General features: G+C 47.2%; 41 protein-coding genes, 1 tRNA gene and 1 pseudogene. 42 read left to right on the top strand and 1 reads right to left on the bottom strand.

The features are described from left to right. From infB to pduL, 40 genes and pseudogenes are all read left to right on the top strand, one after another. A partial coding sequence (gene infB, locus BBG47_RS16555; protein WP_065292600.1) for a translation initiation factor IF-2 occupies nt 1-2,080 on the top strand: 2,080 nt, incomplete at its 5' end. A 54-nt stretch (nt 2,081-2,134) separates the two neighbouring features. Then, nucleotides 2,135-2,488 carry a 30S ribosome-binding factor RbfA gene (rbfA, locus tag BBG47_RS16550; RefSeq protein ID WP_005550538.1) on the top strand — a complete coding sequence of 118 codons (354 nt, stop codon included), beginning with the start codon at nt 2,135-2,137 and terminating at the stop codon, nt 2,486-2,488. 70 nt (nt 2,489-2,558) lie between these two features. After that, entirely contained in the window at nt 2,559-3,557 is a 999-nt protein-coding gene (locus BBG47_RS16545; protein ID WP_065292599.1) for a DHH family phosphoesterase, read from the top strand. Continuing rightward, nucleotides 3,554-4,474, top strand: coding sequence for a tRNA pseudouridine(55) synthase TruB (truB, locus tag BBG47_RS16540; protein ID WP_065292598.1), 921 nt, complete (start codon nt 3,554-3,556; stop codon nt 4,472-4,474). Before BBG47_RS16545 ends, truB begins: the two co-directional genes overlap by 4 nt. 173 nt (nt 4,475-4,647) lie before the next feature. After that, complete coding sequence (locus tag BBG47_RS16535) at nt 4,648-5,625, top strand: bifunctional riboflavin kinase/FAD synthetase (RefSeq protein WP_065292597.1); 978 nt, start codon at nt 4,648-4,650, stop codon at nt 5,623-5,625. A gap of 195 nt (nt 5,626-5,820) precedes the next feature. Continuing rightward, complete coding sequence (gene rpsO / locus BBG47_RS16530; RefSeq protein WP_065292596.1) at nt 5,821-6,090, top strand: 30S ribosomal protein S15; 270 nt, start codon at nt 5,821-5,823, stop codon at nt 6,088-6,090. 201 nt (nt 6,091-6,291) lie between these two features. Continuing rightward, nucleotides 6,292-8,496, top strand: coding sequence for a polyribonucleotide nucleotidyltransferase (gene pnp / locus BBG47_RS16525; RefSeq protein WP_083189366.1), 2,205 nt, complete (start codon nt 6,292-6,294; stop codon nt 8,494-8,496). A gap of 187 nt (nt 8,497-8,683) precedes the next feature. Further along, nucleotides 8,684-9,694, top strand: coding sequence for a polysaccharide deacetylase family protein (locus tag BBG47_RS16520; protein ID WP_065292595.1), 1,011 nt, complete (start codon nt 8,684-8,686; stop codon nt 9,692-9,694). A 64-nt stretch (nt 9,695-9,758) separates the two neighbouring features. Then, the gene (locus BBG47_RS16515) at nt 9,759-11,033 is read left to right on the top strand and encodes a M16 family metallopeptidase (RefSeq protein ID WP_065292594.1); all 1,275 of its coding nucleotides are present in this window, start codon (nt 9,759-9,761) and stop codon (nt 11,031-11,033) included. Then, entirely contained in the window at nt 11,002-11,460 is a 459-nt protein-coding gene (gene dut / locus BBG47_RS16510; RefSeq protein ID WP_065292593.1) for a dUTP diphosphatase, read from the top strand. Before BBG47_RS16515 ends, dut begins: the two co-directional genes overlap by 32 nt. Before the next feature lie 163 nt (nt 11,461-11,623). After that, complete coding sequence (dpsA, locus tag BBG47_RS16505; RefSeq protein WP_021256501.1) at nt 11,624-12,523, top strand: dipicolinate synthase subunit DpsA; 900 nt, start codon at nt 11,624-11,626, stop codon at nt 12,521-12,523. Next, nucleotides 12,520-13,113 carry a dipicolinate synthase subunit B gene (locus BBG47_RS16500; protein WP_021256500.1) on the top strand — a complete coding sequence of 198 codons (594 nt, stop codon included), beginning with the start codon at nt 12,520-12,522 and terminating at the stop codon, nt 13,111-13,113. The genes dpsA and BBG47_RS16500 overlap by 4 nt, the downstream gene beginning before the upstream one ends. Nucleotides 13,114-13,186: 73 nt before the next feature. After that, nucleotides 13,187-14,227 carry an aspartate-semialdehyde dehydrogenase gene (locus tag BBG47_RS16495; protein ID WP_021256499.1) on the top strand — a complete coding sequence of 347 codons (1,041 nt, stop codon included), beginning with the start codon at nt 13,187-13,189 and terminating at the stop codon, nt 14,225-14,227. Nucleotides 14,228-14,355: 128 nt separating this feature from the next. Beyond that, the gene (gene dapG / locus BBG47_RS16490) at nt 14,356-15,573 is read left to right on the top strand and encodes an aspartate kinase (protein WP_065292592.1); all 1,218 of its coding nucleotides are present in this window, start codon (nt 14,356-14,358) and stop codon (nt 15,571-15,573) included. Between the two features lie 59 nt (nt 15,574-15,632). Then, nucleotides 15,633-16,508 carry a 4-hydroxy-tetrahydrodipicolinate synthase gene (dapA, locus tag BBG47_RS16485; RefSeq protein ID WP_065292591.1) on the top strand — a complete coding sequence of 292 codons (876 nt, stop codon included), beginning with the start codon at nt 15,633-15,635 and terminating at the stop codon, nt 16,506-16,508. A 231-nt stretch (nt 16,509-16,739) separates the two neighbouring features. Beyond that, nucleotides 16,740-18,416: a ribonuclease J gene (locus BBG47_RS16480; protein ID WP_021256496.1), complete on the top strand. Its 1,677-nt coding sequence runs from the start codon at nt 16,740-16,742 to the stop codon at nt 18,414-18,416. Between the two features lie 175 nt (nt 18,417-18,591). Beyond that, nucleotides 18,592-19,302: pseudogene (locus BBG47_RS16475) on the top strand (ClpP family protease); the annotation flags it as partial. A gap of 296 nt (nt 19,303-19,598) precedes the next feature. Further along, entirely contained in the window at nt 19,599-19,808 is a 210-nt protein-coding gene (locus BBG47_RS16470) for a YlzJ-like family protein (RefSeq protein WP_021256494.1), read from the top strand. Between the two features lie 172 nt (nt 19,809-19,980). Next, entirely contained in the window at nt 19,981-22,737 is a 2,757-nt protein-coding gene (locus BBG47_RS16465; protein WP_175400551.1) for an FtsK/SpoIIIE family DNA translocase, read from the top strand. 142 nt (nt 22,738-22,879) lie between these two features. Further along, nucleotides 22,880-23,635 (top strand): spore cortex-lytic enzyme, encoded by a 756-nt coding sequence (gene sleB, locus BBG47_RS16460; protein WP_065292588.1) that lies wholly within the window; start codon nt 22,880-22,882, stop codon nt 23,633-23,635. Between the two features lie 244 nt (nt 23,636-23,879). Further along, nucleotides 23,880-25,160: an EF-P 5-aminopentanol modification-associated protein YfmF gene (gene yfmF / locus BBG47_RS16455; RefSeq protein ID WP_175400553.1), complete on the top strand. Its 1,281-nt coding sequence runs from the start codon at nt 23,880-23,882 to the stop codon at nt 25,158-25,160. Between the two features lie 3 nt (nt 25,161-25,163). Continuing rightward, the gene (gene yfmH, locus BBG47_RS16450; protein WP_065292586.1) at nt 25,164-26,444 is read left to right on the top strand and encodes an EF-P 5-aminopentanol modification-associated protein YfmH; all 1,281 of its coding nucleotides are present in this window, start codon (nt 25,164-25,166) and stop codon (nt 26,442-26,444) included. 79 nt (nt 26,445-26,523) lie between these two features. After that, complete coding sequence (ymfI, locus tag BBG47_RS16445; protein WP_065292585.1) at nt 26,524-27,270, top strand: elongation factor P 5-aminopentanone reductase; 747 nt, start codon at nt 26,524-26,526, stop codon at nt 27,268-27,270. A gap of 93 nt (nt 27,271-27,363) precedes the next feature. Continuing rightward, nucleotides 27,364-27,618, top strand: a complete 255-nt coding sequence (locus tag BBG47_RS16440; RefSeq protein WP_065292584.1) for a DUF3243 domain-containing protein — start codon at nt 27,364-27,366, stop codon at nt 27,616-27,618. Nucleotides 27,619-27,859: 241 nt separating this feature from the next. Then, nucleotides 27,860-28,624 carry a DUF3388 domain-containing protein gene (locus BBG47_RS16435; protein ID WP_021256487.1) on the top strand — a complete coding sequence of 255 codons (765 nt, stop codon included), beginning with the start codon at nt 27,860-27,862 and terminating at the stop codon, nt 28,622-28,624. A 50-nt stretch (nt 28,625-28,674) separates the two neighbouring features. Continuing rightward, nucleotides 28,675-29,640, top strand: a complete 966-nt coding sequence (locus BBG47_RS16430; protein WP_065292583.1) for a helix-turn-helix domain-containing protein — start codon at nt 28,675-28,677, stop codon at nt 29,638-29,640. Between the two features lie 133 nt (nt 29,641-29,773). Continuing rightward, nucleotides 29,774-29,938: a hypothetical protein gene (locus BBG47_RS29965; RefSeq protein WP_021256485.1), complete on the top strand. Its 165-nt coding sequence runs from the start codon at nt 29,774-29,776 to the stop codon at nt 29,936-29,938. A 127-nt stretch (nt 29,939-30,065) separates the two neighbouring features. Next, the gene (locus BBG47_RS16425) at nt 30,066-30,557 is read left to right on the top strand and encodes a YajQ family cyclic di-GMP-binding protein (protein WP_036592415.1); all 492 of its coding nucleotides are present in this window, start codon (nt 30,066-30,068) and stop codon (nt 30,555-30,557) included. 157 nt (nt 30,558-30,714) lie between these two features. Next, a complete protein-coding gene (gene rimO / locus BBG47_RS16420; RefSeq protein WP_065292582.1) occupies nt 30,715-32,043 on the top strand; it encodes a 30S ribosomal protein S12 methylthiotransferase RimO in 1,329 nt (442 codons plus the stop codon). Next, the gene (pgsA, locus tag BBG47_RS16415; protein ID WP_021256482.1) at nt 32,040-32,621 is read left to right on the top strand and encodes a CDP-diacylglycerol--glycerol-3-phosphate 3-phosphatidyltransferase; all 582 of its coding nucleotides are present in this window, start codon (nt 32,040-32,042) and stop codon (nt 32,619-32,621) included. Before rimO ends, pgsA begins: the two co-directional genes overlap by 4 nt. Nucleotides 32,622-32,748: 127 nt before the next feature. Next, a complete protein-coding gene (locus BBG47_RS16410; RefSeq protein WP_065292581.1) occupies nt 32,749-34,017 on the top strand; it encodes a competence/damage-inducible protein A in 1,269 nt (422 codons plus the stop codon). Between the two features lie 252 nt (nt 34,018-34,269). Beyond that, the gene (recA, locus tag BBG47_RS16405) at nt 34,270-35,328 is read left to right on the top strand and encodes a recombinase RecA (protein WP_036592478.1); all 1,059 of its coding nucleotides are present in this window, start codon (nt 34,270-34,272) and stop codon (nt 35,326-35,328) included. A 70-nt stretch (nt 35,329-35,398) separates the two neighbouring features. Beyond that, the gene (locus BBG47_RS16400; protein ID WP_065292580.1) at nt 35,399-36,079 is read left to right on the top strand and encodes a regulatory protein RecX; all 681 of its coding nucleotides are present in this window, start codon (nt 35,399-35,401) and stop codon (nt 36,077-36,079) included. A gap of 303 nt (nt 36,080-36,382) precedes the next feature. Then, nucleotides 36,383-37,930, top strand: a complete 1,548-nt coding sequence (rny, locus tag BBG47_RS16395; protein ID WP_021256478.1) for a ribonuclease Y — start codon at nt 36,383-36,385, stop codon at nt 37,928-37,930. A gap of 136 nt (nt 37,931-38,066) precedes the next feature. Beyond that, nucleotides 38,067-38,861, top strand: a complete 795-nt coding sequence (locus tag BBG47_RS16390; protein ID WP_021262403.1) for a TIGR00282 family metallophosphoesterase — start codon at nt 38,067-38,069, stop codon at nt 38,859-38,861. Nucleotides 38,862-39,114: 253 nt separating this feature from the next. Further along, complete coding sequence (locus BBG47_RS16385) at nt 39,115-39,375, top strand: stage V sporulation protein S (protein WP_005550495.1); 261 nt, start codon at nt 39,115-39,117, stop codon at nt 39,373-39,375. A 190-nt stretch (nt 39,376-39,565) separates the two neighbouring features. Next, complete coding sequence (locus tag BBG47_RS16380; RefSeq protein WP_065292579.1) at nt 39,566-40,525, top strand: dipeptidase; 960 nt, start codon at nt 39,566-39,568, stop codon at nt 40,523-40,525. A 204-nt stretch (nt 40,526-40,729) separates the two neighbouring features. Then, complete coding sequence (locus BBG47_RS16375; protein WP_065292578.1) at nt 40,730-42,463, top strand: 2-oxoacid:acceptor oxidoreductase subunit alpha; 1,734 nt, start codon at nt 40,730-40,732, stop codon at nt 42,461-42,463. Between the two features lies 1 nt (nt 42,464). Continuing rightward, nucleotides 42,465-43,331, top strand: coding sequence for a 2-oxoacid:ferredoxin oxidoreductase subunit beta (locus BBG47_RS16370; protein ID WP_065292577.1), 867 nt, complete (start codon nt 42,465-42,467; stop codon nt 43,329-43,331). A gap of 104 nt (nt 43,332-43,435) precedes the next feature. Further along, nucleotides 43,436-44,005 carry a phosphate propanoyltransferase gene (gene pduL / locus BBG47_RS16365; protein ID WP_065292576.1) on the top strand — a complete coding sequence of 190 codons (570 nt, stop codon included), beginning with the start codon at nt 43,436-43,438 and terminating at the stop codon, nt 44,003-44,005. Between the two features lie 442 nt (nt 44,006-44,447). Here the strand turns inward: pduL and BBG47_RS16355 are convergent, their stop codons facing one another. Then, nucleotides 44,448-44,807, bottom strand: coding sequence for a hypothetical protein (locus BBG47_RS16355; RefSeq protein WP_065292574.1), 360 nt, complete (start codon nt 44,805-44,807; stop codon nt 44,448-44,450). A 198-nt stretch (nt 44,808-45,005) separates the two neighbouring features. Here BBG47_RS16355 and BBG47_RS16350 point away from each other — a divergent pair, with 198 nt between their 5' ends. Together BBG47_RS16350 and BBG47_RS29955 are read left to right on the top strand one after the other, a co-directional pair. Beyond that, a complete protein-coding gene (locus BBG47_RS16350; RefSeq protein WP_254659839.1) occupies nt 45,006-46,010 on the top strand; it encodes a PriCT-2 domain-containing protein in 1,005 nt (334 codons plus the stop codon). Next, nucleotides 46,001-46,084, top strand: a tRNA-OTHER gene (locus tag BBG47_RS29955). Before BBG47_RS16350 ends, BBG47_RS29955 begins: the two co-directional genes overlap by 10 nt. Nucleotides 46,085-46,308 lie beyond the last annotated feature (224 nt).

Below are 46,308 nucleotides of genomic sequence, written 5' to 3'. Positions count from 1 at the left end.
ACAACGTCCAGGTCAAGGCGGCGGCTCGCGTCCAGGTCAAGGCAGCCAACAAAGCAGCGGTCAAGCGCGCTTTGCACAAGGCGGCCAGCAGCGTCAAGGTGATCAAGCTCGTACCGGTCAAGGCACTCAGCAGCGTCCGAACAGAAACTTCGGTGAACGCAGTGAGGATTTCTCCGGTGGAAGAAATCAATCAAGAAACAACAATAATAATAATAAGAGACGCTTCGATGACAACCGTAATGGCGGAGGCATGCGCGGCCGCGGCGGCAAGAACAGAGGCAGAAATAATCAACAGCAGGTACAGCGTGAGAAAATTGACAATACGCCGAAAAAGATTATTGTACGCGGTGCAATGACAGTAGGTGAATTGGCAAAATTGCTTCATAAAGACGCTTCCGAGGTTATTAAGAAGTTCTTGCTCATGGGCGTTATGGCAACAATCAACCAAGAAGTAGACTTGGATACAATCCAGTTGATTGCAGACGAATTCAAGGTTGAAGTTGATTTGAAGCTGCCTGTATCCGAAGATCCGTTCGAGGAAACAGAAGAAAAAGAAGAAGATGCAGCAGACTTGGTTGAACGTCCAGCAGTTGTTACGATTATGGGTCACGTTGACCATGGTAAAACGACATTGCTTGATTCGATCCGCAAGACGAACGTTACGGGTGGAGAAGCAGGCGGTATTACGCAGCATATTGGTGCATACCAAGTTGAGTTCAACTCGAAGAAGATTACGTTCCTGGATACACCGGGCCACGAAGCGTTTACGTTGATGCGTGCCCGCGGTGCACAAGTAACCGACATTACGATTATCGTTGTTGCTGCTGACGATGGTGTTATGCCGCAAACGGTTGAGGCAATCAGCCACGCAAAGGCAGCGAACTGCCCAATCATCGTAGCTGTTAACAAGGTCGATAAGCCAGAAGCCAATGTCGATCGTGTAAAGCAAGAATTGACTGAATATGAATTGGTTCCAGAAGAGTGGGGCGGAGACACTATCTTCGTTAACGTTTCTGCGAAGCAGCGTACGGGCTTAGAAGAATTGCTCGAAATGATCCTGCTCGTATCCGAAGTGAACGAGTTCAAGGCGAACCCGAATAAGGATGCTCGCGGTACGGTGCTTGAGGCAGAGCTGGACAAAGGCCGTGGACCAGTTGCTCGCGTCCTCGTTCAACAAGGTACGCTGAAAGTAGGAGATGCATTCGTAGCAGGCACATGCTTCGGCCGTGTGCGTGCAATGGTGAATGACCGTGGTCGTCGCTTGAAAGAAGCAGGCCCATCTACACCGATCGAAATTACAGGTCTTACAGATGTTCCACAAGCTGGCGATATGTTTGTCGCGTTCGATGATGAGCGTAAGGCTCGCTCCATTGCTGAGAAGCGTTCGACAACTTATAGAGAGAGCCAATTGGGTGCGAATACTCGTGTAACGTTGGATGACTTGTTCAAGCACATTAAAGACGGCGAGATGAAAGAATTGAACGTAATCATCAAGGGTGACGTTCAAGGTTCTGTTGAAGCACTTCGCGGCTCGCTCGAGAAGATTGAAGTTGAAGGAGTTCGCGTTAAGATTATTCACTCCGGTGCTGGTGCAATTACAGAGTCGGACATCATCTTGGCAACAGCGTCCAACGCTATCGTTATCGGCTTTAACGTTCGTCCAGACGCACAAGCGAAGATTACTGCTGATCAAGAGAAGGTTGATGTTCGCTTGCATCGTGTCATCTACTCAATTGTTGAAGAAATCGAGCAGGCGATGAAGGGTATGCTTGATCCAGAATATAAAGAAGTTGTGATCGGTCATGCTGAAGTACGCAATACGTTCAAAATCAGCAAAGTCGGTACAATCGCAGGATGTATGGTTACAGAAGGTAAGATTTCCCGCTCTGCAGAAGTACGCCTTGTTCGTGACGGCATAGTTGTTCACGAAGGTAAAATCGACTCGCTCAAGCGCTTCAAGGATGATGCGAAGGAAGTTGCGCAAGGCTACGAGTGCGGTATTATGCTTGAGAAGTACAATGACATGAAGGAAGGCGACATCATCGAAGCCTTTGTCATGGAAACCATCGAACGCAAATAGAATGGTTTCAACTCAGATGATGTTGTAAGCTATATATGAAATGAGGTGTTTCCCATGGCGAACTTTCGCTCCGGACGTGTTGGCGAGCAGATGAAGAAGGAACTTAGCCAGTTGATCCAAACCGAGATTAAGGATCCTCGAATCGGCTTCATTACGGTGACAGGCGTTGATGTAACGAACGATTTGTCACAAGCCAAAGTGTACTTGAGTGTCATGGGCAATGAAGAACAAAAGGAACAATCCATGAAAGCATTGGAGAAGGCGAGCGGATTCCTTCGTTCCGAGATTGGCAAGCGAATTCGTCTTCGTCATACTCCAGAGCTGCTGTTCAAGATCGATTCTTCAATCGAATACGGTAGCCATATTGAAAAGCTGCTTGGTGAAATTCGCGATCGCGACAATAACTAAGTCAGCAGCATAAGAACGCACAAGTGAATCGGGCCAAGGCTCGATTCACTTGTCTGTATGGAGGTTATTAATGACTGGACTAACGACGCAATCTTATGCACAGCAGATCGAGAGAGCTAGAAACTTTATTCAAGAGGGCAATCATTTTCTTGTGGTTGCACATGTTCAGCCTGACGGAGATGCGATAAGCTCAACGTTGGCGGTAGGCTGGCTGCTTCGTCAATGGAACAAATCCTATGTCATGGTGAATGAGAATGGAGTTCCTAATAAGTTAAATTATTTGCCGGGCTCTGATCAAATCAACGTACATGCAGAACTTGAAAACATTGCTGCCAAGCCATTTGATACCGTAATTTGTGTGGATTGTGCGGACTATGCGCGCATCGGAAAAATAGCAGAATGGATCGATAAGGATGCTCGTATTTTAAATATTGATCATCATCCAACGAATGACCACTATGGGGAAGTTGCAGTCATCCGCGAGGATGCTGCGGCGACCGTTGAGATATTATTCGATATGATTGCTTCCTACGGGCTTACACTCGATTTAGAGGTAGCGACAGTACTGTATACTGGCTTGCTAACTGACACGGGGGGATTCCGGTACAGCAACACGACACCACATGTGATGACGATCGCATCTGAGCTGCTTAAGCAGGGTGTTAACGGCAATGACATTGCGGATCGATTGCTTGAGAAGATGTCGATGGCACAGATGCAGCTTATACAACGCGGCCTGTCGAGATTGGCATTTAGCGAGGATCATCGAATTGCCTGGTTGTACGTGACTCCTCAGGATATGCAAGAGACCGGGGCGCTTAATGAAGATCTGGAAGGCTTGGTCAATTATCCACGCAATATCGATGGTGTAGAAGTTGGTCTTTTATTTAAGCAAGTAGATGACACAGGAGTAAAAGTGAGTATGCGTTCCGCAGGGCTTGCTAATGTGGCTGAGATTGCTCAATCCTTTAGTGGAGGCGGTCATGTCCGTGCAGCAGGCTGCAAGCTTGCTGGTACTTTAGAAGAAGTCATTACCATTGTAATAGAACGGGTGAAGCAAGCTTTATGAGTAACTATCATGGTGTATTACCCGTATGGAAGCCTGAGGACTGGACGTCCCATGACGTAGTTGCCAAAGTACGCCGCCTTATTTGGGAGAAGCGTATCGGGCATACGGGAACATTGGATCCGAAGGTTGTTGGAGTGCTGCCGCTATGTATAGGCAAGGCGACACGGATCGTTGAGTATTTGCAGGAGATGCCTAAGCAGTATGAGGCAACCCTCCGATTCGGTGTATCAACAGATACCGAGGATCTAAGTGGAGAGGTACTGGAGCGCTCGGACGCTTCGCATTTGACGGAAGAGATGATTCGTGAGACGATTCTATCCTTTATCGGGGATATCGAACAAGTGCCTCCGATGTACTCCGCTGTTAAGGTAGACGGAAAGCGACTGTATGATCTAGCGCGTGAGGGGAAGACGGTGGAGCGTAAAGCGCGCCAAGTTACGATCCATAACATTGATCTTCTAGATGTACAGTTAGGCACCTCTGAACCGGAAGTACGATTCCTAGTTGAGTGTTCCAAAGGAACTTATATCCGAACACTATGTGTTGATATCGGTCGTAAGCTTGGCGTTCCATCTACAATGGCGAAGCTGATGCGAACGGTATCTGCCGGGTTTGTTCCTTCACAATGTGTAACCTTCGATCAGATTGAGCAGGCTGTCGCGGATGGAACATTTGAAACGATGCTTCTATCTGTGGAGGATGCAATCTCAGATATGCCTAGAATTCAAGTATCTGAGAAGTTTGCCCATTATGCATTGACCGGTCGATCTATTCCTTTGCACGCTTTGCAGCCGAAACCTTTGACGAATGGTACGATTCGATTGTATGATGAACATGGAACGTTCTATGGGATATTCCAAGTTCCACAGGGGCAATCGGTGTTGCGTCCTGTGAAGGTATTTCTTCCGAACGAGTAATGTATATAATGCTGTGCGCGATTCGAGCAGGCAATTGACTCGGCTTGCGCTAGCTTTTGTCTACTCTTGTGAAAGGGAGAACATACTAGTAGGTAGGAACTTTGGTTTACTGTCCGTGTAACTGGATTGGGAGTTTAACCACAAATCGATAATACGCAGGGGCTCTGATTACAATGGAAACGATAGCATTACATGCAGCGCTCGATGATTCGAGCTGGCGACTGCAGGAGCAGCCGCAAGTATTAATATTAGGACATTTTGACGGTATTCATGAGGGACATGTACGGGTCATTCGGCATGCGTTGGACTACGGGAAGCAGCATCAAATGCCCGTAGGTCTGATGACTTTCCATCCACATCCCAAGGGAGTATTCGGCAAGCCGGAGTATGAACGATTCATTACGCCATTGTCGGAGAAAAAACGGATTTTGAGTCAGCTTGGGCTTGACCGTTTGTATGTTGTACATTTTGATTTGTCATTCGCTAAAGTTACCGCGCAGCAGTTCGCAGAAGCGATCTGCCGTATGAAGGTGAAACACGTCGTTGTCGGCTTCGACTATCGCTTCGGTCATGGTGGAGAAGGTACCGCACAATTGCTGCAGGAATGGGGCAAGGGCTGCTTTACTGTTGATATCATACCGGCACATAATGACGTTGAGACTGCAGTGAAGGTGAGCAGCACACGGATTCGCGAAAGTCTGCTGCAAGGTGATGTTGTCAATGCGAATCGACTGCTAGGCCGAACGTATATCATTCGCGGCGAGGTTGTTCATGGTGACGCCCGTGGTCGTACGATGGGCTTCCCAACTGCGAATGTCCGGGCAGAAGAAGCATATGTCATCCCAGCGAATGGCGTATATGCTGTGAAGGTGCTGGTTCACGGAACGTGGCATGATGGGGTGCTGAATATTGGCTTGAAGCCGACATTCAAGACGGGAGAAACCGTTCAATCGGTTGAAGCCCATCTATTTGATTTTGATCAAGATATATACGGGGAGACCGTAACGGTTGCCCTAATGAGCTATATTCGTCCAGAGCGCAAGTTCAGCTCCATACAAGAGCTGATCGCACAGATTACTGCGGATTCAGAGGAAGCGCGCCAACGTCTAAGCACGATGGAGAAGGCGCCTGCAGTAACAATTGGCGTCTAATATTGTTCACCATATTCTAAGCGTTCTATCTTCGTTCGAATTGATTGCTAAGACTTGTTTTACTTTTGTAGATGGAGATGCTATACTAATAACGTTGTCGTGAAAAACGACCCGTCCATAGCTTGGTTATTCGATCTCACCGTCGATGACGAGGCTAATGGCGTAAACTAACACATATTTTAGGAGGTGAATAGGATGGCTATGACTCAAGAGCGTAAACAACAGCTTATTGAAGAACATAAGACGCACGCTACGGATACAGGTTCTCCGGAGGTGCAAGTCGCTATCCTTACTGAAAACATCGTAAACTTGACGGACCATCTTCGTACACACAAGAAGGATCATCATTCCCGTCGTGGTTTGATGAAAATGGTAGGTCAACGCCGTAAGTTGTTGGCTTATGTGAAGAACAAAGATGTTAAACGCTACAGCGCATTGATCGCAAAACTCGGTCTTCGCCGTTAATAGCACGAACCAAAGCAGCCTGGTTGTTCATTGCCGCTTCTTATCGCGGCATGCAACCGGGTTGCTTTTTAGTGATTGCATATGATGCTACATATTGTGATAGTAGACAAGCTTCCATCAGGACGGTATTTCAAATGAAATGCAGGAAATAATGGGAGTAGTAACGAAGAATATAAACTGAACCACTTAAGGAGGGATCCGATGAACCGCATCGAGATGGAACTTGGCGGCAGAAAGCTTGTCCTGGAAACGGGGCGTTTGGCTAAGCAAGCAAATGCCGCAGTCAAAGTCGAGTACGGTGATACAGTCGTGTTGTGTACCGTTACCGCATCGAAGGAACCTAAAGATCTAGATTTCTTCCCATTGACTGTCAATTACGAAGAACGATTATATGCAGTAGGTAAAATCCCTGGTGGATTCATTAAGCGCGAAGGTCGCCCAAGTGAGAAAGCGATTCTTGCAAGCCGCCTTATTGACCGCCCGATTCGCCCGTTGTTCCCAGAAGGCTTCCGTAATGATGTGCAGATCGTGGATTTGGTTATGAGCGTGGATCAAGACTGCCCACCAGAAATCGCGGCAATGATCGGAACATCCGCTGCATTGACGGTATCTGATGTGCCATTTAATGGCCCAATTGGCGGCGTGATTGTAGGTCGTATTGACGGTCAATTTATTATCAACCCAACCGTTGAACAAGAGGAAAAGAGCGATATTCACCTTGTTGTATCGGGTACAAAAGACGCGATCATGATGGTTGAAGCAGAAGCGAACGAAGTACCGGAATCGGTTATGCTTGAAGCAATCATGTTCGGTCACGATGAAATTAAGAAAATTGTAGCGAAGATTGAAGAATTCGCTGCGATCGCAGCAAAACCGAAGATGGAAGTGAAGCTGCATGCAGTTGATACAGATGTGAATACTGCTGTTCGTGCGTTCGCGCAGGAACGTCTCGTTGAAGCGATTCGTATTCCTGAGAAGCATGCGCGTCAAGATGCGATTGATGCAATCAATCAGGAAGCAGCTGCACACTTCGAACAATTGTATGTGGAAACGCCTGAGAATATGAGCGATGTGAGCGAAACCTTGTACGATATCGTGAAGGAAGAAGTTCGCCGCTTGATCACACATGATAAAGTTCGTCCAGACGGCAGACAGCTTGAAGAGATTCGCCCAATCGATTGTGATACAGGATTATTGCCTCGTACTCACGGATCTGGCTTGTTCACACGTGGACAAACGCAAGCACTCAGCATTTGTACACTTGGTGCACTTGGAGACGTGCAAATTTTGGACGGTCTTGGCTTGGAAGAGTCGAAACGCTTCATGCATCACTACAACTTCCCTCCATTCTCCGTAGGGGAAGCTCGTCCGCTTCGTGCTCCTGGACGCCGCGAGATTGGTCACGGTGCACTCGGTGAACGTGCCTTGTCCAAGGTGATTCCGCCAGAGAGCGAATTCCCGTATACAATCCGACTTGTATCCGAGGTCATAGAATCTAACGGTTCTACTTCCCAAGCAAGTATTTGTGCAAGCACACTTGCGATGATGGATGCAGGGGTTCCGATCAAGGCACCGGTTGCAGGTATTGCAATGGGTCTGATCAAAGACGGGGAACAATTCTCCATCTTATCCGATATTCAAGGTATGGAAGACCACCTCGGCGACATGGACTTCAAGGTTGCTGGTACAGCTGAAGGTGTTACAGCCATTCAAATGGATATCAAAATTGATGGTATCGACCGCAGCATCTTGACACAAGCGTTGGATCAAGCACGTGCAGGACGTATGCACATCTTGGATAAAATGAATGAAGTTATCCAAACTCCACGTGAATCCTTGTCACAGTATGCGCCTAAGATCTTGACGATGCATATTAATCCAGATAAGATCCGTGATGTTATTGGTGCCGGCGGTAAAGTCGTCAACAAAATCATCGAGGAAACAGGCGTCAAAATTGACATCGAGCAGGATGGCCGCATCTTCATCGCATCTACAAATGCAGAGTCCAATGAGCGTGCCCGTGAAATTATCGAGGGTATCGTGAAGGAAGTTATCGTTGGTGAAGTATACACAGGAACAGTGAAACGCGTTGAGAAGTTCGGTGCATTTGTTGAAGTGCTTCCAGGTAAGGAAGGGCTTGTGCATATTTCTCAATTGTCAACTGAGCGTGTAGAGAAAGTCGAAGATGTCGTGAAAATTGGCGATAAGCTTGAGGTTAAGGTTGTCGAGATCGACCAACAGGGACGCATCAATTTGTCCCACAAAGTGCTGCTTCAGCCTGCACAGACAGAAGGAACTGCAAGCTCCGAAGCTGCAGCTACAGAACGTCCACGCAGCAGCAGACCACCACAAGGGGGCGGCAATCGTCCACCTCGCGGACCGCGTCCGTCTAAGCCGCAAAGCTAAGTCGGATACAGCGAGCAAGACAAGCCTGAGAAGGCAACATACGTAGCAAGGAAAGAGGCAGACTGGTTTCTGGCTCTTTTTTTGATGCAAAAAATAGGTATTGATTGCATGATAGGCATTGATTGCTTCCAGACCGAATAACTCGTCCCGAAATCGCATAGAATCAAAAGGACTATCTTGGAAGGGAATGGACTGGATGCAGCCAAAGTTAAAGAAATGGTTCGCCGTAACAGCAGGAGTTGTCATCGTGCTGGCAGCAGTAGCGCAGACCGATGTTAGAAGCTATTTGCAGGAGAAGAAGGCAGAGCTCGCCGTGAGCTATGCTTACCAATCGGGGGTAGAGGATAAGGCTGCGAATGATCCATTAATGGCTCGAATCAAGGAGGAAGCAGCCAAACGATATATTGCTCCAATTAATGCCCGCATTGATCGGGTGTGGAAGGCAATACCCGGATACAATGGGCAGGAAGTAGATATTGAGCGAACGTACACTGCCAATTCGGGGAAAGATCGTTCGGCTGAATTGAAAATGGTCATGCGCGAGGTGAAGCCGGAGGTCTCCTTGACGAGTCTAGATCCACAGCCGATCTATCGAGGGAATCCGAATAAGCCGATGGCAGCGCTTATGATCAATGTCGCTTGGGGGAACGAGTACATCGATCCAATGCTGAAAGTGCTAGCAGATGAGAAGGTGCATGCGACATTTTTCTTAGACGGCAGCTGGTTGAAGAAAAATCCTGACATTGCGAAGCGGATTCAGGCGGCGGGACATGAGATGGAGAATCATGCATACTCTCATCCGAATATGAGCGAGCTAAGCGAGGGGCACCAGACGCAGCAAATTGAGAAGACGAAGCAATTGCTGAAGCAAACGCTTGGCGTAGAGAATAAATGGTTCGCTCCACCATCAGGAGACTTCAATATGTTGACGGTACGTACAGCACATGCACTCGGATTGAAGACAGTGCTGTGGACCTTTGATACGAGAGACTGGATGAAGCCCTCTGTGGCTACGATACTGCGTAGATTTCAAGAGAAGACAGAACCGGGATCACTGATCCTCATGCATCCAACGGAGCCATCCAGTACAGCCTTGAAGGAAATGATTCGGATATTGAAGCAAAAGGGCATTGTACCAGGTACGGTAGGAGAAACACTTTCTGAGAAGCGGGTGCCTCCGATTGAAGTTGAGAGGTGATCAGATTTCTGGTAGGATTAGAAAGGCATACTTGGAAATGTACTTGGACGAGGAGGAATTGCCGGTGGAAAAAGTGCAGCTGTCTAACGGCCTTCGTGTCGTGATGGAGAAAATACCAACCTGCCGTTCCGTTTCATTTGGGATATGGGTTAAGACAGGTTCACGCAATGAGGATGAAACGACCAACGGGATTTCCCATTTTATCGAACATATGATGTTCAAAGGAACAGAACGGTTTGATGCGAAAGCAATCGCAGACTCCTTCGATGCGATCGGAGGAAGTGTTAATGCGTTCACTTCCAAAGAATATACCTGTTATTATGCAAAAGTATTGGATGAGCATTTGCCGATAGCGGTTGATGTGCTGTCCGATATGTTTTTCCGGTCATCCATGCTGGACGAGGAATTGCAGAAAGAGAAAAATGTAATCCTTGAAGAAATTGCGATGTATGAGGATACACCGGATGATACGGTGCATGATCTGGTTACTCGTGCTGCCTTTGGCACACACCCGCTCGCATATCCGATATTAGGAACGAAGGAACGCCTGACACCAATGGGGCCTGATCATCTCCGCGCATATATGAAGAATCATTATACGGTCTCGAATACGGTCATTGCAGTAGCAGGTAACTTTGATGACTCGATCATCGAATTGCTGGAGAAGCACTTCGGACAATTCACGAATGATGAGCCTGCGGCCATATTAACGGAACCAAGCTTCCATAGTGAATTCATATATCATAAGAAGAAGACAGAACAGAATCATATTTGTCTCAGCCTGCCAGGCTGTTCGATGACAGATCCGCGCCTTTACGCTATGATATTGCTCAACAACTTGATCGGTGGCGGCATGAGCTCTCGCCTGTTCCAGGAAATTCGCGAGAAGCGTGGACTTGCCTATTCTGTTTACTCCTATCATTCGTCACATGCAGATAGCGGTCTATTCACGCTCTATGCAGGAACCGCACCGAAGCAGACGAAGGAAGTGCTTGATTTAACCTTGGATATGCTAGGTGAACTGGCAGTGAAGGGCTTGTCTGAGGAAGAACTTCACAAAGGCAAGGAGCAGTTGAAGGGAAGTCTTATCCTCGGCCTTGAGAGCACAGGCAGCCGAATGAATCGATTAGGGAAAAATGAGCTGATGCTAGGCAAGCATTTCACGCTGGATGAGATCATCGCTCGAATTGAATCGATTAAGCTAGAAGACGTTACCTTTGTATTGAACCGTATGCTTTCCCATCCATTCGCAGGTTCAATGGTCGGAGCAAATGATAAAGCAATATCGGCATTCAGGAGGGATCAACTTGTTACAACAATCACACCAAGTTCAAATTAAACGCCTGCCAGGCAATGAGGATGTACCGCTCCCTCAAAAAATGTCCGAACTCGCAGCAGGCTTCGATCTATATGCAGCGGTAGAAGAGCCGCTTACATTAGCACCCGGCCATCGCGCCCTCGTGCCTACTGGATTTTGCATGGCAATGCCTGAGTACTTAGAGGCACAGATTCGTCCACGCAGCGGACTTGCCTATAAGCATGGCATTACTTGCTTGAATTCACCAGGAACGATTGATGCCGATTACCGCGGAGAGGTGAAGGTCTTGCTAGCCAACCTTGGACAGACTCACTTCACGATTGAGCGCAATGAGCGTATTGCGCAAATGGTGATTCAATTCGTTCCATCTATTCAACTTGTCGAGGTAAACGAGTTGACTGATACGGAACGCGGAGAAGGCGGCTTCGGTCATACCGGAACGAAGTAAAATAATGATCAAATAGGACGCAGTTGAATTACCGTTTTGGTAAATCAGCTGCGTTTTTTTTGCGTCTTGAGATGGGCTTGCACATGGCTGCACCCTTTTTAGGCGTGCGCATAAGATGTTTTATACGTTGTGTGCACGTTTGTGAAAGGAGTGATCAGCGAGGATGTTAACTGGAGTTCAGGTCGTGTTTATTGGCGGAGATGCTCGCCAGCTTGAGATCATCCATAAGCTGACTGAATTAGATGCCAGTGTCACGATCGTTGGGTACGATCAACTGCAAAACCCATATCATGGCGTACAGCGCCAATCCCTCTCTATCGAGCTGTTGAAGCAGGCGGATGCTCTTGTGCTTCCTGCTGTAGGAACTGATGACAGTGGGAAGGTTCATGCCATCTTTACATCGGATGAATTGGTGCTGACGGAAGAGCATATTGCGGTACTGCCGGAGCATTGTGTTGTCTTTACGGGGATGGCCAAACCATATTTAAGCAAGCTGTGTGCGAAATACCGCCTCTCGCTTGTTGAATTGTTCGATCGGGATGATGTTGCAATATACAATTCCATTCCGACGGCCGAAGGCGCGATTATGATGGCGATTCAGAACACCGATATCACCCTTCATGGTTCTGAATCGGTCGTTCTTGGGATGGGGAGAACAGGGTTCACATTGGCACGCACCCTTCTTGGCTTAGGGGCTAATGTGCGGATTGGGGTGCGCAGAGATGAACATTTTGCCAGAGCGACAGAAATGGGTTTCAAGCCTTTTTTCATAGCAGATCTCGCGCGTCAGGCGGCAAATATCGACTTGCTTTTTAATACGATACCGACTATGATAGTCACAGCGCAGGTCATAGCGCAAATCCCTAACCGTGCCGTGATTATCGACCTTGCTTCCCTGCCGGGTGGCGTGGATTTCCGATTCGCGGAGAAGCGGGGGATCAAGGCTATGCTGGCACCAGGATTGCCAGGCATTGTCGCACCGAAGTCTGCTGGACGAATATTGGCACAGAGTATCACGCAGCTGTTGCTTGAGGACATGCGGAATCGGGGGAATGGACAATGAACTTCACGGGGAAGACAGTTGGCTATGCACTAACAGGCTCACACTGCACATTAGAAGAAGTAATGCCTCAGGTGAAACGCTTCGTAGATGCTGGAGCGCGCGTTATCCCGATTGCATCACATTCGGTCATGACGACCGATACACGCTTTGGGGAATCCGATCATTGGCAGAAACAGTTGAAAGAGATTACTGGTAATGATATCATTTCTACAATTGTGGACGCAGAACCGCTCGGGCCATCCAAATTGCTGGATGTGATGGTGATCGCGCCTTGCACAGGCAATACGACGAGTAAGCTGGCAAATGCATTGACAGAAAGCCCTGTCCTTATGGCAGCCAAAGCACAAATGCGCAACCAGCGCCCTCTTGTGCTTGCGATTTCGACTAATGATGGACTCGGTTTAAACGCAGCCAATATAGCCAAACTCCTTGTAGCCAAGAACATATACTTCGTTCCGTTCGGCCAAGATAATCCACAGCAGAAGCCGAATTCATTGGTGGCGCGCATGGACTTGGTACCAGAGGCATGCTATGCAGCATTAGAAGGCAAGCAGCTTCAACCGGTATTAATTGAACGGTTCTTATACTGAACATAGCATACCACGCAAATTATCATAATATAGATGTTTGGAAGATTGTGGGTATAGAGGGGAGAAACGACAGATGACGAATCAGAAGCGGTATAATGTTGCTGTAGTCGGTGCTACGGGTGCAGTAGGGGAACAAATCATTGCATTATTGGAACAACGTCAATTCCCCATTCAATCTTTGAAGCTGTTGTCTTCGGCACGTTCAGCCGGTAAGAAGATCGTATTTGACGGTCAAGAAATTACGGTTGAGGAAGCGAAACCGGAGAGCTTCGAAGGCGTTGATATTGCCCTGTTCAGCGCAGGCGGCGACGTTAGTAAAGAGTTGGCTCCAGCAGCTGTAGAACGTGGAGCGGTATGTATTGACAATACCAATGCATTCCGTATGGATCCCAACACACCACTCGTAGTTCCAGAAGTGAACATCGAGAAAGTGAAGGAACACCAAGGCATTATTGCCAATCCGAACTGTTCCACGATTCAAATGGTAGCAGCCTTGAAGCCGCTCTATGATCGCTACGGTATTTCCCGCATCATCGTGTCTACGTATCAAGCAGTGTCAGGCGCTGGCAGCAAAGCGATTAGCGAGCTGTTGCGTCAATCTACAGAAGTGCTTGCAGGCAATGAAGTTGAGCCGGACATTCTTCCAGTTGGTTCTTTGCCCGTGAAGCATCAAATCGCATTCAATGCTATTCCTCAAATCGATAAGTTCCAAGATAATGGATTCACGCTCGAGGAAATGAAAATGATCCGTGAAACCAAGAAGATCATGAATGATGATAGCCTTCAAGTGACGGCAACATGCGTCCGAATTCCGGTCGTATATGGCCACTCTGAATCTGTATATGTTGAGTTGAAGGACGACTTCCAAATGGAGGATGTGCGCGAGCTGTTGGCAAACGCGCCAGGATTGACGCTCGTCGATGAGCCTTCTGAACAGAAGTACCCGCTTGCTACCGAATCTGCAGGCAAGCCAGATGTTTTCGTTGGCCGTTTGCGTCGTGATCTGTCTCAGCCACGCGCATTGAATATGTGGGTCGTATCCGACAATTTAATGAAAGGCGCTGCATGGAACGCGGTACAAATCGCAGAGTACATCGCTTCGGAGCGGCAGTAATTGGCAGGCCGCTCCTGCCTTTTTGTCTTACTTGACAAGGTGTGTTCAGCTTGGTCACTGCGTGATTCGTTGAATAGCCTTTTATTTCGTTCTGGCAGTCAGTCTTCATTAGTTGGGGGAAATAACACATGCGAATATTAGTACAAAAATTTGGTGGAACTTCCTTGTCTACACCCGAAGCCAGAGAAAGAGTCATACACCATATCCGTCGGGAACTGGCGCAGGGTTACCAATTAGCTGTGGTTGTATCAGCAATGGGAAGACGAGGAGAACCATATGCAACCGATACATTACTTGATTGGGCCGGTCAGAACGGGGACAGTTTGCCAGCACGTGAGAAGGATATGCTATTGTGCTGCGGCGAGATTATCTCGGCTACAACCCTGTGCAGCTTGTTGAACAGTGAAGGGATTACATCTACTGTGCTAACAGGTGCTCAAGCTGGTTTCAAGACAGATAGCCACTTCAATAATGCCCGTATTCTGGATGTTACTCCGGATCGGGTCGTTGATGCGTGGAAAGATGTACAGGTTGTAATTGTAACAGGATTCCAAGGCCAAACAGAAACTGGTGACTTTACGACTCTTGGCCGTGGTGGCAGTGATACATCTGCAACAGCATTGGGTGCGGCGCTGCACGCAGAAATTGTCGATATTTATACGGATGTTAACGGCATCCTAACGGCAGATCCTCGACTGGTAGAGGACGCGAAGCCGCTTACGATCGTTAGTTATGCAGAAATATGCAACATGGCACATCACGGCGCCAAAGTTATTCATCCGCGCGCGGTGGAAATTGCGATGCAAGCTCAGGTGCCTGTTCGCGTTCGTTCTACATTCAGCGATGAAGAAGGAACGCTCGTTACGAATCCGGAAGGGTTCCGAGATATGCAGCCTGACATCGTTGATCGCTTTGTAACGGGAATTGCCTATGTCGGCAATGTAACGCAAATCACGGTGGAATCGCGCGAAGGCGTATATGATTTGCAATTAAAAGTGTTCAAGGCAATGGCACAAAATCAAATTAGCGTTGATTTTATTAATGTAACCCCTTCTGGCGCGGTTTATACGGTATTTGATAGCGATGCGCCGCGGGCACTGCATGTGCTCAAAGAGATGGAATTCGAGCCAAAATCGTTATCGGGTTGTGCGAAAGTATCTGTAATCGGTGGAGGCATCAATGGCGTGCCAGGTATTATGGCACACATCGTAGAAGCCTTGACAGAGCAAGAAATTCAGATTCTTCAATCCGCCGACTCCAATACAACGATTTGGGTTCTTGTACGCAAGGAAGATATGGTTCGGGCTTTGCGAGCGCTGCATGCGAAGTTCCATCTGAATCGATAGCACGCAGCGCTAGGGATGTCCGGGCCTTGCGCATAATGTCGCAGGAGGAGGAGTCTTTAGTGGATTTTGGTAGATTAATTACGGCGATGGTGACGCCGTTCAATGAACATAATGAGGTAAACTGGTCTGAGTTCGAGCGTTTGCTGAATGCTTTGATTGAAGAACAGAAGAGCGACAGTATCGTTGTGTGTGGGACGACAGGGGAATCTCCTACATTGACAGACGACGAGAAGATTGCGTTATTCCGTTTTGCAGCTCAGAAGGCAAATGGACGTGCACGCATTATTGCTGGTACAGGTAGCAATAATACAGCTCATTCCATTCATTTGACGAAGGCAGCAGAGGAAGCGGGCGTTGATGGCATCCTCCTTGTCGCTCCTTACTATAATCGTCCGACTCAAGAAGGCATGTATCGACATTTTGAGGCCATTGCCAACTCTACCTCTTTGCCAATCATGCTGTACAATGTTCCAGGAAGGACTGCATCGAGCATTTCTGTTGAGACGACGCTACGTTTGGCTGAACTGCCGAATGTAGTTGCTACGAAGGAGTGTGCTGGTCTTGAGCAAACATCGCTGATCGTTGCTGGTGCGCCCGCTTCATTTAGAGTGTACAGCGGAGAGGATTTTTTGACATTGCCTACTTTGTCCGTTGGTGCGTATGGAGTTGTCAGTGTTGCTAGCCATCTCGTAGGTGCACAGATGAAAGCGATGATTGAACATTATCTAGCTGGTCAGCATGAAGAAGCAGCTAGACTGCATCATGAACTGTTCCCTGTATTTAAGGGACTGTTCTTATGCCCTAATCCAGTTGGAGTGAAGCAAGCTCTCCAGTTAGCTGGTTTCGAGGTAGGGAGCGTCCGTTTGCCGCTTGTTGAGGCAACTTCGGATGAGGCTGCAGCGATTCGCGAGCTTGTTCAATCCATTAAGAAATAATAGGAAAATAGAACTTTTACAATGTGCATAATAGCGCACTTACGAAGCCGATGCTGAGATCCAGCATCGGTTTTGTGTTTTTCGGCAACAATAGGAGGACAAATCGCCGACTTGTGTTTTTTACTTTTGTTCATGTATAATGGATATCAAGTGACTGGGTGCGGTATATTTTTCAAAAGAAGGATGTTCATTGGTACGACGGCCAATTGAATATAGGAGGTTAAGATCCAATTGTCGAAGAAAAACAACGTTGATAAATTGTCCATCTTCGCATTGGGCGGCGTAGGTGAAATCGGAAAAAATATGTACGTCGTCCAATACGGTAACGATATCGTCGTCGTAGACGCAGGGTTGAAGTTCCCGGAAGAAGACATGCTCGGAATAGATATTGTCATCCCGGATATTTCATACCTCACGGAGAATCGAGATAAAGTAAGGGCTATCTTGATTACGCACGGACATGAAGATCATATTGGCGGGTTGCCATATGTACTGAAGCATTTGAACGTTCCAGTATACGGAACAAGATTAACGCTCGGATTGATTGAGAGCAAATTGCGGGAAGCGAATTTGCTAGGTGAAACAAAGCGAATTCTAATTACAGCTGACTCGGAAATTCAGCTCGGAGCTATTCGTGCAAGCTTTTTCAAGACGAACCACTCCATCCCGGATTCGGTTGGTGTATGTCTCGATACACCCGAAGGATGCGTAGTTCATACAGGAGACTTTAAGTTTGACCATACGCCGGTCAACGGTCAGTATGCTGACCTGCAGCGTATGGCGGAAATTGGCCAGAGAGGAGTTCTTGCACTGCTGTCCGACAGTACGAATGCAGAACGCCCAGGCTTTACACCATCAGAAAGTAGTGTGGGTGTCGTTCTGGAAGATATCTTCCGGAAGGCAGAGCAGCGTGTAGTTGTTGCGACATTCGCTTCAAATATTCACCGTATTCAACAAGTCATTGATGCAGCATATGCAACAAACCGTAAATTAACAGTCATTGGTCGGAGCATGGTGAACGTCGTCACGATCGCTTCCGAGCTTGGCTACTTGAACATACCTGATGGAATGCTGATCGAACCTGAAGAAGTGAACAAGATGGCTGCTGATCGGGTAGTAATCCTGTCCACAGGCTCCCAAGGCGAGCCGATGTCAGCCTTGACGCGCATGGCGCGTTCTACGCACCGTAAGGTTGATATTCTGCCAGGTGATACCGTAGTTATCGCAGCTACACCAATTCCAGGAAACGAAAAATACGTAGGTAGAACTGTTGATGAATTGTGCCGACTAGGCGCACATGTCATCTATGGCGGATCGAAGACTGGCGTCCATGTATCTGGTCACGGCAGTCAAGAAGAATTGAAACTGATGTTGAATCTGATGAGACCGAAGTACTTTATTCCGATTCACGGTGAATACCGTATGTTGCGCAACCACGCTGATTTGGCGGAAGCAGTCGGAATTGAGCGCGAGAATATCTTCATTACAGATATCGGTGATACTGTTGAAATTACAAATGGTGTTGCACGCCGTGGCTCTAAGGTTCAATCCGGTTATGTACTTATCGATGGTCTTGGTGTCGGCGATGTCGGCAATATCGTATTGCGCGATCGGAAGCTGCTTTCCCAAGACGGAATTTTGGTTGTTGTTGTTACACTCAGCAAGCAGGAAGGTACGATTTTGTCAGGACCAGACATCATCTCTCGCGGATTTGTCTATGTTCGGGAATCGGAAGGATTGCTTGATGAAGCGAACCGCATCGTCACTTCAACACTGCATAAGCTAATGAATGAAAATGTGAACGAATGGGCATCACTGAAGACGAATGTGAAGGATGCGCTTGGACGTTTCTTGTACGAACAAACGCGCCGTCGTCCAATGATTTTGCCAATCATTATGGAAGTATAGAACGAAGTGAGCGAGAATCCCAGTCACCAGTCATTCTCGCTCACGAACGTTATCAGCCGCCGTTCCTGCCGTAAGGTAGGGACGGCGGCTTTTTGCGTTCCCGCTGCTGTATAAAACATCGCAGGGTGAAGCATGCTATGACGGCATTGTACCGGTCAATTGGAGGTAATGGAACATGATGAACGAACAGCCTTTAGATCCACAGGGACAGCCGCAGCAGCTACCCAAGGGTCCGCCAACGGTAGAAACGATCCAACAGCTGGGGACGGCATCGATTCCGTCAACTGGTGAGTCAAATATTTATTGCTTGAATATCATCGGTCAGATTGAGGGGCATATCGTATTGCCTCCACAGAACAAGACAACGAAATACGAACATGTCATTCCTCAGCTTATCGCAGTGGAGCAAAATCATAAAATTGAGGGTGTACTTATCGTATTAAACACGGTTGGTGGCGATGTAGAGGCAGGTCTGGCTATCGCAGAGATGATATCCTCCCTGTCCAAACCGTCGGTAACCTTGGTACTTGGAGGAGGGCATAGTATAGGAGTTCCGATTGCTGTGTCTGCCAATGTGAGTGTAATCGCGGAGACAGCGACGATGACGATTCACCCGATTCGATTAACGGGTCTTGTCATTGGCGTTCCGCAAACCTTTGAGTACTTAGAGAAAATGCAGGAACGTGTCGTTCGCTTTGTTAAAGCTCATTCGAATATTTCGGAACACAAATTCAAGGACTTAATGTTTACAACTGGCGAGCTGACGCGCGACATTGGGACGACGGTAATCGGACAGGATGCTGTCAAGCATGGCCTAATTGATGAAGTCGGCGGAATTGGTACTGCATTGGAGCATTTGAATCGCTTGATTGAAGAGAAGCGTGCAGAGAGATGTTCGAAGGAGGGGCACCATGATCAAGGCCATCATAATCAAGGTCATCATGAGCACGTCCAGCATGAACAAGCACAACATAATCAAGGTCATCATGAGCATGCCCAGCATGAACAAACACAACATGATCAAGGCCATCATGAGCATGCCCAGCATGGAGCACATTCGAATCATTGTGAACATCAGGCCAACACGTCTGAGCAGCCAATGCTATTAGGTGGACAGTGTGGGGCTAATCCGCAGCATACTGGCACACAGGCAATGTATGTGCCAGCAAAGGAGCGAGGATAATGCTGCACACAATTATTCCGATGGAGCAAGTGCTGCAAGGGATTGATAAGGAGCCGTCTTTTTTCGAAATGCAGTGGCAGGGACGCACCTTGCTTGTACAGCAGGTTGACAATACGACGGTTCGTATCGAACGATTGCTGAAAGACACAAGTATGCATGATTTTCTGGATCCGGGGTTTTCGCCCGGTACGATTATTCCTCTACGCTAAGTGTTATCTTGTGCGATGTGAGGTCACATGATCCATGCTGATCCATATTTCTCATTTAGACAGATCCTACCCGGACTCTGTCTTTTTTATTTTTCTCAATTCCCTTGTTATGGAATGGTCATAGGAAGAACGGTTGTTCTGTGTTATAATGAGGGATGGAGGTGACGGCATTTTGGCCCGTAAGAAGAAGAAAAAGCAATCCTTCAGCAAGAGCCTGAAATACGAAATCTATGGCATATTGCTGATTACCTGTTCCGTCATTGCGCTGGCTGGCGGGGCGGCGTTCGGGCGCTCCTTATCTAAAATATCAGGCTTGCTGCTTGGTAAATGGTACTTTTTCATACCGCTCGTGTTCATATATATTGGATTGTCGGTAATGATTAAACGCCAGTGGCCTTCAGGCTGGAACTCCCGCAAGAGCGGCATCATGGTCATTATTCTTGCTTTGACGATGATAAGTACCGTGCACGCGGTAGAACAACGTATTTTGCCAACTGCAACGGATGAAGTAAGTGCTGGATACATATTGAAAGACATACATAATGCTTTGAACTTAGAACTCGTGCAAGCAACCGATACAGGCACGGCTGGAACAATGCTGCAGAAAGACATTAGCGGCGGATATATAGGTGCAATTCTTTATTGTACCTTATTTGTATTATTTGGTGCATTAGGAACAAAACTGCTCACCATCGTCATGCTCTTCATTGGTTTCATGCTGGCTACACAGCTTTCCTATGTTGAGCTTGTGAGGCTGATTCGTACCCAAGTGAAGAAATTCGCGGCTGTCATGAAGAAGAAGCGCAAAGCGCGTATCAATGAGCGCAAACGAATGGAAAGCAAGCAGCGTAAATCGGCGAAGAAGGACGCAGATGACGATTACATGCTCGATGATGCGCTTGATGATGAAGAAGATGATGGGAATTTACAAGGCCGCACACCTGTATTTATGCAGATATTCGGCAAAATCAGTGAGGCAAGCAAGAAGCGATTCCTCTCCACCAAAGAAGATGATGAAGAATACAACGAAGGTTCTGCTGTATATACAAGCAAGCCGCACGCGGCTAGATTGAATGAAGAGCACACTATACAGCCAGAGGCTGGAGCCGCTGCAATGAATACGGTAAGCAAAGCTTCGAAGCTGAACGCACTCCTTGCTCGTATTGAACAGGATGACGAACAATCCCATGCTCCATTGTTCCGTGATTTTACAGCAACTGCGGACGTCGATCATATTGATAATTTGGATTCCCAAGAGGATGTAGCAATCAGTGGATTTACCAAGCCGCACACTTCTCCTATTGATGAGGCAGCAGACGACATTGAAGATGATTGGAACAATGAGAATCAAGCTAAGTCGGAAGACATGAAGCACGGGCAGATTGAGCATAACCATGCGGATGAGCTTACAGGTGATGAGGGTGATATCCATCTGGAGACAGATGGATTGCTCAGTGACGGTGAAGGCTCAGGGCAGGCAGTCGTTGTCCAAAAGCCGCCTCCGAAGCCGTACAAGATGCCTCCATTCAACCTGCTTGCGAAGCAGCAGGGAAATGGGAAGGGCGGCGATCAAGCCGACTTCATGCAGACAGCTCGCAAGCTGGAAGCTACGTTGGAGAGCTTCGGCGTTCGAGCGAAGGTACTGGAGGTCGTTCGAGGGCCGGCAGTTACCCGCTATGAAATCCAACCTGACATCGGGGTTAAGGTTAGCCGCATTGTCAGCCTGTCTGATGATATCGCACTTGCCTTAGCAGCGAAGGACATTCGGATGGAAGCACCCATACCAGGGAAATCCGCGATTGGGATCGAGGTTCCGAACAATGAAGTATCAATCGTTACGATGCGAGAGGTCATGGAGACACCAACTTTCATTGATGCTCCGTCACGGTTGTCCATTACATTAGGCCGTGATATTGCCGGGACGCCGATTGTAGGCAACCTTGCTCGAATGCCTCACTTGCTCGTTGCAGGTGCTACAGGTTCGGGGAAATCGGTATGTATCAACGGGATTATTACGAGTATCCTGTATAAGGCGAAGCCGGATGAAGTGAAGTTCCTCATGGTCGACCCGAAAATGGTGGAACTGAATGTATACAATGGCATCCCGCATCTTCTTGCGCCAGTCGTTACTGATCCAAGACGCGCTTCGCTTGCTTTAAAGAAAATCGTTGTTGAGATGGAAAAGCGTTATGAGTTGTTCTCCAAATCGGCGACTCGGAATATTGAAGGGTATAACAAGCTGGTTGCAGATGAGCCGGACAAGGTACTTCCTTATATCGTCATTATTGTCGATGAGCTCGCGGACTTGATGATGGTCGCTGCCAATGATGTAGAGGATTCAATATGCCGATTAGCTCAAATGGCGCGTGCAGCTGGTATCCATCTGATTATCGCGACCCAGCGCCCATCGGTTGACGTTATTACCGGGGTTATTAAAGCTAATATTCCGTCTCGTATCGCGTTCGGTGTATCGTCCCAGGTGGATTCACGAACGATTCTGGATATGGCAGGCGCCGAGAAGCTGCTCGGACGTGGGGACATGCTATTCCTGCCGATGGGCTCATCCAAGCCGATTCGTGTGCAGGGCGCATTCCTGTCCGACCAAGAGGTCGAGGCAGTCGTTGGATTCGTAAGCGGTCAAGCGCAAGCGGAATACAACGAAGAGCTGGTGCCGGAAATCGATGAGAGCGGACATGCTTCTGATGAACCGGTCGATGAGTTGTATGATCAAGCGATTCAAATCGTGCTCGAAGCGCAGCAAGCCTCGGCATCGCTACTGCAGCGCCGGATGCGCATCGGATATAACCGCGCCAGTCGTCTGATTGATCATATGCATATGCAGGGCTTGATTGGCGCGCATGAGGGCAGTAAGCCGCGTGAAGTGCTGATCACATTGGAACAATATCAACAAAGCAAAATTTCATCCTAAATAGGATACAGAAAGAGAGCGCCCTGCGCTCTCTTTTGCTTATGCAGTAGGTGTTGGCTGTAAGTGCATAGATCTCTATCCGTTATCTCATAATAAAGTTGCCAATCCTGTTAAATTCACAAGAGAGAGGTAGACGTTAGGCATGAGAAAACGGATGATTTGGATCACGATATGTATTGTATTCATGCTAATTGGAGCGTTCCAGTACAAGCATATGGGCAAGACGGAAGCCACATTTAGCAATGCAACACTGCAGCAAGGCTCCCAAGGCCAAGATGTGAAGGAGTTACAAGGTCGATTGAAATTCCTTGGTTACTATGATGGCAAGACAGATGGAATCTTTGGTCCCGCGACGAAGAATGCAGTGACATGGTTCCAATGGAAGTTCGGCATGAAGTCAGACGGAATCGTTGGATCGAAAACCAAAGAAATGCTAGTAAAAGCTACGAAAAATTGGAAGCCTGAAACTTCGGGCGGAACGGCACCTACCAAGCCATCTGGCTCAACAAATAATAATGTTAGCGGCTCCAACAATTTAGGGTTGTCGGAGAATGATTTAAAATTTATGGCCAATGCCGTGTATGGCGAAGCGCGCGGTGAGCCTTATGAGGGACAAGTAGCTGTAGCCGCGGTAATATTGAACCGTGTGAAGTCGCCAAGCTTTCCGAAGACAGCGTATGGCGTAATTTTTCAACCAGGGGCATTTACTGCAGTAGCGGATGGACAGATTTGGCTTGAACCGAACGAGAATGCCAAACGAGCGGTGAAGGACGCCATTAATGGCTGGGATCCTTCTGGTGGCTGTCTGTACTATTTCAACCCTGAGACGGCAACTTCGAAGTGGATTTGGACTCGACCTCAAGTCAAAACAATCGGCAAACATATCTTCTGTATGTAATCAAGTGACCGAAGCGGCAGTTGAGATGAGACGGTACGGGATGCTACATACAGAAGCGGGATGAAGAAGCAATGGCGTTCAGTCCATTTGCTTCTTTGTTTCCATTTCGGTATGTTAAGGATGTTGAACGATTGATCATATGTGTACGGAAGCGAGAAGGTATACATTGGATTATCACTGAATATAACATGCAACATGGTTGCAATTCACCGTGACAATCACGGAAGAAATGGGGTTAGATATGGTGAGCAAACCGACATTTGAACGGGGAAAGGTTAAAGGCATGCGTGTTCATGTTATGCCGACAAAGCGCTTCAAAACGTTCGCCATCTCTGTGTATGTGGGCATTCCTCTTCAAGAGGATACCGTAACGAGTACGGCACTTACGCCTTTTGTATTACGGAGAGGGACGGCTTCTTATCCAGAGACGATTCGGTTCCGCGAGCGACTTGATGAGCTGTATGGAGCGGGCTTCGGCTTCGATGTGTTCAAGCGAGCAGATTATCAAATTATCCAGTTCCGCATGGACGTTATTAATGATGCATTTGTAAGTTCATCTGAGTCTTTGCTTGCCCAAGCATTTCAGTTTTTGGGTGAAGCCATTACAGCACCAGTTATGGACAATGGAACATTGCGCAATAAGTATGTAGAAGAAGAGAAGCAGACAGTGCGTCAGCGGATTGAATCTATTGTCAACGATAAAATTCGCTACGCAGCAGAACGCTGTGTGGAAGAAATGTGCAAGAATGAACCGTATCGACTGCATGCGCTTGGTAATCGGGACGATCTGGATGGAATTGATGCAGCGACCTTAACCGATAAGTATCGCTGGCTGCTTGAGCATGCGGCGATTGACGTATATGTTGTTGGAGATACGTCCTATGAAGAGATAGAACGCTGTGTCGAGGCTTCATTCCGTATCGATCGAAACGTGGAGACACCATATGCACGTTCTATTCCAGTACCACGTATTGGTGAACCGAACACCGTCATTGAACGTTTGGAGGTTAGCCAGGGCAAGTTGAATATGGGGCTTCGATCTACGATTACGTATGCGGACGATGCTTATCCTGCCGCGCTTATGTACAATGGCATATTAGGCGGTTACCCGCATTCAAAGCTGTTTATAAATGTGCGGGAGAAAAACAGCCTTGCATATTATGCAGCTTCTCGCTTTGAAGGCCACAAGGGTATTTGTACCATTCAGTCAGGTATTGAGTTCGAGAATTTCGATAAAGCCCGGCAAATTATTATTGAGCAGTTGGATGCGATGAAGGCTGGGCAGCTGCAATCGCTTGAAATCAGCCAGACGAAGGCCATGATTGCGAATCAATTGCGGGAGATTGATGATTCTTCGTTTGAGATGATTGGCTTTGATTTCAATCGAGTGTTATCCGGAAGAGAGCGCACAACGTCCCAGCTCATTGATGAGGTAGAGCATATTGAAGCTGCACATATTCAAGAAGTCGCACAGACCTTCCACTTGGATACCATTTATTTCTTGCGCAATAAGGAGGAGGCCTAATCGATGGAACAACGTCAATACTCCAATTTGCAAGAAACCATATATTATGAGCGGATGGACAATGGTCTGGATGTGTATGTTCTGCCAAAAGCGGGATTCCAGAAAACATACGCAACCTTCTCTACAAAATATGGCTCCATCGACAATCACTTTCAAGTAGAAGGACAAGAAGAGGTTCAAGTTCCGGATGGGATTGCCCATTTCTTAGAGCATAAAATGTTCGAAGAGCCAGAAGGGGATATATTCGCGAAGTTCGCAGAACTGGGGGCATCTGCGAATGCCTTCACTTCATTTGATCGTACGGTCTATTTGTTCTCTTCCACTTCACATATTGAAGAGAGCCTGCAGACATTGATTGATTTCGTGCAAAGACCTTATTTTACAGATGAAAATGTAGAAAAAGAAAAAGGCATTATCGGCCAAGAGATTAACATGTATCGCGACAATGCAGCGTGGCGAGTGTACTTCGGCCTTATTGAGGCAATGTACCACATCCATCCTGTTCATATCGACATTGCAGGCACAATCGAATCGATTGGAACCATTACGAAGGAGACGCTCTATACGTGCTACCACACCTTCTATCATCCTTCCAATATGCTGCTGTTCGTTGTAGGCGGTGTTGATCCGAAGGGCATCTTCGAACTTGTGCGAAGCAATCAAGCGGCCAAATCATTCGAGCCACAGGGCGACATTCGCCGGATCTTTGAAGAGGAGCCTGTTGAGGTTAAGGAAGCAAGACGTGTGGCGAAGCTGCCCGTTTCTCTGCCGCGTTGTCTATTTGGCTGCAAGGAACCGCGTCCGGGCTTAGAGGGCAGAGCGCTTTTGGAATACGAAGTGACAACCCGCCTCATGCTGGACTTGATGATGGGCAGCAGTTCGCCGTTGTATCAGACCCTGTATGAGGAGGGTTTGACGACAGATTCATTTGGCAGCGAATATACCTGCAGTCCGGACTATGCATTCTCCATTATCGGCGGTGAATCAAAAGACCCTGATGGCCTAGTGAAGCGGGTGCAGGAGCTAATTGATGAACGCAAGGCGTCGGGCTTTGAGCAGGCAGCATTTGAGCGTATTCGCAACAAATCGATTGGCTCATACTTGCGCATGCTTAATTCACCTGAAGCAATTGCCAATGAATTTACGAAGTATAAGTTCCGTGATACCGATTTATTTGATATACTTTCGGTATACGAGACGCTAACGTTAGAACAAGTTCATCAACGGTTGAAAGATCATTTTGATTGGAATCGGCTGGCAGTATCTATTGTCGAACAACCGTAACATACGAAGGCGTGCCTATCAATAGGTGCGTCTTCTTTTTTATCTAAAGAGAATACTTGTCCATAGGGGGAGAACATGTATGAAAGCATTGTCAGATACTTCTGTTCTTATTACCGGAGCAAGCCGAGGAATTGGAGCTGCGATTGCGGAGCGCTTCGCCCAAGTCGGCATGAAAATTGTTATTCATTATTTGCATTCACATGAAGCAGCAAATGAGGTAGCCCGTAAATGCATCAATCACGGGGCGCAAGTAATGACGATTTCAGCTGATCTAAGAGATATGGAACAGCTAGATCGAATGAAGGACAAGCTTGATGAACTGGGGTTTACACCCGACATCTTGGTTAACAATGCTGGGGTTGCCTATTACGGATTGTTCACGGATGTGACAGAACAAGAATGGACGGACTGCATGGATATCAATCTGAAGGGGATGTTTATGTGCACCCAGCGGTTCGCTCCTCACATGATTACGCAGAAGTACGGTCGAATCATCAACGTATCTTCAATTTGGGGAATCACTGGAGCATCTTGTGAAGTCATGTATTCGATGGCCAAAGGCGGGGTTAATGCGTTTACGAAAGCATTGGCCAAAGAGCTGGCTCCTTCTGGTGTAACCGTAAATGCAGTAGCTCCAGGGGTAGTGGATACCGATATGGTGAAGCATCTGGATAAACAAGAGCGAATGGCATTGCAAGAAGATATTCCGTTAGGACGGCTTGGAACCCCTGAAGAAATAGCCTCCCTTATTTACTATTTGGCATTGCCGGAATCCGGTTATATTACAGGACAGATTATTAGTCCCAACGGTGGATGGCAGATGTAAGCGATCTGTTTGCAGACAGAACGTATAATTCCGGTGGCAGAGGCACATATTACGACTGATGAATTCACACTAGGCCACAAGGAGGGCGTTCTCATGTCATCAGTACTTGAAAACTTCGACTCGTGGAAAAAGTTTCTTGGTGAGCGTGTCAAGCAAGCAAAAGGGCTAGGCATGTCTGAAGAAACAATTTCCAAGCTTGCTTTTGAGATCGGATCATTTCTGGAAGAAAAGGTTGATCCTAAAAATGCAGAAGAAAGTGCATTGAGGGAGTTATGGAATGTAGGCTCTGATGAAGAGCGGCAAACGATTGCTCGTTTGATGGTAAAATTGGCTGATAAAAACGGGTAATTCGTCATTTTGTCCATATATCTAAAGAAAGGAAGTTCTGGTACGAACTTTCTTTCTTTTCATACCCATAACCAGGCGCAAACGACATGAATACATGCTCAGAACCTGCTATAATGGTACTTAATCGGAGAAAATAAGAAAGTATTGCGTTTTTTCTCGTTTTTTAGCCATACTCCGGTGGAATTTGTGTCCCATGTATTGTAGAATGGAAAACGGCGGATAACCGTGGATGAGGTGTGTCATGGAGTACAAACAGTGGTATATGGAATATAAGATACATAAGAACCGACCTGGTCTTCTTGGAGACATTGCTTCGCTGCTTGGTATGCTTGAAGTGAATATCTTGACGATTAATGGTGTGGAAGACAAGACAAGAGGAATGCTTCTGCAAACCGATGATGATGAGAAGATCGAAATCATGGGACAGATGCTGAAAAAGGTTGACAATATTACAGTGTCCGCACTACGGCAGCCGAAGTTGGTTGATATTCTGGCTGTACGCCATGGCAGATATATTGAACGCGATTCTGATGATCGGAAGACGTTCCGCTTTACAAGGGATGAGCTTGGCTTGCTGGTTGATTTTCTGGGGGAAATATTCAAGCGGGATGGCCATCAGGTGATCGGACTTCGAGGAATGCCCCGGGTTGGCAAGACAGAGTCCATCATTGCTGGAAGTGTGTGTGCGATGAAGCGCTGGACGTTTGTATCTTCGACGCTGCTCAGGCAGACCGTACGCAGCCAAATGTCGGATGAAGAATTGAATCCAAACAATATCTTTATTATCGATGGTATTGTCAGTACAATTCGTTCAAATGAGAAGCATGCTGGATTGCTAGATGAAATTATCAACATGCCATCCACGAAGGTCATAGAGCATCCAGACATATTTGTTCAAGAAACCGGCTATAGTTATGATTTCTTCGATTATATTATTGAATTGCGCAGTAACCCGGATGAGGAAATTACGTATGAATCGTTTACGATAAATTATAACGAAATTTAACATAAAGCAGTACGCAAGTGCAGCTTGGATTAAGGACAGGAGGTGAAGTTGTGTCAGAATTAGGGCAATTATTGAAAAAAGCAAGAGTGGAGAAGAATCTCTCTCTGGATGATGTGCAAGAAGCAACGAAGATACGTAAACGTTACTTGGAAGCGATTGAAGAAGGGGACTATAAGGTTCTGCCGGGTTCGTTCTATGTACGTGCTTTCGTGAAGACGTATGCAGAGACGGTAGGCTTGAATCCTGATGAAGTATTGCAGTATTACCGCAACGACATCCCAACGCCGGAACCAGAGCCAACAATTGAACCGCTAATGCGTACGAAGAAACGTAGTGTACAAGCTCCGTCTGATCGATTCGGACGCTGGGCATCGACGCTGCTTCTATGGGCATTCATCATTCTTATTGGTGTCATAGTATATTTCTTCGTCGTGATGAAAGTGAATCCGAGCACAACGGATAACACTTCTGATGATACGAATATTACAGAGACACAAAATCCATCAATAGGCTCAAATGGAGCGGCGAATGGCGACAAAGCAGGACGAAACAATGCAGGTGGAGCGGTTCAGCAGCCGGTTAAGCCTACTACGCCGGAACCTCCGAAACAGGTGGAGAAGCCAATCGTCATGTTGGAATCCTCCAAGCGCTCTGAGGATGTATACACCGTATCGGCTCCAGCAAACACGCCAGTGAAGGTAGAGATTAAAGCGGCAGGCGACAGAAGCTGGCTGGCTGTTCATGAGAAGAGCAGCAACGGGAAGAAGCTTCACTATGCAACATTGGAGAAAGATCAGACCGTTACGTTCGATATGACCGAACAAGGTATGTTCATTCGTGCAGGCTATGCCAAAGCAATTGAAGTGACAGTTGCTGGCGAAGCATTGACGAAATCCGATAACGAAGGCTCCAAAAATATTCGTCTGCAGTGGGTATCTTATGAGGAAGCTCAGAAGCTGCAAACGGAGAAGCAAGGTCAAGCCTCAACGAACAATGCGAACCAAGGCTCACGTTAAGTAAGCGGTCTTTCCTTAGGCACTTGGTGTGAATTTCATCATGATACATGACATATTCACTTTGCGAGAGGAGACAATAATAGCTGCGGCGATCATTGTTATTCTCCAATAAAATCAAGTGAGGTGTCGAGCGATGGCAACCAGTTGGATCGTTACCGGAGCAGGTATTGTGGTCAGCTTGTTAGGGTATTACTTGACGCCAAGTGTTTGGGGGTACGGTGTGTTAGGCTTCGGACTGGCTCATATTTTGCTGGGCATTATTGATATGTTCCGAGCGCCAGCACGTGTCCGTTTTTAGACAATCGCATGCTACTGGGGCATTCTTTTGCAGGCTTAGGTCTGTGTAAGAATGCCTTTGTGTATATACATAACTATGATCATACAAAGGATTTGATTTGACAGCAGTATTTGTAAAGGGGGAGCTAATGATGGCGGACAGTTCATTTGATATTGTATCCAAGTTGGATCTACAGGAAATGAATAACGCGATTACACAAGCAATGAAGGAGATCGAATCTCGATACGATTTCAAAGGGAGCAAAAGTAAAATTACACTTGAGAAGGATGAAGTGATAATTGTCTCGGATGACGAGTACAAACTGAAAAATGTCATTGATATTTTACAGTCCAAAATGGCCAAGCGCGGCGTAGCCATTAAAAATATGGAGTTCGGCAAAATTGAACCTGCAGCTTCTGCTGCGGTACGGCAGCGAGCGAAATGCAAGCAAGGAATCGATCAGGATGTAGCAAAGAAAATTAACATTATGATCCGTGATTCGAAGTTAAAAGTAAAGAGTCAAATCCAAGGTGATCAGATTCGGGTTACTGGGAAAAGTAAAGATGATTTGCAAGCTGTTATGACGCTGTTACGAGGTGCAAATCTGCCGCTAGATCTACAGTTTACGAATTATCGCTAAACGATAGCCCATCATCACTAAGCTGCAAGAGGGAAGGATGCTGGGCTCTTTTTGCTTTTTTGACTCCAAAGTCATGCCTGTATTATACTTGATGAGGTACATAGACATACGGATGTGAAAATACTCCAATGGGAGTCTGCCTTATGGGGGATGTAAAATGACAGAAAAGATTAAAATCGTAACGTTGGGCTGCGACAAAAACTTGGTTGATTCCGAGATTATGTCCGGCTTAATTTATGAGCGTGGATATGAACTGGTGGAAAACGAAGAAGAAGCAACGGTAATCATCGTCAACACATGTGGATTCATTGATGCTGCTAAGGAAGAATCGGTGAATACGATCTTAAGACTAGCAGATTTGAAGGAAACTGCTGACTTGAAGGCACTTATTGTATCCGGATGCTTAACGCAGCGATACAAGGAGCAGCTGCTTGATGAAATGCCGGAGATTGACGGTATCGTTGGTACCGGTGATTTTGACAAAATCAATGATATTGTTGATGAAGCCCTGCAAGGAAGCAGGCCGATTCGTGTAGGCAATCCCGTATTCGATTATGATCGCATCCTTCCACGCAAAGTGGCGACTCCGCGCTATACGGCATATGTCAAAATAGCCGAAGGCTGCGACAATAACTGCACATTTTGCAGTATACCAATCATGAGAGGCAAGTTCCGCAGCCGTACAATGGAATCCATTCTTGCTGAGGTAGCTCAGCTTGCAGGACAAGGGGTCAAGGAGATTAGCCTAATTGCCCAAGATTCCACGAATTATGGTGTAGATTTATACGACGGTTTCAAGCTGCCGGAGTTAATGAATAAAGTAAGCAAAATTCCGGGGGTGGAATGGGTTCGTCTGCACTATGCGTACCCTGGATTTTTTACTGAGGAGCTTATGGATGCGATTGCGAGCAATCCGAAGATTTGCAAGTATATCGACATGCCATTGCAGCATAGTGAAGATAGCATTTTGAAGCGCATGAGACGTCCTGGTCGCCAGCGTGATTCCCGAGAGCTGGTGAATAAAATTCGTGAACGAATTCCTGGTGTAGCGCTGCGTACGTCTATTATCGTAGGGTTCCCTGGAGAAACGGACGAAGACTTTGACAGATTATGCGACTTCATCAGGGAGATGAAGTTCGATCGGCTTGGCGTATTTACCTATTCTTCCGAAGAGGACACGCCTGCAACGAGGCTGCCAGACCATGTGCCTGATGATGTTAAGGAGTGGCGTGCGAATACCCTTATGGAAATTCAGCGCCAAGTATCTAAAGAAGTAAGTGAAAAGCGTATTGGTGATATATTGGAAGTCCTTGTTGAGCGTTACGATGGCCGCAATGATGTGTTCATTGGCCGCTCGCAATTCGACGCCCCTGAAATTGACGGGGAAGTATTTATTTCCGGCCAGCCATTGAGTATTGGGGAAATTGTCAAGGTAAGGATTACTCATGCGCTTGAATTTGACTTAGCCGGGGAGGGTCTCGCGTGAATCTGGCGAACAAGATAACGTTAGTCCGTATTTTTCTTGTGCCAATAATGATGTTCTTCCTATTGGTGAACTTTGATTATTTGCCTGCGATTGAACTAGAGGGTTTCTCGATTACTTACAACCAGATTATTGCGGCCTTGATCTTCATTATTGCTGCAAGTACCGATGGATTGGATGGTTATATCGCCCGTAAACGCAAAATGGTTACAAATTTAGGAAAGCTGCTTGATCCACTTGCAGACAAGCTGCTCGTAGCGGCGGTTCTTATCTCACTTGTTGAGATGCAAAAATGTGATGCGTGGATTGCGGTTGTTATTATTAGCCGTGAATTTGCGGTTACTGGCCTAAGGCAAGTTGCCTTGCTCGAAGGAACTGTTGTTGCTGCAAGCAAGTGGGGGAAATGGAAAACAGCAACCCAAATTACGGCGATTGCAGCGATGCTGCTGAACAATTTCCCATTTGCGTTCGTTCATTTCCGTTTTGACATCTTGGCGACTTGGGTCGCTGCGTTAATTACCGTATACTCGGGAATTGACTACTTTGTAAAAAATAAAAATGTGCTTCACCTTTCGGATTGATAACGGAAGCTGATAGGTCAATAGGTGCTTTTTCCATAGTTCCGGCTCTCCGGGCAGGAAGGGGCACCTATTCACATTTATAGACTTGTAAAATGCTTGATAACGACTAATAGGGATGGTGGTTGGCATGAAAGCAGAGATCATTGCAGTTGGGACAGAACTGCTGCTGGGACAAATCGTCAATACGAATGCGCAATATATTTCGCAGCGACTGGCAGTGGTTGGTGTAGATGTGTTCTATCATACGGTTGTTGGGGATAATGCTGTGCGGATTCGACAATGTATTGAAACGGCATGCAAGCGTTCCGATCTGCTTATCTTCACAGGTGGTCTGGGACCGACGATGGATGATCTGACGAAGGATGTGCTCGCGGAGATGTTAGGCCGCAAGATGACCTATGATGAGCCAGCAATGGCCAAGATGACCGAGATGTTTGCGGGGCGCGGCATACAAATGGTCGAAAGCAATAAGCGTCAGGCGAATGTGATAGACGGCGCTGATGTACTGAAGAACTCGAATGGGCTTGCTGTAGGAAATGCCCTGCGGCATGATGGTACTACATATGTACTGCTTCCTGGACCACCTCGTGAAATGAAGACGATGCTCGATAATGAGGCGATTCCGTGGTTGAAGAGCCAGCAGCTCATTGATCAGTCTTCCTTATATACGCGGATGTTGAAGTTCGCAGGCATCGGTGAATCTGGGCTTGAGAATGCTCTTCTTGATCTCATTGAACAGCAGACGGACACAACGATTGCCACCTATGCTAAGGAAGGCGAGGTTCTCGTTCGATTAGCCGTCAAAGGGATAGATCAGCGCGTGGCAGATGTGAAGCTTGATCAGGTTGAACAGGAAATTCACAACCGATTGGGGATGCATTTGTATGCTGCCAAGGATGTATCTTTGCCAGTGGTGTTGGTGGAGCAGTTATCGCAGCTTGGCATGACCTTGTCCGCAGCAGAGAGCTGTACGGGCGGGATGTTTGCGGACATGATCACAGCTGTTCCGGGAAGCTCGCAAGTATTTGCCGGCGGGGCGGTAACCTATTCGAATGAGATGAAAGAGCGCATTCTAGGCGTGCCTCATGAACTGCTCGAGGGTGAAAATGCGCCTGGTGCGGTCAGCGAGCCAACAGCCAAGGCAATGGCTGAAGGGATGCGTGATATTGCAGATACGGATTTCACAGTTGCCATAACAGGCGTAGCAGGACCAGCTCACTCCGAGCGGAAGCCTGTAGGCCTCGTTTATATTGCGATTGCGGAGAAGGGCCGGGAAATCGTAGTGGAGGAGCTTCGTTTGAACGGAGATCGAGAAGGAATCCGCCGCCGTACTGTATATGCTATTATGTATCGATTGTGGAGAAGGCTGCAGGATCGAACAGTACATATTCATTAACAAATGTTGACAAATGAAGTAGTGGAGGATACAATCGAATCATAAGATACGGAAGAACCGTAACGAAGTGTATATACACGCTTTGTTGCGGTTTTTTTTGTTGGTGCACCAGATGTGGGTATTTGGATAATATGTAAATAAAAGTAATAAACGTTCGTAAAAAACGAATGTATGTTCGAAAAAATGCTTGGCAAACTGAATAAAACACGTTATGATGTATATATCAAACGAATCAGTGAAGGAAGTGAGTTTGTGTCAGATCGTCGCGCTGCGTTAGAAATGGCTTTGCGTCAAATTGAGAAACAATTCGGTAAAGGTTCGATCATGAAACTTGGCGAATCCAATCACATGCAAGTGGAGATTGTGCCAAGTGGATCGCTTGCATTAGATATAGCTCTAGGAATCGGTGGTTTGCCGAGAGGTCGTATTATTGAAGTATATGGACCGGAATCTTCCGGTAAGACAACGGTTGCACTTCATGCGATCGCAGAAGTACAGAAGACAGGTGGACAAGCTGCATTTATTGATGCGGAGCACGCATTGGATCCAGCATATGCGAACAAGCTTGGCGTTAATATCGATGAGCTCCTGTTATCCCAACCGGACACAGGGGAGCAGGCGCTTGAAATCGCGGAAGCATTGGTACGAAGTGGTGCAGTAGACATTATCGTTATTGACTCTGTTGCTGCACTTGTGCCGAAAGCGGAGATTGAAGGCGAGATGGGTGATTCCCATGTCGGCCTGCAAGCACGTCTAATGTCGCAGGCTTTGCGTAAATTGTCTGGTGCAATCAGCAAGTCGAAGACGATTGCGATCTTCATCAACCAGCTTCGCGAGAAGGTTGGCGTTATGTTCGGTAACCCAGAGACGACTCCTGGTGGCCGTGCCTTGAAGTTCTATTCCAGCGTTCGTCTTGATGTGCGTCGTGTTGAGACCATTAAGCAAGGTACGGACATGATTGGTAACCGCACTCGGATTAAGGTCGTTAAGAATAAGGTTGCGCCTCCATTCAAACAGGCGGACATCGATATTATGTATGGTGAAGGTATTTCTCGTGAGGGAAGCATCGTCGATATTGGTACAGAGATGGATATCGTGCAGAAGAGCGGTGCATGGTACTCCTTCGAAGGTGAGCGTCTGGGTCAAGGCCGCGAGAATGCCAAGCAATTCTTGAAGGAACATTCGGAGATTGCCCTTACAATCGAAAATCAAATTCGTGCAGCAAGCAATCTGACTACAACAATCCCTGATAAGGGTGTCAGTGAAGATGACGATGATGCATTTGAATTGGAATTAGGTGACGACGAATAATTTGTTGTTAGCTCAAGCACCTTCGCGTTAAGCGAAGGTGCTTCTATGTATTTGTATGGAGGAGAGTCGTTTGAAGGATAGCGAACGCATCGTAACGATTACTCGTGTAGAGCGAATCGAGAGGCAGGCAGGCCGTTATAAGATTCATTTCGATGGAGCGGAACCGCTAGAAGCGCATGAAGATGTGATGGTAAAGTTTCGGTTATTGAAAGGTACTGAGTTGTCTCTGGACTCGCTCACGGAGATATTGCGCGCAGACGAAGGGAATAAGGCCTACGTGCAGGCGATCAAGTATTTGCAACGCAAACCACGTACTCGCATTGAACTCGCCCGTAACCTAGCTCAGAAGGGCTATGAGGATGGGATTGTGCAAGAGGTGCTTGATCGTCTGGAACGTGAGTGGCTTGTCGATGATAAATCATATGCGATGCAGTGGGCGCATCAGCGCTTGAATCGACATATGAAGGGGCGCCGATGGATTCAGCATGAGCTGAAGCAGAAGGGAGTACAAGAGCGGCATATTGAGACAGCTCTTCATTCGATAGACCCAGATGAAGAGTGGAACAGTGCATTGTCCGCAGCTCGCAAAAAATGGCGGCAGACAAAGGGAGACCTGCATCTGCGCAAGCAGAAGGTCGCCGCATTCCTTGCACGTAGAGGCTATCCAATGGATATGGCTAGGCGCGCAGCTTACACTGCAGCAGATGAGCGCAGTGAAGAAGAGGAAGTTTCCCACGACATCGAGGAATAATAAAATGACCACTCACGTCATTTGCTTGACAATATCTTTTCTTGAATAATAAAATGAACATGTATCTTTATTTTCACGAGATCAATCTCCTCTTCCAGAGATTGATTTCTAATGATTCATTTCGCCAATTTAATGATTTCCGATTGTCGCCTCAAGGCGACGCCCGTGTATGCGCAATGCATACACATAAGCTGGCGTATTCGCGCCAGTCCATTGAGTTAATTAATGAATAGGGAAACTTGAAAACCACAAATGTAACCTGTCCCAAGCAGTGCTTGGAGGAACCAACGGGGAGGTGAGGCAATGAACGTTCAACTTTGGCTCGCGATCGTTCTCGTTGTGGCCGCATTGTTCTTGGGGTTTGGAATCGGATACCTGATTCGCAAATCGCTTGCCGAAGCGAAGATAACGAGTGCTGAACACGCCGCGGAACAAATTATGGATGGCGCACGCAAGGAAGCTGAAGCACTGAAGAAAGAAACGGTGTTGGAAGCAAAAGACGAAATCCATAAGCTTCGTAATGAAGCGGAGAAGGACATCCGCGAACGACGGAACGAAGTTCAACGACTCGAAAGACGCTTATTGCAAAAAGAAGAGTCGTTGGATAAAAAGTTAGAAGCGCTGGAACGTAAAGAAGAACAAGTAGCTGCTAAAGAGAGACGAATCGAAGAAACACAAGAACAGGTCGATCAAATTTGTCAGCAGCAAGTTACAGAATTGGAACGCATTTCGAATCTGACGATGGAAGATGCGCGTACAATTATTTTGACGAATGTAGAGCAAGAAGTGCGTCATGAAACGGCACAAATGATTAAAGAAATCGAGCAGCAGGCTCGTGAGGAATCGGACAAGCGCTCTCGTGAGATTATTACGATGGCTATCCAACGTTGCGCTGCAGATCATGTCGCAGAAACGACGGTATCCGTTGTTGCATTGCCGAACGAAGAGATGAAGGGCCGCATCATCGGACGCGAAGGACGCAATATCCGCGCGCTCGAGACATTGACAGGAATCGATCTCATTATTGACGATACGCCTGAAGCGGTTATTCTGTCCGGATTCGACCCAATTCGCCGTGAAATTGCAAGAACATCTCTTGAGAAACTCGTTGCGGATGGACGTATTCATCCAGCACGCATCGAGGAAATGGTGGAGAAATCGCGCAAGGAAGTGGACGAGCGTATTCGCGAATACGGAGAACAAGCTACGTTCGAAGTCGGTGTGCACGGATTGCATCCTGATTTGATCAAAATATTGGGACGTTTGAAGTTCCGTACAAGCTACGGACAAAACGTACTGAAGCATTCTATGGAAGTGGCTTATCTTGCTGGATTGATGGCAGGAGAGCTCGGAGTGGATGTAACGTTAGCCAAACGTGCCGGGCTGTTGCATGACATCGGAAAAGCGTTGGATCATGAAGTGGAAGGATCTCACGTCGAAATCGGCGTAGAGTTGGCGAAGAAGTATAAAGAACATCCTGTAGTCATTAACAGTATCGCATCCCATCATGGCGATTGTGAAGCAACATCCGTTATCGCTATGCTGGTCGCTGCGGCTGATGCCTTGTCAGCAGCAAGACCGGGAGCTCGTAGGGAAACGCTTGAAACATACATCAAACGACTTGAAAAACTGGAAGAGATTTCGGAGTCGTTCGAGGGCGTTGAGAAATCATACGCGATTCAAGCGGGACGTGAGGTTCGCGTAATGGTACAGCCGGATAAGATTGATGATGCGGAAGCGTATCGCCTCGCTCGCGAGATTACGAAGACAATTGAGGGCGAATTGGATTATCCGGGGCATATTAAAGTTACGGTCATTCGCGAAACCCGAGCGGTTGAATATGCGAAGTAAGATGCACATATAGGATTTGGAGAAGTGGCCTTATTAGGCCACTTCTCCCTTTTAGGAGATATAAAGCAGTCTCTGCGATCGATCGTACCGATCAGGCACATCGAATAGAGGTTGCTGCAAGGAGGACTCAGGCTAGATGAAAGTAATGTTTATCGGTGATATCGTCGGAAATACAGGACGCAAGGCTTTGAAGCAGCTTCTTCCGTCGCTCAAGCAAAAGCATAACCCGCATATTATTATTGCGAATGCTGAAAATGCAGCTGGAGGCAGAGGCGTCACAGCGGCAATTGTCAAGGAATTCGCTGATTTAGGCGTGCATGGTTTTACGATGGGAAACCATACGTGGGACAACAAGGATATATTCGAATGGATTGACGACGAGAAGCGCATGGTTCGCCCTGCGAACTTCCCGCCAGGAACACCAGGTCAAGGCCATGCGGTCATTAAGGCCAACGGCAAGGAACTGGTGATTGTCAACGTGCAAGGGCGCACATTCCTGCCGGCGATTGATTGCCCCTTCCGCAAGACAGACGAGATCCTTGAGTCACTTGGCAAGAAGCCGCGTGCCATTCTTGTTGACTTCCATGCTGAGGCTACATCGGAGAAAATCGCGATGGGATGGCATCTGGATGGCCGTGCATCACTCGTTGTAGGAACGCACACGCATGTTCAGACGAATGATGATACAATCCTGCCAGGTGGAACGGCATACTTAACAGATGTCGGCATGGTTGGGTCCAAGGAAGGCGTACTAGGCATGGAACGGGAAGCTGTGCTGCGCAAGTTCAAGACACAGCTGCCTGTCCGCTTCGTCGTTGACGAAGGGAAATGGCAGTTCCATGGACTTGTCGTCGAGATCGATGAGACAACCGGCAAGGCAGTTAAGCTTGAGAAGATCCGCGTTCGCGAAGACGACTGGATTATGGAATAGGAATACGAAAGCGTAAGCGAGGTGAGTGCGTTGGCACTGGGCCTCGCTTTTTTTTATATACAGAACCTGTTTCGTTATCTGAACGAACTGCTATGTCACTGACTTGTTGATTTGCCGAATACTTAGATGGGGGATGCTGCTGATTCATCGCTAGGAATTGAAGGAATCTGCATTGTGAAGGAATTTTTAGGATTTTCACGAATATGTTTTAATAATGGAGTCTAACCTTAACAATCCCGAGGAGGTACTTTCCATGGAAGTATTAAAAGTTTCAGCAAAGTCCAATCCTAATTCGGTAGCTGGAGCATTAGCAGGGGTTTTGCGTGAACGGGGAGCAGCCGAACTGCAAGCAATTGGCGCAGGTGCCTTGAATCAGGCGATTAAAGCCGTTGCCATTGCACGGGGATTCGTTGCGCCAAGCGGTGTGGATCTGATTTGTGTTCCCGCTTTCACGGATATTGTCATCGATGGAGAAGATCGGACTGCAATCAAACTGATAGTTGAACCCAGATAATATACGTCGACAGTGGTGCGTAAGTAACGAATTTATTCAGCCTGTTTACAACGTAAGCAGGTTTTTTGCTTTGTTCTGCCTCGGGAGCAGATGGGTTAGAGATGGGATGCAAAGGGACAAGCGCAGCTTGGTAAAAACAGCTGCCTTCACCGGATTGCGAATAAAGAAGCTGAGAAGGGGACGTAGAATTATGAGCCAACGGATTATTGATTTTCATTGTGATGTTCTGTACAAGATGCTGTATGCAGGCAAGTTGGATTTTATGAGCAAGGATGCATTAGATATTACGCTGCCGCGCATGCAGGATGGTCAGGTAGGGATGCAAGTATTTGCGGTATTTCTGGAAGAAGCATTGAGTAGCGGTCAGCCGCAATTTTCTCAAATCTTGCGCTGTATTGACCTGCTGCGTGAACGGATATGCTCGCTGCCTGATGTGTCCCTCATTCGATGGCGTGAAGATGTAGAGCATTGGGAGCGTTCGCCACAGTTAACGGGTGCTCTGCTGTCTATAGAAGGCGCTGATGGGCTGGAAGGCGACATGGTGTATGTGCGGACTGCATATGAGCTTGGGGTTCGCTTTCTAGGCTTGACATGGAATCATTCGAACTGGGCTGTGGACGGAACAATGGAGCCAAGGCAGGCTGGGTTTACGAACAAAGGGCGGCAGCTTATTCGCGAATGCGACAAGCTGGGGATACTCGTTGATGTATCCCATTTGAATGAAAGAGCATTCTGGGAACTGCTAGAGCTCACTGAGCGTCCAGTGTTCGCCTCCCATTCCAATTCGGCATACGTGCGTAAGCACCCTAGAAATCTAAGTGATGAACAGATCAAAGCCATTATCGATCGGAATGGTAGAATCGGAATCACCTTCGTACCTGCCTTTATTGCAGATAGCCAGCAAGTGACTATTGAGCATCTGCTTCGCCATATTGATCGGATCTGCGAGCTCGGCGGTGAACAGCATATTATGTTCGGCTCGGACTTCGACGGCATTGATGACAAAGTACAAGGTCTGGAGCATGCTGGACAGTACGGAAATTTGCTGGAAGCGATAGAGCGTAGATATTCGTCGGAATTTGTCAATCGAATTGCTCATAGCAATGCTCTGCAATTTCTGAAGGCGAACCTTCCTGCCCGAGAAGGATAATTGTCCATTCATCTCATGAAGGTATCATATCCATCGAATCTTGCTATCGTGGACATCGGCGAAAACGCTTGCTTTTTCCAACCTCTGCACATAGAATGAGAGTGACTCAACCATTACAATATTTTACTTGTTACAATTTAGCGAATTTTGGTGGCATCCGTCGTGATGCATATGCGAGTCACCTTTCAAAAGGAGTGGGCGAGCTTGATTAGTCAATTGTCTTGGAAAATCGGGGGTCAGCAAGGGGAAGGCGTAGAAAGTACGGACCGTATTTTCTCGACGGCATTGAATCGTCTTGGATACTATTTATATGGGTACCGTCATTTTTCTTCTCGTATTAAGGGTGGTCATACGAACAACAAGATTCGAATCAGCACGAAGCCAATTCGCGCAATTTCGGACGACTTGGACATTTTGGTTGCATTCGATCAGGAATCCATTGATTTGAACGTTGGTGAACTTCGTCCAGGCGGCGTTATCGTCGCAGATGCCAAGTTCAATCCATCCGTTCCAGAAGGTGTGAATGCACGTCTTTTCGCGGTTCCTTTCACATCGATTGCTGAGGAACTCGGTGCCTCCCTCATGAAGAATATGGTTGCTTCGGGCGCATCTTGGGCATTGCTTGGGTTGCCGCTGGAAGTCTTCAACAAGGCGCTTGAAGAGGAATTCAGCCGCAAGGGTCCAGCAGTTGTGGAGAAGAACGTTGAAGCTGCACGTAGAGGTGCGGAGTTCGTACTGGAGCAAGCAGGCGGTCCGCTTGACGACTTCAAGCTGGAGCCGGCTGACGGCAAGCAGAAGCTGTTCATGATTGGTAACGATGCAATTGGCTTGGGTGCGGTAGCGGCAGGATGCCGTCTGATGGCAGCATATCCGATTACGCCTGCATCCGAGATTATGGAATATTTGATTAAGCGTCTGCCGAAGTTCGGGGGTACGGTTATTCAGACAGAGGATGAGATTGCGGCGGTTACGATGGCGATTGGCGCCAACTATGGCGGCGTACGCGCACTGACTGCATCCGCAGGTCCTGGTCTTTCCCTGAAGACGGAAGCAATCGGTCTTGCCGGCATGACGGAGACTCCGATTGTTATCGTGAATACACAGCGCGGCGGTCCAAGTACTGGACTTCCGACGAAGCAGGAACAAAGTGATATGAACGCGATGATCTATGGAACGCATGGTGAGATTCCGAAGATTGTAATAGCGCCAAGTTCAATAGAAGAGTGCTTCTTCGATACAGTAGAGGCATTCAACCTGGCTGAGCAGTACCAATGTCCGGTTATCGTCTTGACGGATTTGCAGTTGTCTCTCGGTAAACAAACTTGTGAGATGCTTGATTATGAGCAAATTACAATCGATCGCGGTAAGCTGATGAGCGACGTTCCTCCATTAGAGGCGAATCAACAGTTTAAGCGCTATGAACTTACAGAAGACGGAATTTCTCCACGTGTTGTTCCAGGGGAGAAAGGTGGACTCCACCACGTAACTGGCGTTGAGCACGACGAGATCGGCAGACCGTCTGAGAGTGCAGTGAACCGCAAGAAGATGATGGACAAACGGTTGAACAAACTGAATGGACTGCAGGTGACGAATGCGATTCACGCAGATGTGCCGCATGAAGAACCAGATTTACTTATCGTAGGCATGGGCTCCACTGGTGGTACGATTGATGAAGCACGCAGACACTTGGAAGCGGATGGGGTAAAGACCAACCATATTACGGTACGTCAAATCTATCCATTCCCAACAGAGCTGTTCACACCGCATGCGCAGAAGGCGAAGCAAATCGTCGTTGTTGAGAACAATGCTACCGGCCAACTGGCTGATCAAGTAAAATTGAACGTTGGATTCGGAGAGAAGCTTCGCCGAATTAATAAATATGATGGAACTCCGTTCCTGCCTTTGGAATTGTACAAACAAAGCAAGGAGTTGGTCTAGTATGGCAACGTTCAAAGAGTTTCGCAACAATGTGAAGCCGAACTGGTGCCCTGGCTGCGGCGACTTCTCGATTCAGGCAGCCATTCAACGCGCAGCAGCCAACGTCGGTTTGGAACCTGAGAATTTGGCTGTTGTATCCGGGATTGGATGTTCTGGCCGGATTTCCGGTTATATCAATGCATATGGCTTCCACAGCATTCACGGACGTGCGCTGCCAATTGCACAAGGATTGAAGCTAGCTAACCGTGACCTGACTGTTATTGCATCCGGTGGGGATGGAGACGGCTTCGCAATTGGGATGGGACATACCGTACATGCGATTCGCCGGAACATCAACGTTACGTATATCGTCATGGATAACCAAATCTATGGATTGACGAAAGGTCAGACTTCGCCACGCAGTGCGGTTGGGTTCAAGACGAAGAGTACACCAGATGGCGCAATCGAGAACACATTAAGTCCGCTTGAGATTGCACTGTCTGCGGGTGCTACCTTCGTAGCACAGTCATTCTCTAGTGATTTGAAGCAGTTGACTTCTCTGATTGAGGAAGGCATTAAGCACGAAGGCTTCTCTTTAATCAACGTATTCAGTCCTTGCGTAACATTCAACAAGATCAATACGTATGACTGGTTCAAGGAAAACATCATCAATCTGGAATCTGTAGAGGGCTATGATCCGTCCAACCGGATCGCAGCAATGACGAAGCTAATGGAAACAGATGGAATGATAACAGGTCTTATCTATCAAGATAAATCGAAGAAGAGCTACGAGAATCTCGTATCTGGATTCCGCGAAGAACCGTTAGCGAAGCAAAATATTCGCCTTTCTTCTGAAGAATTTGACAAATTGGTGGCAGAATTCAAATAATTGTTGAAAAGGCATGCGTCTTTAGGCGCATGCCTTGTTGCATTTCGTAGTATAATATGATTTGGTACTAGCTAGAGAGAACACATACGTGAGGTGGAAGAGAAATGAAAAACGTACCTGTCGGCGTATCCGCTCGCCATATTCATTTGACTCAAGAACATATCGAGATTTTGTTCGGTAAAGGTTATCAATTGACGGAGTTCAAGCCATTGTCCCAACCCGGACAATATGCTGCGAATGAAACAGTTGAAGTTGTAGGCTCCAAAGGATCCTTCAATAAAGTTCGTATTTTGGGACCGGCACGTCCTGCATCCCAATTGGAAATTTCCCGCACTGACTCCTTCGCAATCGGTGTAAAAGCACCTGTTCGCGAATCTGGAGATATCGAAGGTACACCAGGCGTTCTTGTAAAAGGACCTGCTGGTGAAGTTGAATTGCAAGACGGCGTTATCGTAGCTGCTCGTCACATTCACTTCCATACTTCTGATGCAGAAAAATGGGGGATTCAAGACAAGCAAAAGCTTCGCGTACGTGTAGGTGGAGAGCGCGGTGTTGTATTTGAACACGTGGTTGCACGCGTATCTGAGAAGTTTGCATTGGACATGCATATCGACACTGACGAAGCGAATGCTGCTGGCGTGAAAAACGGCGACACTGCTGAGATCATTGATTAATTATTGAATCATACTTTCGAAATGAAAGGTGCAGTCCTTATAGGGCTGCGCCTTTTTTGCATGGAGTTTCTTCTTCGTTCGTGCAGGGGTTCATACTAAATCTTCAGTTTTATAAAGGGATACGACTCGGACTGATCAATCGCAATTATAAAGGACATGCCGCCAGACGTTTTACGCTTGGCGGTACAAACCAAAACGTTTGGATTCCTTGCAAGCATCTTGAAACTGACGGAACCATTAGATCAGGCGAGAACATTGATTATGTTTTCCGCAAGGCACAGCGCCAGCTTGGGCTTGCTGGATACACTAATCTAATACCAGGAATCAAGCGTAAATCATCGGACAAAAAAGTCTAGGGGGAAGCTAAGGAATCGTTATCTCGTAAGCTAACAAAGTGAATAGAAAAAAGTGCCAACCCTAGTAGGCTGACACTTTATATTGATTATTGATAGTTTTGTAGGTTACCTACTACGGGGAAAACTCCATCACTCTTAACAAAGAGTTTATACGAACAACCAGAACTCATGTAGTAGGTTATTGTCTTAGTTCCTCCGTTAGGCATGTCATAATGGTAAACAGTGTCTTTGCCGTTGCAATATTCATGAATAAAACCAGAAAATGCACCACTTGAATTGATTGTTGCTTTACCATATTGATTTTGACCGATAATAGAATCAGTTGCATCTGAGAACGGAGCATTTCCTGGCACATAAACAGAAACTGAAGAGTTAGCAGCAAATACAGCAGTTGTTGTCATCATTAAGATGAACAATGTAAGGCCAATAATTTTTAAGTTCTTCATTGTAATCTCCTAAAAATTTCTAATATATTTCACTAGTATTTTACATTATTTCTACATTTATATCAATAGAATTAGGTCTAAATACGGAAGAACATGAGCTGGGAGAGACGCGACAATGGAACATAAATTGGATCTGATTGCCCTGCTGGCTACATCGATCCGGCCTTCCTAAGTTATCAGGAGTGGGTAAATGTCGGCATGGCGCTAAAATATGAAGGCTATACAGCCGCCGATTGGGAAGACTGGAGTAAACGGGACGGATCCCGATATCATCCTGGTGAATGCTTCAAGAAGTGGACGACGTTCGAGGGATCCGGCGTGCCAGTAACAGGCGCTACGATAACGCAGATGGCCAAGGATAACGGTTGGATGCCTCGTAGTACTAGAGACGATCATGAACTGGATTGGAACGATGAGATTTCTGGCGGGGAGTACGTGGTTATCGATAAAAACTGGATAGAAGGTAAAGAGATTCACGAACCGACCGACTGGAATCCGGTGCAGCAGCTGACCACCTATTTGGCAACATTGTTCGAGGCATCAGAGAATGTTGGATATGTAGTTGACACCTGGCAGAACGATGAAGGAAAATATCTGCCCACCAAGGGGGCATGGGATCGTACAGCTGGCGAGCTAATCCAGGCTCTGAATGAATGTAATGGCGATATTGGAGCTGTCCTAGGTGACTACATTTCGGCAGCAGGTGCATGGATCCGATTTAATCCTCTTGATGGCAAGGGCGTCAAAAATGAGAACGTTAGCGATTTCCGTTACGCACTCGTCGAGTCTGACACAATGGATATTGAGAAGCAGAACGCCATTATGCGCGAGCTGGATCTACCAATTGCCGTAATGGTATACAGCGGCGGCAAGAGTATCCATGCAATTGTACGCATCGATGCGGCAGCTCATGCTTATCTTGAACGGTATCCGACTGGCACTAAGGCGCAACTGAGAGCTGTCCAGGACTGCGTGCCGGTGGGAGATGAGGATGGAGCAATGCTTGAGGAACTGCAGCGAAAGATCGTGAAGGTCATCGAGGCACGGACAGGAACACCTGAAGGATACGAAGCGATTCAAACGGTGAGTATAAAAGCGAACCGCGAGCAGCAATTATTACGGGTGTGGTCGATGAGGAAATCGTGCACCTATGCGTACTTAATCCAACTGGCCACCAAGGGTATAAATTTTACACCGGCGTAAGCTTGGTAGACTCCAGAGGCGGCCGCAAGAACAAGACTCTGGAAACCCAGGTTCGATTCCTGGCGCTGGTGCCATAAACGGATGTGGTGCAGTGGTAGCACGCTTGCCTTGGGAGCAAGCCGTCTCCTTATGAGGCGGTTTTTCATTGATAAATAAAAGTGAGTCAAAATCATGGGCATAGGCATATAGTGGGGTATGTTGTAATTTTGAAAGGGGATGTTCGCTTTGAGTTACTATTATCAACCACAACCTGCCGGTATGTACCCATACTCACAACCTGCCGGTATGTACCCTCACT

Source organism: Paenibacillus sp. KS1 (assembly GCF_001680695.1).
Taxonomy (GTDB): domain Bacteria; phylum Bacillota; class Bacilli; order Paenibacillales; family Paenibacillaceae; genus Paenibacillus_B; species Paenibacillus_B suaedae.
Note: the sequence above shows the minus strand (reverse complement) of the source record. Positions and strands in the feature narration are given on the sequence as shown.

What these genes read in the sequence shown, in the direction of transcription:
- rbfA (WP_005550538.1), top strand. Translation starts at nt 2,135, where the DNA reads ATGGCGAACTTTCGCTCCGGACGTGTTGGCGAGCAGATGAAGAAGGAA.
- BBG47_RS16385 (WP_005550495.1), top strand. Translation starts at nt 39,115, where the DNA reads ATGGAAGTATTAAAAGTTTCAGCAAAGTCCAATCCTAATTCGGTAGCT.
- BBG47_RS16425 (WP_036592415.1), top strand. Translation starts at nt 30,066, where the DNA reads ATGATGGCGGACAGTTCATTTGATATTGTATCCAAGTTGGATCTACAG.
- BBG47_RS16380 (WP_065292579.1), top strand. Translation starts at nt 39,566, where the DNA reads ATGAGCCAACGGATTATTGATTTTCATTGTGATGTTCTGTACAAGATG.
- dpsA (WP_021256501.1), top strand. Translation starts at nt 11,624, where the DNA reads ATGTTAACTGGAGTTCAGGTCGTGTTTATTGGCGGAGATGCTCGCCAG.
- rimO (WP_065292582.1), top strand. Translation starts at nt 30,715, where the DNA reads ATGACAGAAAAGATTAAAATCGTAACGTTGGGCTGCGACAAAAACTTG.
- BBG47_RS16520 (WP_065292595.1), top strand. Translation starts at nt 8,684, where the DNA reads ATGGACTGGATGCAGCCAAAGTTAAAGAAATGGTTCGCCGTAACAGCA.
- BBG47_RS16370 (WP_065292577.1), top strand. Translation starts at nt 42,465, where the DNA reads ATGGCAACGTTCAAAGAGTTTCGCAACAATGTGAAGCCGAACTGGTGC.
- BBG47_RS16350 (WP_254659839.1), top strand. Translation starts at nt 45,006, where the DNA reads ATGGCGCTAAAATATGAAGGCTATACAGCCGCCGATTGGGAAGACTGG.
- pnp (WP_083189366.1), top strand. Translation starts at nt 6,292, where the DNA reads ATGAACCGCATCGAGATGGAACTTGGCGGCAGAAAGCTTGTCCTGGAA.
- BBG47_RS16355 (WP_065292574.1), bottom strand. Translation starts at nt 44,807, where the DNA reads ATGAAGAACTTAAAAATTATTGGCCTTACATTGTTCATCTTAATGATG.
- BBG47_RS16410 (WP_065292581.1), top strand. Translation starts at nt 32,749, where the DNA reads ATGAAAGCAGAGATCATTGCAGTTGGGACAGAACTGCTGCTGGGACAA.
- BBG47_RS16545 (WP_065292599.1), top strand. Translation starts at nt 2,559, where the DNA reads ATGACTGGACTAACGACGCAATCTTATGCACAGCAGATCGAGAGAGCT.
- rpsO (WP_065292596.1), top strand. Translation starts at nt 5,821, where the DNA reads ATGGCTATGACTCAAGAGCGTAAACAACAGCTTATTGAAGAACATAAG.
- BBG47_RS16390 (WP_021262403.1), top strand. Translation starts at nt 38,067, where the DNA reads ATGAAAGTAATGTTTATCGGTGATATCGTCGGAAATACAGGACGCAAG.
- ymfI (WP_065292585.1), top strand. Translation starts at nt 26,524, where the DNA reads ATGAAAGCATTGTCAGATACTTCTGTTCTTATTACCGGAGCAAGCCGA.
- truB (WP_065292598.1), top strand. Translation starts at nt 3,554, where the DNA reads ATGAGTAACTATCATGGTGTATTACCCGTATGGAAGCCTGAGGACTGG.
- pduL (WP_065292576.1), top strand. Translation starts at nt 43,436, where the DNA reads ATGAAAAACGTACCTGTCGGCGTATCCGCTCGCCATATTCATTTGACT.
- BBG47_RS16470 (WP_021256494.1), top strand. Translation starts at nt 19,599, where the DNA reads ATGCTGCACACAATTATTCCGATGGAGCAAGTGCTGCAAGGGATTGAT.
- BBG47_RS16435 (WP_021256487.1), top strand. Translation starts at nt 27,860, where the DNA reads ATGGAGTACAAACAGTGGTATATGGAATATAAGATACATAAGAACCGA.
- BBG47_RS29965 (WP_021256485.1), top strand. Translation starts at nt 29,774, where the DNA reads ATGGCAACCAGTTGGATCGTTACCGGAGCAGGTATTGTGGTCAGCTTG.
- BBG47_RS16535 (WP_065292597.1), top strand. Translation starts at nt 4,648, where the DNA reads ATGGAAACGATAGCATTACATGCAGCGCTCGATGATTCGAGCTGGCGA.
- sleB (WP_065292588.1), top strand. Translation starts at nt 22,880, where the DNA reads ATGAGAAAACGGATGATTTGGATCACGATATGTATTGTATTCATGCTA.
- BBG47_RS16440 (WP_065292584.1), top strand. Translation starts at nt 27,364, where the DNA reads ATGTCATCAGTACTTGAAAACTTCGACTCGTGGAAAAAGTTTCTTGGT.
- rny (WP_021256478.1), top strand. Translation starts at nt 36,383, where the DNA reads ATGAACGTTCAACTTTGGCTCGCGATCGTTCTCGTTGTGGCCGCATTG.
- BBG47_RS16500 (WP_021256500.1), top strand. Translation starts at nt 12,520, where the DNA reads ATGAACTTCACGGGGAAGACAGTTGGCTATGCACTAACAGGCTCACAC.
- BBG47_RS16495 (WP_021256499.1), top strand. Translation starts at nt 13,187, where the DNA reads ATGACGAATCAGAAGCGGTATAATGTTGCTGTAGTCGGTGCTACGGGT.
- yfmH (WP_065292586.1), top strand. Translation starts at nt 25,164, where the DNA reads ATGGAACAACGTCAATACTCCAATTTGCAAGAAACCATATATTATGAG.
- dapG (WP_065292592.1), top strand. Translation starts at nt 14,356, where the DNA reads ATGCGAATATTAGTACAAAAATTTGGTGGAACTTCCTTGTCTACACCC.